59 protein-coding genes and 1 pseudogene (2 of these 60 cut by a window edge) are annotated in these 54,690 nt (G+C 64.5%); 28 read left to right on the forward strand and 32 right to left on the reverse strand.

Annotation, left to right across the window (positions count from 1 at the left end; translation table 11 throughout):
* A protein-coding gene (locus JQ635_RS11195; protein WP_008134648.1) for a DUF3830 family protein crosses the window boundary here: on the reverse strand, positions 1-81 show its 5' portion. Its footprint begins 333 nt before the window's first position; 81 of the gene's 414 nt are visible here — the first part of the coding sequence; it begins with the start codon at positions 79-81; its stop codon lies beyond the left edge, outside the window.
* A gap of 89 nt (positions 82-170) precedes the next feature.
* Positions 171-452, reverse strand: a complete 282-nt coding sequence (locus JQ635_RS11200; protein WP_211409923.1) for a hypothetical protein — start codon at positions 450-452, stop codon at positions 171-173.
* 222 nt (positions 453-674) lie between these two features.
* Here JQ635_RS11200 and JQ635_RS11205 point away from each other — a divergent pair, with 222 nt between their 5' ends.
* Positions 675-893, forward strand: a complete 219-nt coding sequence (locus JQ635_RS11205) for a hypothetical protein (RefSeq protein ID WP_211409924.1) — start codon at positions 675-677, stop codon at positions 891-893.
* 1,016 nt (positions 894-1,909) lie between these two features.
* On the opposite strand, the gene JQ635_RS11210 is transcribed toward JQ635_RS11205, so the two are convergent.
* Positions 1,910-2,305 (reverse strand): hypothetical protein, encoded by a 396-nt coding sequence (locus JQ635_RS11210; protein WP_211409925.1) that lies wholly within the window; start codon positions 2,303-2,305, stop codon positions 1,910-1,912.
* Between the two features lie 291 nt (positions 2,306-2,596).
* On the opposite strand from JQ635_RS11210, the gene JQ635_RS11215 reads away from it, so the two are divergent.
* Positions 2,597-2,854 (forward strand): DUF2798 domain-containing protein, encoded by a 258-nt coding sequence (locus tag JQ635_RS11215; RefSeq protein WP_211409926.1) that lies wholly within the window; start codon positions 2,597-2,599, stop codon positions 2,852-2,854.
* 47 nt (positions 2,855-2,901) lie between these two features.
* On the opposite strand, the gene JQ635_RS11220 is transcribed toward JQ635_RS11215, so the two are convergent.
* The 3 genes from JQ635_RS11220 to JQ635_RS11230 form a co-directional block, all read right to left on the reverse strand.
* Positions 2,902-4,689: a chloride channel protein gene (locus JQ635_RS11220; protein WP_211409927.1), complete on the reverse strand. Its 1,788-nt coding sequence runs from the start codon at positions 4,687-4,689 to the stop codon at positions 2,902-2,904.
* A 12-nt stretch (positions 4,690-4,701) separates the two neighbouring features.
* Positions 4,702-5,355, reverse strand: coding sequence for an L-fuculose-phosphate aldolase (locus JQ635_RS11225; protein ID WP_211409928.1), 654 nt, complete (start codon positions 5,353-5,355; stop codon positions 4,702-4,704).
* A gap of 151 nt (positions 5,356-5,506) precedes the next feature.
* Complete coding sequence (locus JQ635_RS11230) at positions 5,507-6,133, reverse strand: MarC family protein (RefSeq protein WP_211409929.1); 627 nt, start codon at positions 6,131-6,133, stop codon at positions 5,507-5,509.
* Between the two features lie 176 nt (positions 6,134-6,309).
* Between JQ635_RS11230 and JQ635_RS11235 the strand changes: the two genes are divergently transcribed.
* Genes JQ635_RS11235 through JQ635_RS11245 form a run of 3 tightly spaced genes read left to right on the forward strand, consistent with a single transcriptional unit; the run spans position 6,310 to position 9,264 of the window.
* The gene (locus tag JQ635_RS11235) at positions 6,310-6,693 is read left to right on the forward strand and encodes an Hsp20/alpha crystallin family protein (RefSeq protein ID WP_211409930.1); all 384 of its coding nucleotides are present in this window, start codon (positions 6,310-6,312) and stop codon (positions 6,691-6,693) included.
* Positions 6,694-6,701: 8 nt separating this feature from the next.
* A complete protein-coding gene (gene lon / locus JQ635_RS11240; protein WP_211409931.1) occupies positions 6,702-9,104 on the forward strand; it encodes an endopeptidase La in 2,403 nt (800 codons plus the stop codon).
* A gap of 4 nt (positions 9,105-9,108) precedes the next feature.
* Complete coding sequence (locus tag JQ635_RS11245; RefSeq protein ID WP_211409932.1) at positions 9,109-9,264, forward strand: hypothetical protein; 156 nt, start codon at positions 9,109-9,111, stop codon at positions 9,262-9,264.
* Between the two features lie 72 nt (positions 9,265-9,336).
* Here JQ635_RS11245 and JQ635_RS11250 read toward each other — a convergent pair whose 3' ends face one another.
* From JQ635_RS11250 to JQ635_RS11270, 5 genes are all read right to left on the reverse strand, one after another.
* Positions 9,337-9,639 (reverse strand): HU family DNA-binding protein, encoded by a 303-nt coding sequence (locus JQ635_RS11250; protein ID WP_008139488.1) that lies wholly within the window; start codon positions 9,637-9,639, stop codon positions 9,337-9,339.
* Positions 9,640-9,984: 345 nt separating this feature from the next.
* Complete coding sequence (locus JQ635_RS11255) at positions 9,985-11,217, reverse strand: acetyl-CoA C-acetyltransferase (protein WP_211409933.1); 1,233 nt, start codon at positions 11,215-11,217, stop codon at positions 9,985-9,987.
* A 253-nt stretch (positions 11,218-11,470) separates the two neighbouring features.
* Positions 11,471-12,934, reverse strand: coding sequence for a GH1 family beta-glucosidase (locus JQ635_RS11260; RefSeq protein WP_211409934.1), 1,464 nt, complete (start codon positions 12,932-12,934; stop codon positions 11,471-11,473).
* Between the two features lie 140 nt (positions 12,935-13,074).
* Positions 13,075-13,836, reverse strand: coding sequence for an SDR family NAD(P)-dependent oxidoreductase (locus tag JQ635_RS11265; protein ID WP_211409935.1), 762 nt, complete (start codon positions 13,834-13,836; stop codon positions 13,075-13,077).
* A 109-nt stretch (positions 13,837-13,945) separates the two neighbouring features.
* Positions 13,946-16,840, reverse strand: coding sequence for an ATP-binding protein (locus tag JQ635_RS11270; protein ID WP_211409936.1), 2,895 nt, complete (start codon positions 16,838-16,840; stop codon positions 13,946-13,948).
* Positions 16,841-17,085: 245 nt separating this feature from the next.
* Here JQ635_RS11270 and JQ635_RS11275 point away from each other — a divergent pair, with 245 nt between their 5' ends.
* Positions 17,086-18,033, forward strand: coding sequence for a helix-turn-helix domain-containing protein (locus JQ635_RS11275; protein ID WP_211409937.1), 948 nt, complete (start codon positions 17,086-17,088; stop codon positions 18,031-18,033).
* A 47-nt stretch (positions 18,034-18,080) separates the two neighbouring features.
* On the opposite strand, the gene JQ635_RS11280 is transcribed toward JQ635_RS11275, so the two are convergent.
* The 4 genes from JQ635_RS11280 to JQ635_RS11295 all read right to left on the reverse strand — a co-directional run bounded on the left by JQ635_RS11280 (position 18,081) and on the right by JQ635_RS11295 (position 22,504).
* The gene (locus tag JQ635_RS11280) at positions 18,081-19,058 is read right to left on the reverse strand and encodes a Bug family tripartite tricarboxylate transporter substrate binding protein (protein WP_211409938.1); all 978 of its coding nucleotides are present in this window, start codon (positions 19,056-19,058) and stop codon (positions 18,081-18,083) included.
* 85 nt (positions 19,059-19,143) lie between these two features.
* The gene (locus JQ635_RS11285; protein ID WP_211409939.1) at positions 19,144-19,989 is read right to left on the reverse strand and encodes a fumarylacetoacetate hydrolase family protein; all 846 of its coding nucleotides are present in this window, start codon (positions 19,987-19,989) and stop codon (positions 19,144-19,146) included.
* On the reverse strand, positions 19,986-21,608 hold the full coding sequence (locus tag JQ635_RS11290) for a bifunctional 3-(3-hydroxy-phenyl)propionate/3-hydroxycinnamic acid hydroxylase (protein WP_211409940.1): 1,623 nt from the start codon (positions 21,606-21,608) through the stop codon (positions 19,986-19,988). Before JQ635_RS11290 ends, JQ635_RS11285 begins: the two co-directional genes overlap by 4 nt.
* A complete protein-coding gene (locus JQ635_RS11295) occupies positions 21,605-22,504 on the reverse strand; it encodes a VOC family protein (RefSeq protein ID WP_211409941.1) in 900 nt (299 codons plus the stop codon). Before JQ635_RS11295 ends, JQ635_RS11290 begins: the two co-directional genes overlap by 4 nt.
* A 144-nt stretch (positions 22,505-22,648) precedes the next feature.
* Here JQ635_RS11295 and JQ635_RS11300 point away from each other — a divergent pair, with 144 nt between their 5' ends.
* Positions 22,649-23,347 carry a GntR family transcriptional regulator gene (locus JQ635_RS11300; RefSeq protein ID WP_211409942.1) on the forward strand — a complete coding sequence of 233 codons (699 nt, stop codon included), beginning with the start codon at positions 22,649-22,651 and terminating at the stop codon, positions 23,345-23,347.
* A 29-nt stretch (positions 23,348-23,376) separates the two neighbouring features.
* Here the strand turns inward: JQ635_RS11300 and JQ635_RS11305 are convergent, their stop codons facing one another.
* The 4 genes from JQ635_RS11305 to JQ635_RS11320 all read right to left on the reverse strand — a co-directional run bounded on the left by JQ635_RS11305 (position 23,377) and on the right by JQ635_RS11320 (position 26,286).
* The gene (locus JQ635_RS11305; protein ID WP_211409943.1) at positions 23,377-23,781 is read right to left on the reverse strand and encodes a hypothetical protein; all 405 of its coding nucleotides are present in this window, start codon (positions 23,779-23,781) and stop codon (positions 23,377-23,379) included.
* Between the two features lie 61 nt (positions 23,782-23,842).
* Positions 23,843-24,010 carry a hypothetical protein gene (locus JQ635_RS11310; RefSeq protein WP_211401711.1) on the reverse strand — a complete coding sequence of 56 codons (168 nt, stop codon included), beginning with the start codon at positions 24,008-24,010 and terminating at the stop codon, positions 23,843-23,845.
* Positions 24,011-24,156: 146 nt separating this feature from the next.
* Entirely contained in the window at positions 24,157-25,074 is a 918-nt protein-coding gene (locus JQ635_RS11315; RefSeq protein ID WP_349631856.1) for an SDR family NAD(P)-dependent oxidoreductase, read from the reverse strand.
* Positions 25,075-25,164: 90 nt separating this feature from the next.
* Entirely contained in the window at positions 25,165-26,286 is a 1,122-nt protein-coding gene (locus tag JQ635_RS11320) for an alkene reductase (RefSeq protein WP_211409945.1), read from the reverse strand.
* A 56-nt stretch (positions 26,287-26,342) separates the two neighbouring features.
* Between JQ635_RS11320 and JQ635_RS11325 the strand changes: the two genes are divergently transcribed.
* On the forward strand, positions 26,343-27,218 hold the full coding sequence (locus tag JQ635_RS11325; RefSeq protein ID WP_211409946.1) for a LysR family transcriptional regulator: 876 nt from the start codon (positions 26,343-26,345) through the stop codon (positions 27,216-27,218).
* A gap of 80 nt (positions 27,219-27,298) precedes the next feature.
* Here the strand turns inward: JQ635_RS11325 and JQ635_RS11330 are convergent, their stop codons facing one another.
* From JQ635_RS11330 to JQ635_RS11350, 5 genes are all read right to left on the reverse strand, one after another.
* A complete protein-coding gene (locus JQ635_RS11330) occupies positions 27,299-27,532 on the reverse strand; it encodes a hypothetical protein (RefSeq protein ID WP_211409947.1) in 234 nt (77 codons plus the stop codon).
* Complete coding sequence (locus JQ635_RS11335; protein WP_211409948.1) at positions 27,529-27,843, reverse strand: hypothetical protein; 315 nt, start codon at positions 27,841-27,843, stop codon at positions 27,529-27,531. Before JQ635_RS11335 ends, JQ635_RS11330 begins: the two co-directional genes overlap by 4 nt.
* Positions 27,844-27,975: 132 nt before the next feature.
* The gene (locus tag JQ635_RS11340) at positions 27,976-28,335 is read right to left on the reverse strand and encodes a hypothetical protein (protein WP_211409949.1); all 360 of its coding nucleotides are present in this window, start codon (positions 28,333-28,335) and stop codon (positions 27,976-27,978) included.
* 105 nt (positions 28,336-28,440) lie between these two features.
* On the reverse strand, positions 28,441-30,912 hold the full coding sequence (locus tag JQ635_RS11345) for a TonB-dependent receptor (protein ID WP_211409950.1): 2,472 nt from the start codon (positions 30,910-30,912) through the stop codon (positions 28,441-28,443).
* Positions 30,913-31,081: 169 nt separating this feature from the next.
* Positions 31,082-32,440, reverse strand: coding sequence for a histidine kinase (locus JQ635_RS11350; protein WP_211409951.1), 1,359 nt, complete (start codon positions 32,438-32,440; stop codon positions 31,082-31,084).
* 208 nt (positions 32,441-32,648) lie between these two features.
* Between JQ635_RS11350 and JQ635_RS11355 the strand changes: the two genes are divergently transcribed.
* On the forward strand, positions 32,649-33,269 hold the full coding sequence (locus tag JQ635_RS11355) for a response regulator (RefSeq protein WP_211409952.1): 621 nt from the start codon (positions 32,649-32,651) through the stop codon (positions 33,267-33,269).
* Positions 33,270-33,345: 76 nt separating this feature from the next.
* On the forward strand, positions 33,346-34,191 hold the full coding sequence (fghA, locus tag JQ635_RS11360; RefSeq protein WP_211409953.1) for an S-formylglutathione hydrolase: 846 nt from the start codon (positions 33,346-33,348) through the stop codon (positions 34,189-34,191).
* Positions 34,192-34,379: 188 nt separating this feature from the next.
* On the opposite strand, the gene JQ635_RS11365 is transcribed toward fghA, so the two are convergent.
* Entirely contained in the window at positions 34,380-34,949 is a 570-nt protein-coding gene (locus JQ635_RS11365) for a DUF3280 domain-containing protein (RefSeq protein ID WP_211409954.1), read from the reverse strand.
* Positions 34,950-35,009: 60 nt separating this feature from the next.
* On the opposite strand from JQ635_RS11365, the gene JQ635_RS11370 reads away from it, so the two are divergent.
* From JQ635_RS11370 to JQ635_RS11395, 6 genes are all read left to right on the forward strand, one after another.
* Complete coding sequence (locus JQ635_RS11370) at positions 35,010-36,191, forward strand: ABC transporter substrate-binding protein (RefSeq protein WP_211409955.1); 1,182 nt, start codon at positions 35,010-35,012, stop codon at positions 36,189-36,191.
* Between the two features lie 172 nt (positions 36,192-36,363).
* Positions 36,364-37,353 (forward strand): YVTN family beta-propeller repeat protein, encoded by a 990-nt coding sequence (locus JQ635_RS11375; protein WP_433996560.1) that lies wholly within the window; start codon positions 36,364-36,366, stop codon positions 37,351-37,353.
* A complete protein-coding gene (locus JQ635_RS11380) occupies positions 37,350-38,156 on the forward strand; it encodes an ABC transporter ATP-binding protein (protein ID WP_211409956.1) in 807 nt (268 codons plus the stop codon). The genes JQ635_RS11375 and JQ635_RS11380 overlap by 4 nt, the downstream gene beginning before the upstream one ends.
* Entirely contained in the window at positions 38,153-39,001 is an 849-nt protein-coding gene (locus JQ635_RS11385) for an ABC transporter permease (RefSeq protein WP_211409957.1), read from the forward strand. Before JQ635_RS11380 ends, JQ635_RS11385 begins: the two co-directional genes overlap by 4 nt.
* Positions 38,998-39,612 (forward strand): hypothetical protein, encoded by a 615-nt coding sequence (locus JQ635_RS11390; protein ID WP_211409958.1) that lies wholly within the window; start codon positions 38,998-39,000, stop codon positions 39,610-39,612. Before JQ635_RS11385 ends, JQ635_RS11390 begins: the two co-directional genes overlap by 4 nt.
* A gap of 136 nt (positions 39,613-39,748) precedes the next feature.
* Positions 39,749-40,048 (forward strand): copper-binding protein, encoded by a 300-nt coding sequence (locus tag JQ635_RS11395; RefSeq protein WP_211409959.1) that lies wholly within the window; start codon positions 39,749-39,751, stop codon positions 40,046-40,048.
* Positions 40,049-40,080: 32 nt separating this feature from the next.
* Here the strand turns inward: JQ635_RS11395 and JQ635_RS11400 are convergent, their stop codons facing one another.
* Positions 40,081-40,638 carry a PQQ-dependent catabolism-associated CXXCW motif protein gene (locus JQ635_RS11400; protein ID WP_211409960.1) on the reverse strand — a complete coding sequence of 186 codons (558 nt, stop codon included), beginning with the start codon at positions 40,636-40,638 and terminating at the stop codon, positions 40,081-40,083.
* The gene (locus JQ635_RS11405; protein ID WP_211409961.1) at positions 40,635-41,519 is read right to left on the reverse strand and encodes a substrate-binding domain-containing protein; all 885 of its coding nucleotides are present in this window, start codon (positions 41,517-41,519) and stop codon (positions 40,635-40,637) included. Before JQ635_RS11405 ends, JQ635_RS11400 begins: the two co-directional genes overlap by 4 nt.
* Before the next feature lie 129 nt (positions 41,520-41,648).
* Between JQ635_RS11405 and JQ635_RS11410 the strand changes: the two genes are divergently transcribed.
* Complete coding sequence (locus JQ635_RS11410; RefSeq protein ID WP_211409962.1) at positions 41,649-42,572, forward strand: quinoprotein relay system zinc metallohydrolase 2; 924 nt, start codon at positions 41,649-41,651, stop codon at positions 42,570-42,572.
* 51 nt (positions 42,573-42,623) lie between these two features.
* Positions 42,624-43,442 carry a quinoprotein dehydrogenase-associated SoxYZ-like carrier gene (locus JQ635_RS11415; RefSeq protein WP_211409963.1) on the forward strand — a complete coding sequence of 273 codons (819 nt, stop codon included), beginning with the start codon at positions 42,624-42,626 and terminating at the stop codon, positions 43,440-43,442.
* A gap of 174 nt (positions 43,443-43,616) precedes the next feature.
* Here the strand turns inward: JQ635_RS11415 and JQ635_RS11420 are convergent, their stop codons facing one another.
* Positions 43,617-43,976: a hypothetical protein gene (locus JQ635_RS11420; protein WP_211409964.1), complete on the reverse strand. Its 360-nt coding sequence runs from the start codon at positions 43,974-43,976 to the stop codon at positions 43,617-43,619.
* A gap of 87 nt (positions 43,977-44,063) precedes the next feature.
* On the opposite strand from JQ635_RS11420, the gene JQ635_RS11425 reads away from it, so the two are divergent.
* Genes JQ635_RS11425 through JQ635_RS11445 form a run of 5 tightly spaced genes read left to right on the forward strand, consistent with a single transcriptional unit; the run spans position 44,064 to position 47,733 of the window.
* On the forward strand, positions 44,064-45,044 hold the full coding sequence (locus tag JQ635_RS11425) for an ABC transporter substrate-binding protein (protein ID WP_211410216.1): 981 nt from the start codon (positions 44,064-44,066) through the stop codon (positions 45,042-45,044).
* Position 45,045: 1 nt separating this feature from the next.
* Entirely contained in the window at positions 45,046-45,783 is a 738-nt protein-coding gene (locus tag JQ635_RS11430; protein ID WP_211409965.1) for an ABC transporter permease, read from the forward strand.
* A complete protein-coding gene (locus JQ635_RS11435; RefSeq protein ID WP_211409966.1) occupies positions 45,773-46,501 on the forward strand; it encodes an ABC transporter ATP-binding protein in 729 nt (242 codons plus the stop codon). Before JQ635_RS11430 ends, JQ635_RS11435 begins: the two co-directional genes overlap by 11 nt.
* Before the next feature lie 48 nt (positions 46,502-46,549).
* Positions 46,550-47,359, forward strand: coding sequence for a pentapeptide repeat-containing protein (locus tag JQ635_RS11440; RefSeq protein WP_211409967.1), 810 nt, complete (start codon positions 46,550-46,552; stop codon positions 47,357-47,359).
* A gap of 26 nt (positions 47,360-47,385) precedes the next feature.
* Complete coding sequence (locus JQ635_RS11445) at positions 47,386-47,733, forward strand: hypothetical protein (RefSeq protein WP_211410217.1); 348 nt, start codon at positions 47,386-47,388, stop codon at positions 47,731-47,733.
* A 9-nt stretch (positions 47,734-47,742) separates the two neighbouring features.
* Here the strand turns inward: JQ635_RS11445 and JQ635_RS11450 are convergent, their stop codons facing one another.
* From JQ635_RS11450 to JQ635_RS11465, 4 genes and pseudogenes are all read right to left on the reverse strand, one after another.
* The gene (locus JQ635_RS11450; RefSeq protein ID WP_211409968.1) at positions 47,743-47,952 is read right to left on the reverse strand and encodes a hypothetical protein; all 210 of its coding nucleotides are present in this window, start codon (positions 47,950-47,952) and stop codon (positions 47,743-47,745) included.
* Positions 47,953-48,226: 274 nt separating this feature from the next.
* Positions 48,227-49,134 (reverse strand): annotated as a pseudogene (locus JQ635_RS11455) (hypothetical protein).
* A 25-nt stretch (positions 49,135-49,159) separates the two neighbouring features.
* Positions 49,160-49,240 carry a pyrroloquinoline quinone precursor peptide PqqA gene (pqqA, locus tag JQ635_RS11460; RefSeq protein ID WP_012029362.1) on the reverse strand — a complete coding sequence of 27 codons (81 nt, stop codon included), beginning with the start codon at positions 49,238-49,240 and terminating at the stop codon, positions 49,160-49,162.
* Between the two features lie 161 nt (positions 49,241-49,401).
* Positions 49,402-49,788 carry an EF-hand domain-containing protein gene (locus JQ635_RS11465; protein WP_211409970.1) on the reverse strand — a complete coding sequence of 129 codons (387 nt, stop codon included), beginning with the start codon at positions 49,786-49,788 and terminating at the stop codon, positions 49,402-49,404.
* A gap of 343 nt (positions 49,789-50,131) precedes the next feature.
* Here JQ635_RS11465 and JQ635_RS11470 point away from each other — a divergent pair, with 343 nt between their 5' ends.
* The 5 genes from JQ635_RS11470 to JQ635_RS11490 form a co-directional block, all read left to right on the forward strand.
* Positions 50,132-51,796, forward strand: a complete 1,665-nt coding sequence (locus tag JQ635_RS11470) for a methanol/ethanol family PQQ-dependent dehydrogenase (RefSeq protein WP_211409971.1) — start codon at positions 50,132-50,134, stop codon at positions 51,794-51,796.
* Between the two features lie 10 nt (positions 51,797-51,806).
* Positions 51,807-52,163 (forward strand): c-type cytochrome, encoded by a 357-nt coding sequence (locus tag JQ635_RS11475; RefSeq protein ID WP_211409972.1) that lies wholly within the window; start codon positions 51,807-51,809, stop codon positions 52,161-52,163.
* A complete protein-coding gene (locus tag JQ635_RS11480) occupies positions 52,160-53,086 on the forward strand; it encodes a substrate-binding periplasmic protein (RefSeq protein ID WP_211409973.1) in 927 nt (308 codons plus the stop codon). Before JQ635_RS11475 ends, JQ635_RS11480 begins: the two co-directional genes overlap by 4 nt.
* Before the next feature lie 685 nt (positions 53,087-53,771).
* Positions 53,772-54,059: a hypothetical protein gene (locus JQ635_RS38945; RefSeq protein ID WP_246583454.1), complete on the forward strand. Its 288-nt coding sequence runs from the start codon at positions 53,772-53,774 to the stop codon at positions 54,057-54,059.
* A gap of 106 nt (positions 54,060-54,165) precedes the next feature.
* Positions 54,166-54,690, forward strand: partial view of a Bug family tripartite tricarboxylate transporter substrate binding protein gene (locus JQ635_RS11490; protein WP_211409974.1) — the 5' portion only. It continues 465 nt past the right edge of the window; 525 of the gene's 990 nt are visible here — the first part of the coding sequence; it begins with the start codon at positions 54,166-54,168; the stop codon falls past the right edge of the window.

The raw sequence follows: 54,690 nt of genomic DNA on the forward strand, positions 1-54,690 counted from the left end.
GGCAACGGTCTTGGGCGCCGCCTGCTCCTCGAAGCGGGCATCGAAGGTGTAGTCGCCTGCGCGGATAACGAGTTTGCTCATCTCATCTCTCTGGATCGGGGGCTGAAGGCCCCACGGGGAACTTTCAGCAAAAAGCACTCCATCGGGCTTCGCGCAAGGGCGAAGCCACATCACCTGCGGTCGTAGGACCAGCCGAAAATGCCGCTCCGCCGCACCTCCGGCTCCGGCTCGGCGGCTGCCGCAGGCGGCACCTCCTTCAGTTCCCCCTGCGGCGGCGGTGCGGGCGGTGCCGGCAGGTTCTCGCATTTCATGGAATAGACCAGCTTGCCGTCCGCGGTCCGCCCGATCGGCGCGCAGGGGTCCGGATGCGCCGCTGAACTCTTCGGCGTGGGCTTGATCTGCGCCGCCGCCGGCGAAGCAATCAGGAGAAGGACCAGCAGATATTTCGACATCGTTGTCGCCTGGAAAGCCAATTCGCCCCATTGAACCGGATTGCAGCGGGCAAGTCCATCGGCGCCGCGGGCCGGCTGCCGAATATTTAGCCGGGACCAAAAAATTTGCTCGCTCCAACGTGATGGCGGCGCCGCTGATATTCGGCAAGCCACATCGCCATGTCAGCCGCGACGACGACAACTTCTCTCATAGCCGGGAGCGTCGTCACGGGAGAAACACCAATGCAAAAGACTTTCGCCCTTCTCGGCGCCGCCCTGATCGCCGCCGCCACCGTCCAGACCGCCGCCGCAAACGACCGCCACCACGCTCGCAAGGCGCAACGCGCTCCCATCACTCAATCGGTGCGCGACTCCAATGCCGCCATCTGGCCGTCGCAGCCGACCGTGCCCGACTGGTCGCGCTATGCCAACGGCGCGATGTCGGCACCGGCGGGACGGTGATGTTGGAAGCGTAGGGCGGTCGAAGCGCAACTGCCTCCACACCGTCATTGCGAGGAGCCCTTGCGACGAAGCAATCCAGACTGCCGCCGCGGAAAGAGTCTGGATTGCTTCGCTGCGCTCGCAATGACGGAGCAAGGGGCACCGACGTTGTGCTCAAGCTCACACTCTGCTCGCAGACACGCCCTCGCATCCTCGCGGCTGATTTCGCCCGAGCTTTGCTGATCTCTCCACCCTCTTGAGCCAAGAGGGCGCAGGGAAGGCCGGGTGCCGGCTGGCACCCGCGGTCCGCTGCGCGAAAGGTAGCGCAAAAGAACCGCACAGCAGCATACAGGTGAAGCCCAACACACGGCCTTCCCTGCGCGATGGTCGGACGGCTTATGCCGTGCTCTCCCGGGAGCCGAGTTCGTTCTGGCCTCCCTCACGCTCGCGGAATTCACCAGCACCGCGCCGGTTGACGCGAGGGCCGCCTCCGCAAGAGCTTGACCGTAGCAACGACGGCCAGGACCACACGGTTTTGCCGTACGCACGGTCCGCCATTTCGCCGCAGTATTCCCAGCCCTGTCGACGGAGCCGGAAACTTACAGACGAGACGAAACCTGTCAGCGCCGTTCGTCCGCACGAAGCCTTGGGGCTCACGGAGAGCAATCCGCCCTGCCCTTGGCCATCGCGCCCGACGCTGCTGCGTCCACCGCAAGCCCGGCTCGCGAAAATGACGACCACATGATCGCCCCTCAAGGATGAGCTGGGATGGGCGACACATACGATAAATCCGAATTTCGGTAAAGCGGAATATTTTCGCAGCAACGGGTTGACAGCCGGGCGACACAGGCCGGTGCCGTAGCCCGGATGAGCGAAGCGACATCCGGGGTCTTTGCGGTGACGTCCCGGGTATCGCTTCGCTCACCCGGGCTACGGGAGCAAGGAAGCAACCAAAAAGGCGGCGCCAAGCACCGCCCTTCTGCAAAATCCGGAAGTGGATCTGACCGACGAACTACGGCCGCTCGATACGACCGGTATCAGTAGCCCGGATCGTAATAATAGGGACTGCCGCCGTAATAGCCCTGGCCGCCGTAATAGCCCGGGCCACCATAGTAAGGACGCGGGCCGTAATAGTGGTTCTCATAATAGTCGCGGCGTCGCTGCTCGGCGATCACTCCGCCGATGATGCCCGCCGCTGCGCCCATGAAGGCGAGACCCGCGGCGTTCGGTCCGCGCCGGTAGTAATGGCGACGACGGGACGCGCTGAAATCAGTGACGTCGGAGGAGGCCTGACCTGCCTTTGTGGACGCCGCCTGCGCCGGCTGAGGGCCCGCCGCAGCCGAGGGCGATACCGAGGTTGCGAGCAGCGCCAGGCCTGCGCATGCGGCCAGGACGGTGTTGCGGCCTGCTGCGGAAATCATGAGTCTGCTCATCTCGACCTTCCTCTGTTTTCGCCCAATCACATCTATGCAAACCGTCCGTAACGCGCAAACCACTGAAATGGTTTCGTGATCGCGGCAATCTGCCACGCTTTGAACGATTGTAAACCGAACGATCCGATCCAGCTTGCGCCATTCAACCTGAGCGGATAATGAACAGCCGCGCCGTTTTTCGGTCGCCGTAAGCGTTCACGTGAACCAACGCATCAACCGACGCCGTCGGGATCGATGCCAATTTCCAGGGTTCACCGTGACTGACGCGTTCTATTCTTGAAGAGAAATCAGATGATTGCGGTTCGCAAACTGCCGGCGCGCTATGCGCCGATCGTGATGCCATTCGTGCTGTCCATCCTCATGACGGCCGTGGTGTCGGTCATTTCAACGCTCCGGAGCCTCGGCGCAACGCCGGCGTTCCTCGCCACATGGCCCGGTGCCTGGGGGCTGTCGTGGCTCGTCGCCTTCCCGACGCTGCTCGTGGTGCTGCCGCTGGTCCGCCGGATCGTGGCCTGCCTCGTCGCGTCCCCGTCTCAGCCAGGCCGATAGAAGGCGCGGACGGCGGCGCACGCAGCACGCCGTCCCGCCTCAACGCTTTACGACAACGCCCCCAGCACGCCGCGCGTGGCCTTGTCGATCTCCTCGACATAGCGGCGGCGGGCAAAGTTCTCGGTGAGGAAGCCGACCACCTTGCGGCTGTCGGTGGAATCGACCACCGCCAGCATCTCCGCTTCGGCCTCGTCGAACACCGCCATCGCCGACTTCACGTTCATTTCCGGGATCAGCACGATGTCGATCAGGCGGGCGAGCTCGATCACCTGGATGTCGTCTGCGATGGTGTCGAGATCGCTGGAATACAGGTCGGGCAGCAGGACGAGGCCGACATATTCGTCCGCGTTGTTGACGATGACTATACCGGGCCGTGACCCTAGCGCGAATTCGCGGCGCACAGCCGCGATCGTCGTGGTCGACGGTACCTTGCCGACGTCCGAGCGCATCAAGCGCTCGACGGTGAGGTTGCGCAGCCAGCCGACGTCGTTGGCGCTGCGGATGGTCTCGCCGCGCAGATGCAGGCGCCAGGTCGAGAAGGAGTGGCCGAACATGAAGCGCACGCAGATCGAGGTGACGATGCAGCCGGCCAGCACCACGGCGGTGACGTCGACATTGCGGGTCATCTCGAGCACGAGGAAGGACATCGTCAGGGGTCCGCCGACGATGGCGACACCGAGCGTCGCCATGCCCGTCAGCATCGACACCAGCGGATCGATCACGAAGTTCGGACTGATCAGTTCCAACAGCTCGGCGAAGAACTTCCCGATCAGGCTGCCGACGAACAGCGAGGCGAAGAACAGGCCGCCGCGGAAGCCCGAGGCGAGCGAGATCAGGCAGGCCGTCACCTTCAGGGCGATGATCAGCGCGATCAGGCCGATCGTCATGTCGTGAAACAGATCGAGCACCATGGCGCCGTGGCCTGCCGCCAGCACCTGCGGGGTGACAATCGCAAAACCGCCGACGATGAGGCCGCCGAACACCGGACGAAGCCAGACCGGCAGCCAGGCGAACAGGCGCTCGAACATCGGCGAGGAACGCATCACGGCGATACCGACGCCGCTGGTGATGAGGGCGAGTCCGATCAGCGCCAGGTACTGCTCGACGCCGACGGAGCTGACCTTGGGTATCTCCAATGAATACGGTGCGCCGCCGAGCCATTGCGCGGTCAGCGCGCCCGCCAGCGAGGCCGCCAGGATCGGGGCGGCGCTGCCGACCGAATAGACGCCGACGATCAGCTCGCAGGCATAGAAGGCGCCGGTGATCGGCGCGCCGAACGCCGCCGCAATCGCGGCGGCCGCACCGCAGCCGACCATCAGGCGCAGGTCGTTGCGGCGCAGATTGAAGAACTTGCCGAGCAGCGAGGCGATGCCGGAGCCGATCTGGGTATAGCCGGCCTCGAGGCCGACCGAGGCGCCGCAACCGTTGGAGATCAGCGTCTGGCTCGACACCACCACGCTGTCGCGCATCGAGAGATTGCCGCCGCGCAGCGCGTTGGCCTCGATCGGGTCGACCGCGTTGGAGATCTTCATGCGCCGCCGCGACCATTCCATGATGCCGAGCGCCAGTCCGCCGAGCGCAGGCGCGAGCAGCGCGGCCCAGGGGGTCACGCGCGCATTGGCCGACAGGCGAACGTCGACGGGAATGCCGTAGATCACCACATGGGCGATCTGCGCGATCTCGGCCATCAGTGTCACGATCGCGCCGGCCAGCGTGCCGATCACGAGCGCCAGCGGGATCAGGTAGAACTCGTTGCTGCGCAAGAGCGCGCGCAGCCGAACCATGGTGCGGTTGGTTCCCTTGCGATCGACGAGGCGCCTGATCCGTACGAACACCTTTTGCCCGCCCTACCCTTCCGACAGGCCGTAGCCGGCCATGCGCTGGCGGACCCGTTCGATCTCGTCGCTGGAAAGCAGCGGCGGCTGTCCGATCTGAAGACAGCCGTGATATTGCCGCGCCAGCGTCTCGACCTCGACGGCGAGCCACATCGCCTTGTCCAGCGTCTTGCCGATCGCGATCATGCCGTGATGGTCGAGCAGGCAGGCGAGCCGCCCCGCCAGCGCCCGCAGCGCGTGCTCGGACAGTTCCGCCGTGCCGAAGGTGGCATAGGGCGCACAGCGGATGCTGTCGCCGCCGGCCGCCGCGATCATGTAGTGCACGGGCGGGATGTCCATGCCCATGATCGCCAGGATGGTGCAGTAAGTCGGGTGGGCGTGGACGACGGCGTTGACGTCATCCCGCGCCTTCAGGATGTCGAGGTGGAAGCGCCACTCGCTCGACGGCTTCTGATTTGGCGCATGCGAGCCGTCCATCGCCATGAAGACGATCTGGTCCGGCGTCATGGCGTCATAGGGCACACTGGTCGGCGTGACCAGAAGCCCGTCCGCATGCCGGACACTGATATTCCCTGATGTGCCCTGGTTGATGCCGAGCGCGTTCATGCGGCGGCAGGCGTCGATGATGGCCTGTCTCTTGGCGAGTTCGTCCGCTGTCATCGACATCCCGATTTCCTGGCGCTGGTGAAAGGGGAAGTACGTCAAAGCAACATGGCAGTGCAAGCGAAAGCGACCGGTCCATCCGCGATCCGGACGGCGCGCCCGCCCCTTCTCGAAATAGACCGTAAAATCAACAAATTAACAGATTGTCGCAGGCCTACGCCAGGCTCGCCCGGACGGCCGCAATGCCGTTGATCACGAACTGCACCGAATAGGCCGCGAGCAGCATGCCGAGCACGCGCGAGAGCACGGCATTTCCGGTGCGCCCGAGGGTGCGGGCGATCAGGCCGGCAGAGACAAAGCAGAGCATGCAGAGCAGGCACACCGCGAGCACGATCGCGATGATGATCGCGAGCTTCGCACCGTAGCCGGCGTCGCCCGACAGCAGCAGCGTGGTCGCGATCGCGCCGGGACCGGCCATCATCGGGATGGCCAGGGGAAACACCGCGACGTCGGAGGCATGCTCCGAGGTCGCCTTGTCGGCCTCGCGCGCCTCGCGATGCGGACGATCGCCGAAGATCATCTGGTAGGAGACGCCGAACAGCAGCAGCCCGCCGGCGATCTGGAAGGCGGGGATGCCGATCCCGAGCTGGCGCAGCAGCCAGTTTCCGACCAGCGCGATCACCACCAGGATCGAGGCCGCGATCAGCGGCGCCCGCAGCGCGATCGTCCGCTTGACCTTGTCGGGCATGCCTCCGGTCGCAGCCAGGAAGGCCGGCGCCAAGCCGACCGGATCGACCACCAGCAGCAGCGTCACGAAGGCGGACAGGGCGAAGTCGAGCATGGGGCGCCGGCTCCTTGCAGGCATGGACGATCTCGGAACCGGCTTAGCTCAACGGGGTCGCCTTGCAAATCTGGTGAGGCAGACAAGCATCCTGCTCACGCAGCGCGATGCTGGAATTTTGGGGAACCGTCCCCATATCCCCGTTTTCCAACCGCAGCGCCTTCCCCGAGTTTGCCATGCAACCCAAAAATCCCCTCGACTGGATGCTGTCCGAAGCCCTGGACTCGCTGACCCGCGCCGAACGGCTGCGTCAGCAGTTCGGCCGCCAGGACGCCTGCTGGGAGCCGCCGATCGACGTGCTCGAGACCGAGCATGAGCTTTTGATCCTGGTCGCGCTTCCCGGCGTCAATCCGGACAATGTCGAGACGGTCATCCATGACGGCGTGCTCGTGATCTCCGGCCAGCGCACGCTTCCGCCGGAGCTTCGCAAAGCCCGCATCCACCGCCTCGAGCTGCCGCAAGGCCGCTTCGAGCGGCGCATCGCGCTGCCCCTTGGCCGCTATGCCATCAGCCGCTTCGTGATGGACGGCTGTGTCGCACTGCGCCTCGCCAAATCCTGAGGTCGATCATGGCCACCGAACAGATGAATAACGCACAGACCAATTCTGCCGAGTCCGACGTGAAGATCCCCGAAGACGCACTGATCATCATCCCCGTGCGCGAGATGGTGCTGTTCCCCGGCGCCATCGCGCCGATTGCGATCGGCCGGGCGAAGTCCATCGCCGCCGCACAGCAGGCGCTGCGCGAGCAGCGGCCGGTCGGCATCGTCCTGCAGCGCAGCCCCGAGATCGAGGAGCCCGGGCCGGACGACCTCTACCGGGTCGCGACCATCGCCAACATCGTGCGCTACATCACCGCACCGGACGGCACGCATCACATCGTCTGCCAGGGCGTGCAGCGCGCGCGCATCCTCGACTTCCTGCCGGGGACGCCGTTCCCGGCCGCGCGCATCCAGCAGATTCCGGAGCCGACGACGAGCTCGCCCGAGATCGAGGCGCGCGCGCTGAACCTGCAGCGCCAGGCCATCGAGGCCATCGAGCTGCTGCCGCAGGCACCGCCTGAGCTGACCGCGATGTTCCAGGGCACCACCGCGCCCGGCGCGCTGGCGGATCTGGCGACCTCGTTCATGGACATCAAACCGCAGGACAAGCAGGAGGTGCTGGAGACCATCGACCTCGCCTTGCGCGTGGAGAAAGTGTCGAAGCATCTGGCCGAGCGGCTGGAAGTGCTGCGCATCAGCAACGAAATCGGCCAGAAGACCCGCGCCACGTTCGACGAGCGGCAGCGCGAGGCGATCCTGCGCGAGCAGATGGCGACCATCCAGCGCCAGCTCGGCGAAGGCGACGGCAAGGCGGCCGAGGTCGCCGAGCTGACGGCTGCCATCGCCAAGGCCAACATGCCGCCGGAGGCGGAGGCGCACGCCAAGAAGGAGCTGCGCCGCTACGAGCGCATGCCGGAGGCTGCCGGCGAAGCCGGCATGGTCCGCACCTATCTCGACTGGCTGATCGAACTGCCCTGGGCGCTGCCCGCGGAGAAGCCGATCGACATCAAGGAAGCGCGACGCATCCTGGACGCCGATCATTTTGGCCTGGAGAAGATCAAGAGCCGGATCATCGAATATCTGGCGGTGCGCAAGCTCGCCCCGCAGGGCAAGGCCCCGATCCTGTGCTTCGTCGGCCCGCCCGGCGTCGGCAAGACCTCGCTCGGCCAGTCCATCGCGCGTGCGATGGATCGCCCCTTCGTGCGCGTCAGCTTGGGCGGTGTGCATGACGAGGCCGAGATCCGCGGTCACCGGCGCACCTATATCGGCGCGCTGCCTGGCAACATCATCCAGGGCATCAAGAAGGCGGGCGCCCGCAACTGCGTGATGATGCTGGACGAGATCGACAAGATGGGCCGTGGCGTGCAGGGCGATCCCTCTGCCGCCATGCTGGAGGTGCTCGACCCCGAGCAGAACGGGACGTTCCGGGACAATTACCTGGGCGTACCCTTCGACCTGTCGCGCGTGGTGTTCATTGCGACCGCCAACATGCTGGACCAGATCCCGGGTCCGCTGCTGGACCGCATGGAGCTGATTAGCCTGGCCGGTTACACCGAGGACGAGAAGCTGGAGATCGCGCGGCGCTACCTGGTGCGGCGGCAGCTGGAGGCCAACGGCCTGACGGCCGAGCAGGCCGAGATCGAGCCGGAGGCCTTGAAGCTGATCGTCAAGGGCTACACCCGCGAGGCCGGCGTGCGTAACCTCGAGCGCGAGATCGGCAAGGTGTTCCGTCATGCCGCGGTGCAGGTCGCCGAAGGCACGGCTGCGAAGGTCGTGGTGAGCCCGAAGGACATCGCCACCGTGCTCGGCCAGCCGCGCTTCGAAGGCGAGATCGCGCAGCGCACCAGCATTCCGGGCGTGGCCACCGGCCTTGCCTGGACGCCGGTCGGCGGCGACATCCTGTTCATCGAGGCCTCGCGCGTGCCCGGCCGCGGCGGCATGATCCTGACCGGCCAGCTCGGCGAGGTCATGCGCGAGAGCGTGCAGGCCGCGCTGACGCTGGTGAAGAGCAAAGCCAACCAGCTCGGCATCGATCCGTCCGTGTTCGAGAAGAGCGACATCCATGTTCACGTGCCGGCGGGTGCAACCCCGAAGGACGGGCCGAGCGCGGGTGTGGCGATGTTCACGGCGCTGACGTCACTGCTCACCAATCGCACGGTGAGGAGCGACACCGCGATGACCGGCGAGATCTCGCTGCGTGGCCTGGTGCTGCCGGTCGGCGGCATCAAGGAGAAGGTGGTGGCTGCGGCCGCTGCCGGATTGAAGCGGGTGATGCTGCCGGCGCGCAACAAGCGGGACTACGACGACATCCCGCAGAGCGCGCGGGACAACCTCGAATTCATCTGGCTGGAGCGCGTCGACGAGGCCATCGCCGCGGCGCTCGAGCCGGCGGCAGCCCACGTCGATGCGAACATCGAAGCGGCGGAGTGATGCGATGAAGAAACTGCTGGAAAGAGCAAAGAAGTCGCGCAAGACGCAGCGGCTGCGCCAGCTGCTCGATCGCGCCATCGACCGGGTTCGCGATGCGCTTGCAGGCCCCGAGCCGCGGCTTCAGCCGATCCCGGTCGGGGTGAAGCGCCGCAAGGGTTGAGCCCTCCGTCTCAAGCCCTCGCGGCTGCCCCAAATTAAAGGCCCCCTCGTTGCGAGGGGGCCTTTGCGTTTATCAGGCCACGGCGTCCTTGGCAGCCTTGACCGGGCGGGCGCGGACGATCTTCCGGGCCGGCTTGGCCTTGAACATCATCTCTTCACCCGTGAACGGGTTGGTGCCCTTGCGCGCCTTGGTCGCGGGCTTCTTGATGACCACGAACTTGGCGAAGCCCGGCACCAGGAACAGGCCGTTCTTCTTGAGCTCTTTGTGGCCGACGTCGGTCAGCGTCTCCATGACGCTCTTGACGTCGCGCTTGGAAAGCTCGGTGGCGGTCGCAATCTTTTCGATCAACTGCGATTTCGACATTTGGGCTGGCATCGTGTCTCCTCTGATTCGTTGCCGGTTGCATATTAGACCAACCGGCGAAGGCCTATAGCCTTCTGCACAGTTTTGTCGCGATTTTACGGGCTTTTTTGGCCCCCTGTGGCAAAAAACCCTGCTTTTTAGCTACTTCCGGAGCGAAAGAAGCCTCGGGCAGCGGATTTTACCTTGTTTCAAAGGCCCGCACGCAACCTTGCTAAAGCTGATTCGCGGCTTTCGACAAGCGACGACCGGCCTCTTTGTGCAAGGAGAGGTGCGTTTCACCCTAGAAAATAAGGGTTGGACGCACCGCAGCCGCTTTCTCTCCCCGTTTTTACGGGGAGAGCGGTGAAGAGGCGTTGGCTAGACGCGCTCGATGATGATGGCGGGCGCCATGCCGCCGGCGGCGCACATGGTGACGAGTCCGCGCTTCAGGTCGCGCCGCTCGAGCTCGTCGAGCACGGTGCCGATCAGGATCGAGCCGGTCGCACCGATGGGATGGCCGAGCGCGATCGAGCCGCCATTGACGTTGACCTTGGCGCGGTCGAGCTTGAGGTCGCGGATGTATTTTTCCGCCACCACCGCAAAGGCCTCGTTGATCTCGAACAGGTCGATGTCGTCAATCGCGAGCCCGGCCTTCGCCAGCACCTTGCGCGTGGCCGGCACCGGCGCGTTCAGCATCAGGGTTGGCGAATCCCCCATGTTCGCCATCGCCACCACGCGGGCGCGGGCTTTAAGGCCATGCGCCCTGGCATAAGCGGGCGAAGCCAGCAGGATCGCGGCGGCGCCGTCGACGACGCCGGACGAGTTGCCGGCGTGATGCACGAAGTCGATCTTCAGGTCCGGATATTTCTGCAGGATCAGGCCGCGATAGGTCGTGCCCTTGTCGTCGAGCGCGTAATCGGCGATGGCGGGGAAAGCCGGCTTCAGGCTGCTGAGGCTTTCCATCGTGGTCTGCGGGCGCGGATATTCTTCGTGGTCGAGCGCGAGGCTGCCGTCCTCGCGATGAACAGGCACGAGGCTCTTCTTGAAGTGGCCGTTCGCCATCGCATGCGCGGCGCGCTTCTGGCTTTCGAGCCCGAGCGCATCGACATCCTGTCGCGTGATGCCTTCCATGGTCGCGATCGCGTCGGCGCAGACGCCCTGATGCGACTGCGGATGCCGTGCGCGCAGGCGCAGATTGCCGGAGTCCATCATCATCGGCCCGCCGCCGCGCCGCCCTTCCATCGACATCATCTCGCAGCCGCCGGCGATGACGAGGTCTTCGGCGCCCGCCATGATCGAGGATGCCGCCATGTTGACGCTGGTGATGCCGCTTCCGCAAAACCGATCCAGCGTCACCGCACTGGCGCGCACGTCGTAGCCGGCATCGAGCGCCGACATGCGACCGAGATCGCCGCTCTGGGTCGCAACCTGCGCGCTGCAGCCCCAGACGATGTCGTCGACGTCGGCGGTATTGATGCCGGTGCGATCGGCGAGCGCGCGCAGCACGGTTGCACCCAGCTGCTGCGGATGAATGCCGGAGAGCGCTCCCTTGCCGGCCTTGCCGACGCCTCGCGGGGTGCGGCAGGCATCGATGATCAGCGCGTCGGTCATGGGCGTTGTCCTCTTGTTGTTGGTGTTGAGAGGCGTTGTGAATCAGGCGCCGAATGGAGTCAATGCGCGACGCCTCCCCTTCGCCTCTCCTCGCACGCGGGGAAAGGGCCGGATTTTACGCGCAGCGGAAAATCCGAGTGAGGGGGAGCTTCGGCAAGGACGGTGACAGATGGACTCGCGGAGCGAGCCCCTCACCCGAAATTTGCTGTCGCAAATTCCAGCCTCTCCCCGCACGCGGGGAGAGGCGAAGACGTCACACCCCCGCAGCGTTCTTCGCGATCACGTTGCGATAGAAACTCGCGCTCAGCTTTGCCGTGCGGACCTGGGTGTCGAAATTGACGTGGTAGAGGCCGAAGCGCTTGCTGAGGCCGAATACCCATTCGAAATTGTCCATCAGGCTCCAGAGGAAATATCCGCGCACCGGCACGCCTTCGGCGGTGGCGCGCTGGAGCTGGGCCAGATAGTTGCGCAGATACATGATGCGGTCGGTGTCGTAGATCTTGCCGTCGGGCGAGACCACATCGTCGCCGGAGGTGCCATTCTCGGTGATGTAGATCGCATCCGTCTTCCAGATCTTCGCCGCGAGCTTCGGCACCCAGTAGATCGTCTCCGGCGCGATGCGGAGCCAGTCCGAACTCATGTGCGGGAACGATTTCGGGATCGGCAGCGGCATGAAGCCCGCACCCTCGTCGGACGGCACCACATAGTTCTGCGGCGCGTAGATGTTGAGGCCGAGGAAGTCGACCGGCGAGGAGATGATCTTCAACTCGGCATCGGTGTATTTCGGCGCGTCGGCGCCGGCATATTTCAGGAAGGCATCGGTGTAGCGTCCCTCCATGATGACGTTGAGATAGCCGGCATTCATCTCGCGCAGCGCGATCTCGGCAGCAAGGACATGCTCGGGCGTATCGATCGCGGGAACGCAGACGTCGATGTTCTCGGCAGGTCCCACCCTGGTGCCGCGGCGGCCATGGGCCCGCACCGCCTGCACCGCGAGCCCATGCGCGAGCGCGCTGTTGTGCCTGATCTGGTTGACATCTCTTTGCGGCAGCGTCACGCCGGGCGCATCGATGCCGAGGCCGTAGCCGAACTGCACGAAGCGGCCGCTCTCGTTCAGCGTGAACACGTTCTTGACGCGATCGGTCAGGTGCTCGGCGACATAGGCCGCATAATCGCCGAAGATCTTGCAGGTCTCGGTCGAGCGCCAGCCGCCGAAGCGGTCCTGCAGCGATTGCGGCAGGTCCCAATGATAAAGCGTCGCCCACGGCTCGATGCCGTTCTTGAGCAGCTCGTCGATGAGACGATTGTAGAAGTCGAGCCCGCCAGCGTTCGGCTTGCCGTCCCCATCCGGAAACACCCGCGGCCAGGCGATCGAGAAGCGATAGGCCTTGCAGCCGAGCTCCTTGATGAGCGCGATGTCCTCCTTGTAGCGATGATAGTGCTCGTTGGCGCGGTCGCCGGTCGAGCCGTCCTCGATCTTGCCGGGGATGCGCACGAACTTGTCCCAGATCGACGTCCCTCGCCCGCCCTCGTTGACCGCGCCCTCGACCTGATAGGACGAGGTCGCCGTACCCCAGAGGAAGCCCGCCGGAAATCCGCCGTCGCGCGAGGCCGCGGCCGCCGGCTTGGCGTCAGCGCTTTCCAGAGGCTTTGCGACTGCTGCCGCGGACAATCCCGCCAGCGCGGCAAACTGGCGACGCGAGACCTTGTCCGACATGTGATGCTGCCCCCGAGGCGGTTGTTGTGACGACACAATGGCGGGTCGTAGGTCGTTTGAAAAGCGGCTGCCCCAGGGTTTTGGGGATGCAGAATTGCCAGTCGCGACGGCCCTTGCCTCCTCGATGCACAGAATCGTGACTAGATTGCCATGCCGCCCGATACCTCGATGCGCTGCGCGTTGACCCAGCGGTTATCGTCGGACAGCAGCGCGGCGATCATCGGGCCGACGTCGTCTGGAACGCCTGCACGCCCAAGGGCGGTCATGTCGGCAACATGCCTGTTGAGCTCCGGATTGTCGCGAACCATGCCGCCGCTAAAATCGGTCTGAACCGCTCCCGGAGCGACCGCGTTCGCCGTTATTCCGCGTGGCCCCAACTCCTTTGCCTGGTATCGCGTGAGCACCTCGATAGCGGCCTTCAAGGCACCATAGGGCGCACTACCAGGCACAATGATCCGGGTGAGGCCACTCGACAGGTTGACGATCCGGCCGCCGTCAACCATCAGCGGAAGCAACTTCTGGGTCAGGAAGAAGACACCTTTGAAATTCACCCGGTACAGCGTGTCGAGTTCTGCTTCGGTCGTTTTCTCAAGACTGTTGTGGTGGGAAACGCCGGCATTGTTGACAAGATAGTGGAAGCGGTCCGCCTCCAGTCCCGCTAGCGCCTCTCCAAATCGCGAGACGAAGTCGTCGAACGTATCCGTTCGACCGACATCGAGTTGCATGGGAATGGCTTTGCGCCCAATCTCCTCGGCAGCGCGCGCCACCGCGTCGGCCTGAGCAACCGCCGAACAGTAGGTGAAAATCGAATCCACCCCCCGCTCTGCAAGACTGAGCACCGTGTTTCGCCCCAGTCCGCGGCTGCCGCCGGTTACAAACGCAATTCTTCGCTGCTTTTCCATCGCGCTCTCCTGCCTCGATCTGCGATGAACCGAACTATGGCAGCAAGGGACGCGATCGAGCCCGTTAAGAATTGCAGGAAATTGAAAAGTGTTACTCCCGGCTTGCCCGTCAGGATTGGCCGGGCTCGTCCCTCCCATTCAGAATGCGCTGTGCATCGGCGAGAACCGCCGATCCCGACTTTTCTGAATGCGCATCGAAGATCGGCCGGATCAGCGCACGCGCCTCGGCGTCTTGGCCCCGATCCCCCAGCAGCCGCGCCAGCAAAACCGCGGCCTTCAATTGCCACCCATATGCGCCGAGGGTTCTTGCATGATCCATCGACTGCCGAAGCGCCAACTCCGCTGCCGCGTGGTCGGCCCTTGAGGTCGTCAGGATAATCTCTGCCTGCGTGCGCAACAAATCCGGCATCCAGAAAGCCTGCCGCATGCGCTCCGCGGAAGAAATCGCAGATTGAATGGTCGTACGCGCCTCTTCGTATCGTCCGCTTCGAGCAAGTCCGTCGGCCAGAGCGCGCGCCGCCGCCGGTATGACCATATGAAACTGTTCGCGGTGGAGGCGCCTTTGTGCCTGGCGTAGCATCTCCACGCCGGCCGCGGGTTTGCCGGTCATCAAAAGCCACTCCCCTTTCAGCGCCTGGGCGGCGGCTCCAAGCCCCCAAAGGGAGTGCTTCTCAGCCTGGGCGATTGCCCGCTCGATGGGTTCGGCGCTATCCCCAGTGTTCTCGCTCCACAAGAGCACCGGGATGGCGTGGGCCACCGCCATGTAGTAGTTGCCCAGCGGAGGCAGCCGGGCTGCTTCATCCAGGGCTTCGAGAGCCAGATCGCAGGCCTGCCTGGGCGAGCCGAGCAGCCAAAGGGAGCGCGCCAGCGCGATTTCGGCACGCAAATGATGATCATATCCAAACAGATTGATCTCGAGCCGGCCAATCGCCATTTCAAGCTCGAACCCACGCCTGCAATACTCCACGGCGGCGGCCTGATTGCCAGCGAGGTGACAAGCCGCTGCGAGCATCCATTCGGAGATGACGCGATCGCTCAATGAGCCGTTTCGCTCCGTGACGGCTTTGCATCTCGTTGCGGCGGCCAATGCTCCTTCGAAGTCGCCGCGCCTCGTCAGGAAGAGGTTGAGGCCCGCCAGAAGTCGCAGCTGCGGCAATGCTTGTTCACCTGCCTCGTAGAGCTCCAGCCCACGCCAGATGGCTTTCCGCACTTCCGGCGTGTTGCCCAGCGTATGCATGGATGACACTGCATACGCTTCCTGCAGGCGCGCTTCTCGATGCGCCAGTTCGCCGAAACGTACGATCGCGCTCAATGCCCGTTCCGACCAATGCCGGCACTCAACCAGCAACCAGAGGCCAAGAAACAACGGGGCGGCATCGGCCGCGAGCTCGATTCCCGTTGTGCAATCCGTCCTCGAAAAGCTCCACTCAAGTGCCTTTCGGACGTTTCCGATGTGAGATGCGTAGCGACCAATGTCAGCGTAGGCACCATGCTCGAGCGCCAGCATTTTGAACAAGGCTGCAAAATAGAGCGCGTGACGCCGGGCAACCAGTTCGGACTCCCCGATCTCCTCGAGCTTGGCGGCCGCGTATGTGCGCGTCGTATCGGGCAGACGATAGAACACCGTGTCACCGATGGGATGAACCCAGACCAGAGACTTGTCCACGAGCCTCGTGAGCGTCGCTGCGATCTTGGCGCTGTCATGCATCCCGTTTCCCGCAACGGAGCAGGCAGCCTCACTTGTAAACAGGCCGACAAAGATCGAGAGATGCGAAAGAAGGTGTTGTTCGTCTTCGGTCAGGAGCTTGAAGCTCCAGTCGAGCATGGCCTGGAGCGTACGGTGCCGCGGAGCCGCGTTGCGCTGGCCAGCCAATGACAGTTCCATGTTGCTGGCCAGCAGGCTCGCGACGCCGCGAAGGCCGTAGGTTCCCACCCGGCTGGCAACCAGCTCGATCGCCAGCGCAATACCGTCGGTGCGGCGACATATTTCGGTAACGACAGGCGCATCGGCATCACCGAGTGCACCGTCAAAGCCACTGAATGACGCCCTATGGAGGAACAGCTGCACCGCCGGGGTCGCGACCGCATCGGCAGCGCTTGGAATGTCGTCGACAGGATAAGCAAGCGGATTCAGCGAGTACACGGTCTCGTCATGGACACGCAACGGTTCTCTCGACGTGACCAGCAGGTGAACGTCCGGCGCACGCTGAAACAGCTCGCCGGCCAAACCCGAGGACGCATCAAGGAGGTGCTCACAGCTGTCCAGCACAATCAGGATACGCTTATCAGCAACGAAGCCGAGAAGGTCAGCAACCGGATCACTCCCTCCAAGCGTGCAGCCAACAGCCGAGATGACCGCTCCGGTAACGAGGCCGGGCTCCGGAACGGCGCCCAAGTCGACGAAAACGACGCAATCTTCATTGAACTCGCTTTGCAGCCGCCGGACCACGGCAGCTGCCACGGTCGTCTTGCCAATGCCGCCAGCGCCGACGACACTGACGAACCGTCGCTTCAGAAGCAGCGTCGCGAGTTTCTCGACAGCCTCGTCGCGCCCAACGAGCAGTGTGGGAATCGACGGAAATTGACGTCCGGGCCGCGGGGCCTGGACATGAACACGTGACGCAGGCTCCCCAGCGCGTGCGCGCGTGATCGGAGCAACAAAGCTGTATCCGCGCCCCGAAACGTTGACGATATAGCGAGCGCCGTCCTGGCCATCGCCCAAAGCCCTGCGAAGGGAAGCCATATGCACCCTCAAGCCCGCCTCGTCGATAACAACGTCAGGCCATACGAGCGCCAGCAAATCGCGCTTACCGACGACTTCGCCCGCTCGATCGGTCAGTGCGATCAATAGATCAAGGCCGCGCGATCCGATCCGAACTTCGTCTCCATCTTTCAGAAGCTGGCGTCGTTCGGGGTGGAGCCGAAAGGGTCCAAAAAGGACTTCCCCATCGGAACTTTCGGACGGCGTATTTCCAAGCATGATCGGCCTGTCTTCAAGGCTCAATGAACACGAAACCCCATAGCCCAGAGTAGCTGGTCTTCTGACAGGATTGCCGGTCAATCAACCACCAGCAATAACGTCGCACACGAACTAAACCATTGAAGTGACGGCAGAACAACCGATCTGCGACAGCCGGTCACACGTGAATCTTTGCAAATTCCAACATTCGATAACGCGCCTGCGAAAACGCGTGAAGTTACCCTCGTCCCTCAAGTCATTCGAGATGATAGGCCCAGGAGGGACGCACTATGGATACAGGCACGCGTAACGTACGCGCTTCGATTGGCGTTGAAGCAGACCTGGGTGCGCAGAGCCGCGAGCGCGGCGATATCGGTGCCGTTCAACAGCAGAAGTGGCAAGACCCGGCGCGGCTCGTCCGCCGGACGAATGAACACATTTCGATCTCGCGCCGGTTGGATCTGCGAAGCACGGCTCGCTCCGAGGAATCGGTGACCCCTCCCGATCAATACTTCATAGGCGTAGCGCTAAGGCCGATACGCCTCAAGCTGACAAGAGAGCGCCAGTCCGTCTTCGACGGAACCATGCGGGCGGGAGCGGCCTATGTGCAGGCGCCCTCGTCTCACCTCAGCGCGCAGCTCCACGCGCCGTGCGATTTCCTGCACCTTCGCGTTTGCTCGGTTGAATTTCGAGCCTGGCGATCTCTGGCACGCCCTTCGTCGGCGAGCGAAGATGAGGTCGTCCTGCTGTATGATCCGTTTGCCGCGCAACTCGCTCGGATCCTGATCGGGCGAGGCGACGCGGCCGAGGAAGGGTTCGTCCGTTGCGTTGGGCAAGCCCTGGCCATGCACCTCGCTCGCGTCGAGGTTCCGCGCAGCAGAGTCGGTGCCTTGCCGAGGTGGCGCCTTCGACGGGTAGAAGATTATGTGAAGGCGCACTTCGAGCGTCACATCAATCTGATCGATCTCGCCTCGGCCGCCGGGCTGTCACGCATGCATTTTGCGGCCCAGTTTCGCGTCGCCACCGGGTACCGGCCGTGCGAATATGTGCTCCATCACCGCATTGAACGCGCCAAATCATTGCTATCGGGCAGCGAGATGCCGCTGGTCGAAGTCGCGCTCGCTGCCGGCTTTTGCACGCAGGCGCATTTCTCGACGGTCTTCAAGCGAATGGTGGGCGAGACTCCTGCCCGTTGGCGCAGCGAAATGAAGCAGTCCCCGCAACGGATGGAGCTTTAAATCTTGCCGGGATTGAACGCCGGTAGCCGCCCCGCTCCAACAGGTCGCTATTCAGGTTCGATGCCGAGTCCCTGGATGATCTTGCCGGAAGAAGCGAGCTGGTCTTCGAGGAAGCGCTTTGCGCCTGCCGTCGTCACGGCATCGCCAACACGGACATCGAAGCCGAGGGTGGGCGCGCGCTCGCGCACCTCTGACGATTCCAGGGCGCGTGCAATCTCGGCGCTCAGCTTTTCGACGATGTCGGCGGGCGTGCCGACCGGCGCCATGAACATGAACCAGCCCTGGAGATCGACGCTTTGCAGCGTCTCCGCGATCGCAGGAACGTCCGGCAGGGAGTCGATCCGCTTGGCTCCGGCAACGGCAACGGGTCGAAGCGCAGCTGCCTTAATGAAGGCCTCGGCGATGGATGCCGCCTGGATCGTCACCTGGACGCGCCCCGAAATGGCGTCCTGCACCGCATTCGTGGTCGTGTTGTAGGGGATGAGGACAAAGCTGGTTCCCGCGTTCTTGTTGATCGCTTGAGCGATCAGGCCCGAGAGGTTGCGCGCCCCGTCGACGGCGAGGCTGAGCGAACCCGGCGCCGACTTTTCCAGCTTGATCAACTCCGGCAGCGTCTTGGCCTTCACCTCGGGATTGACGAGAAGGACGTGGTTGCTTTTGGCCACCACCGCGACCGGCACGAAGTCCTTCACGGGATCATAGGCGAGCTTCTTGAATGTGTAGGGGTTGGTGACGAGCGCGGCCGATGTGGCGAACAGGAACGTGTAGCCGTCCGGTGCCGCGCGGGCGACCGCCTGCGTGCCGACGAGGTTTGCGGCCCCCGGACGATTCTCGACGACGAACTGCTGCCCGAAGGTCCGCGAAAGTTTTTCGGTGATGAGGCGGCACATCACGTCGGGGCTGTTGCCCGCCGGCTGCGGCACGACGACGGTTACGGGCCTCTGCGGCCACGACTGCGCGGAGGCCGGAAAGGAGAGGCAGAGCGCGGCGCCGGCAAGCAGCAGACGACGGGATAGTCCGGACATGGTGTTCCTCCCTGAAAGATGCCGCTTTGCGGGCTTTTATTGGTCGTTCGCGGGCCGCCGGCCGTCGCCGGCGGCAGTCGTTCGATCAGGTTTCGTCTGCGACGACATTCCTGAGCACGCCGAGGCGTTCGACCTCGATCTCGACGACGTCGCCGGGCTTCATCCAGAGTGGCGGCTCGCGCCGCGCACCGACGCCCCCCGGCGTTCCGCTGACGATGACGTCGCCGGGCTCGAGCCGCGTGAAGGTCGAGCAATATTCGATCTGGCGCGGGATATCGAAGATCATCTGCTTGATCAGCGCTTCCTGCATGATCTGTCCATTGAGACGGGTCTGCAGCTTGAGCTCGCCGAGCGGACCGAGCTCGTCCGGCGTCATCATCCAGGGCCCGAATGCGCCGGTGTCCGGAAAATTCTTGCCCGGCGTGAATTGATGCGTGTGACGCTGGAAGTCGCGGATGCTGCCGTCATTGTAGCAGGAATAGCCCACGACATGGTTCATGGCATCCGCGCGGGAGATGTAGCGGCCGGCCTTGCCGATGATGACCGCGAGCTCGCCTTCGAAATCGAGATGGGTCGAGACGCGCGGCCGCACGATCGGCTGCAAATGTCCGGTCTGGCTGTTGGCATAGCGCGAGAAGATGGTGGGGTGATCGACCTCGGCGCGGCCGGTCTCCTTGCGGTGGGTCTCGTAGTTCAGGCCCACGCACAGGATCTTGTCCGGGTTCGGAATGACCGGCAGCCAGGTGACTTTTGAGATCGGAACGGCAGCGGCGGCGCTCTTTGCATCCGCAACGCCGGCGAAGGCGGCGCCGATGGCGGCCTTGAGATCGGCATAGCGCGCTTTGAGCGCAGCGCCGACATCATAAAAGGTCTCGCCTTCGACAATGCCCCAGGTGGTGCGGCCGTCGATCGCTACGGTAGCCAGTTTCACGGTGTTCTCTCCATTTTCAGATCGGGAATCTTGTCTTGCCCGGCCGGGACGTCACGAAGGCGCAGGTCGATCTCGGCTAAGAGATCGCCGAGTTCGGTGGCATTGCGCGCGGTGCCGAAGACATAATGGTCGGGCCGCACGATCGCGGCGACGACAGCGTGGCGGTCGAACCAATTCGCGAGCACGCCCTCGGCCTCTTCCAGCGCATTCGGCAGACCTGCACCGACAGGCGCGACTGCCGCTGCCGATACGTCCGGGCGCGCGGCACAGAGCGCGAGCATCGAAGCGGCATCATCGCTGCGGCCATCGATGAACAGCCGCCAGCCGGCCCCGGTCACTTCGTCCAGCAAGCGAGCCGCAACGCCGCTCGCGATGCGCGGCTGCGGAAACAGAGTGCCCCGCGCCGGCGTTTCGTGATGTGACAGGCATCCCGCGCGGAGCGACGGAATGATTTCCTGCCGCGTCAGGAGCAGCGGCTTGCCGCCACCTTCGGCCAGGATCTGCGCATCGCGCTGGCGGGCGGCCGCCGGATCGCGCTCGCAGATCGACTGGCCGATCGCCTTGATCTTGCCGGTCAGCTCGATGACGTGCTGCTTGCGTTCAACCGTGTAGCTGTCGAGCAGACTGTCGGAGGAGACGCCCTTGAGCACATGATCCAGCTTCCAGACGAGGTTGGTGGCGTCACGCAGGCCCTGGCACATGCCCTGGCCGATGAAGGGAGGCTGCTGATGCGCGGCATCGCCGGCGATCAGGATCCTGCCGTTGCGCCACTCGTCCGCAACGAGGGCGTGGAAGCGATAGGAGGCGGCCCGCCACAATTCCCCGCCCTGCGGCGTGAGCCAGGGCGCGAGCAGCTTCCAGACATTGTCGGGCCGCTCCATCTGCCGCGCGTCTTCGCCCGGCAGCAGCATGATCTCCCAGCGGCGGTGGTTCTTCGGGCCGATCAGAAAGCTCACGGGGCGCGCCGGGTTGCAGAACTGCGCGGAACATTGCGGCAGGCGGGCGAGCGCAGTCTCGTTCACGCACACGTCGACCACCAGCCAGGGTTCATCGAAGATGAGATCCTCGAGGCCAAGGCCCGCGATCTGACGCACGGTGCTCGAGGCGCCATCGCAGCCGAGCACATAGCGCGCTGTCACGGAACGGTGCCGTCCATCGCTGTCCTTCAGACGCGCCTCGACGCGATCGGGCGTTTGCACGAGATCGAGCAGCTCGACGCCGAGCTCGGCCCGAACATTGGGAAAACTGGTCGCGTGGCGGCGCAGCTCGGCCTCGACCGCGGGCTGGCTGAACACCATGCTCGGCGTGTAGCCGAGCGGATAGGGCCTTGCGACCATGTCGATGCGGCGGATCAACTGGCCGTCGACGCCAAAATGCTCCGATGCCGTGAATGGCTCGATATAGGGCGAGATTGCATCTGCAAGGCCCATATTGTCGAAGTGACGGAAAATCTCGTGATCGAGCGCGATCGCACGCGGCTTGTCATACACATCGGTCAACCGGTCGATGACCAGGGTGCGATGACCGAGGCGGCCGAGCAGGCCTGCGGCAACGGCGCCGGTCGGCCCGAAGCCGACGACGAGCACGTCATAGTCGATGGCACCAGCCGTATCCGTCATGCGCGCGCCGTCGCGAAAGGAATGGCGAGCTGCGCCGTTTTGCAGGCCTCCGACTTCGGCGGGGCGATGCCCCACTGATCGGTTCGTCCCGGAGGCCAGACCCAATGGCTCGGACCTTTCGCGACATAGCCGTCGTCGATCTGCAAGACTTCGGCCGTGTATTCGATCACGCTACCGGCCGGATCGACGAAATAGGCGAACACGTTATCGCCCGGGCCGTGACGGCCGACGCCCCAGCCGATCGGATAGCCATGATCGATCATGCGACCGGAGCCGCGCATGACGGACTCGAGATCAGGCATGAGGAAGGCCACGTGATTGAGGCCGTTGCGAGGAGCCTCCGCCAGCACGATCGCGTGGTGATCGCTGTTGCAGCACAGGAAGGCCATCAGCTTGGACCGATCCGACAGCCGGAATCCCAGGGTCTCCTGATAGAAGGCCGAGAGCTTTTCGATGTCGGCGCTGTTGATGTTGACATGCGCCAGCCGCTCGGGGCGATCCGCGATCAAGCGCGCCGGCTTGGTGCGATCACCATGAACGAACTCGATGACGCATCCCTGCGCTTCGCAAACCGTAAAACTCATCCCGCCCGACGGCGCAGGCGATTGCGCGGGTGAGCTGATCACCTCACAGCCGGCTTGCTGCGCACGCGCGAACAGACGGTGCAGGTCATCGTGCGAGCGGAGGCGGAAGCTGATCTTGCGGAGCGATGTCGCCTCGCCCGGCGTGAGCTCGAGGACGTGGAAGTCGCTGCCCGTCGCGGCAAGGTACACCGTGCCGTCCGCTTCCGCCGCGACGTCGAGGCCCCAGACCTTGCCGTAGAACTCGACCGAGCCGGCAAGGTGCGGCGTCGTGATCTCGACGCTGCGCAGGGCCATCACCGGAAAGTCGGACATTGGGCTTCCTTGTCAGGGATGCGAACGCCACCTCATTAATATGTACAAAATTGCACGTAAAGCAGAAATTTATAAATAATTGGCCCAAGCTCTGCTAATGTACATAAGTGCTGGAGATTCTGACGAATGCCCATGAGCACAGACATGAGCACTGACCTGCCAAGCCAGAGGGTCGACCAACCGGCAACGCTGGCGACCACGATCTACGCGCGCCTCAAGGCCGACATCCTGACAACGCGGCTCGAGCCCGGTCGCAAGCTGCAGTCGCGCTTCCTGATGGAGCAGTACAATGTCGGACAGACCCCGCTGCGCGAGGCCCTCAACCGCCTGACCACCGAAGAGTTCGTCGTCGGCATGGAGCAGCGCGGCTTCTATGTGAAAGAGGTCAGCAAGGAGGAGCTGCAGGAGCTGACCAAGACGAGGCGCTGGGTCGAGGGTCTGGCGCTTCGCGAGTCCATGCAGAATGCGACGCAGAGCTGGGAAGAGGCGCTGCTGGTTGCGCATCACCGGCTCGATCGTACGCCGCGCTCGCTTCAGCCCGACACATTCGAGGACAACCCGGATTGGGAGAAGGTGCACCGCGCCTTCCACGCGACGCTGATCGGACTTTGCGGCTCACGGCCGCTGCTCGGCTTCTGCGAGCAACTCGCCGACCGGCTGTATCGGTATCGCATGATGTCGATTGCGAAGGCCTATCCGGCGCGCAAGGTCGGTGCCGAGCACAGCGATATCCTTCAGGCGGTTCTCGCCCGGGACAGCGAGCAGGCCGTGCGCCTGCTTCAGCAGCACTATCAGCGCACGGCCGACGTCATCTATTCCGATCTCGACGGATTGCTGGCGTAGCTTCGTCTCGGAGACGTGGAGCGCTGCGCTCAGCGCGAGCGCTTCGGCAGCTTTGGAAGCTTGCCGGGATTGAACGCGGGTAGTCCGGTTTGTTCAGGTGCCGGCGCTGGCTGTTCCGTCAAGATGAGCGTGCCCTGGAGGACGACGCCCGGCGCCTGTCCCGCTGTCGCCGTGTAAGTCGCGATCTTGCCGGGGCACGTCCCCTCGATCTCCAGCGTGAGCTCATCCTCCACGCCGAACACCGTCGCGCGTCCATCGGTATGACGCTTCGTCAACACGGTTGCAGTGAAGCGATCTCCGTCCACCTTGCAGGAGCCGTGATAGGTCATCAGGCTGTCGCGGCCCCAGATCTGGCCGTCCGCAACATGGACGATTCCGGTGCCCTGATCGATCGGCGTCTTGTACCACGCCGCATAGGTGCCGTCCTTCAGCATGGGAGCAGTCTCCCCTGGTAGTCCCCCACGAACAATCCGCATGAACAGCGCTAAGGAAGCGTTAATCACGCGGCCCGTGACAATCCGGAACGTCCCTGCGCAGCTCCTCTTCAAGCTCCTCGATGATGCTGTGAAGCAGACCCGCCGCAAGTGGATCAGTGACTTCCCGCTCCAGGCGCCGGTAACGCGCGATCTGGAATTGCCGCTCTTTCAGCTGGTGCTCAGTCATCGGACGACCCCTCCGCCGAACTGACGCGGAGACAGCCGAACAGTTTCGTTAAAGTTTTCGGATCATTTGACATGGTTTCCGATCGGTAAAGGGTATTGGGGCGCCAGCCTGTTTCTGCGAACTCGGAACCGGCGACAGAATCCCGATCATGCTCGCTTGTCCTCACCTGTCCGGCCTGCCAACGCGCGGCTGACCAGTTTGTCGGAAGCCTGCATGAGCGCGGCCGCGTAGGACGGCTCGCTGGACGACGGGCTCGGCAGGATGGCGTGGGCCTTGTTGTCGAACATTGCGCCGCTGCGGCCGTTGAGATCCTGCGACACCAGGAGCGGGACCAGCCGCTCGGCGTATGTATCCGGCTCGATCATCATCGCGCCGATCAGCCACTCCACGATCGCAAGAAGCGTGCGCGAGCCGAGCAGATTGGCGCGGATGTTGGTCTTGACGAAGCCCGGGTTGAGACCGAACACGTCGAGACCGGGGAAACGCCTGGCTGCATCGAGGACAAGCACCTCGTTTCCGGCCACGGTGTTCGAGTGCGCCGCGAAGCGTTTATAGCTTCGCTCCGAGTTCAGGTCGTCGACATTCGCTTTCTGCTCCGTGCCCGGGAATCCCATGACGAAGATCCGGGGCCTCATGCTGGTGGCGGCGCGATCCTTGCCGAGACGCGGAGCGATCTCGTTGAGGATGACGAGGCGGCTCAGATAGCTGACGGCAAGATCGCGTTCGATGCTTTCCGAAGTCACCTCGCGTCTGGGGCCGGCCATGATGCCGGTCGTGAAGACAACGATGTCGATGTTTCCGGCGGGCAGCGCGGCGCCGATCCGCTTCGCCTCGCGCATCGAGCCGAGGTCGGCCTTCATGAACGTGATGCGCGGCACCTCCTGATCGTGGAAGGTCTGACCGACGACCAGGACATTCGCGCCCCTGGCCGCGAGCTGCTGGCTGAGCGCCCGGCCGATCCCGCCGGTGCCGCCGATGACCGCGACATTCAGTCCGGTGAGCCGGAGGCTTTCGAGCGCCGGCAAGGTCACGTTCAGGCTCTTGTCCAATTCCACGCGTTTCACGTCAGGTGCCTTCCCCAAGCATTGATGAAAATGAGCGCTCTGCACCGCAGCAGCAGTGCAGAGCCGATGAATGTGGTGACCGCCGGACTCTCATTCGGCGGCAGCCGCGTCCCATGCGGGATAGTCGGTGTACCCGCGGGCATCGCCGCCGAAGAACGTCCGCCGATCGGCTTCGTTCAGCGGCGCACCGGATTGCAGGCGCGCGAGAAAATCGGGATTCGCCAGGATCATCTGGCCGTACGCTTCCAGATCGGCCAGTCCCTCGGCGACGTCGGAACCGATGCGATCGCGCGGACGGCCCGGCCTGTTCACGATCAGCTTGCCGCGCCACAGTCTGCGAATATCGGCCAGAAGATGGTCGTCGCCCTGATGCATGACATGAAGATAGGCGAGCGACAGCTTGTCGAGCTCGGCGACCAGATGGCGATAGAGGTCCGGTCCCTCGGTACCTTCGTCGATGCCCCACATCGTGATGCCCGGCGACAGGCGGATCGCCGTCTTGTCGGCGCCGATCTCCGCGGCGATGGCGGCCGCAACCTCGACGGCGAAACGCGCGCGGTTTTCGATCGAGCCGCCATACGCATCGGTCCGGGTGTTCGCGCTCGGCGCAATGAACTGCTGGACCAGATACCCGTTCGCGCCGTGGATCTCGACGCCGTCTGCGCCCGCCGCGATGGCGTGACGCGCGGCATCGCGGAAGTCGGCGACGGTCTGGCGCACTTCGTCGATCGCAAGGGACCGTGGCTGCGGGATATCCTGCATGCCCTTCGGCGTGAACATCGGCGTACCCGGCGCGATCGCGGACGGGGCCACACCCTGCCGGTGATGCGGCGTGTTGTCGGGATGCGACATGCGTCCGGCATGCATGAGCTGGATGAAGATGTGACCGCCCCTGGCGTGCACGGCGTCGGTCACCTTGCGCCAGCCGGCGACATGCGCGGGCGTGTAGATGCCCGGCGTCGTCATGTAGCCCTGCCCGTCATCGGACGGCTGGGTGCCCTCGGTGACGATCAAGCCGACTCCGGCGCGCTGCGCGTAATATTCGGCGGCGAGGCTGCCGGGAACGCCATCGGCGTCGGCGCGAGAGCGCGTCATGGGCGCCATGACCAGGCGGTTGGGAAGGTCTAGTCCGCCGACGCGGACGGGAGCGAAGAGCGAATTCACGGCGAGTTCCTTCTCGATGGATACCGAGAAGGGAGATGGACTTTCCATCCCATGGTATAAATACCATCTAATGGAATAGATTGATCCGTGTATTGGATAATTCGATGGAACTGTTGAACGACATGGCGCTTTTCGTCGAGGTCGCGAAGGCCAGAAGTTTCCGGGGCGCCGCCGCGACCCTCGCCATGCCCAACTCGACCCTTTCGCGACGGATCAGCCTGCTGGAGAAGGAAATCGGGCTTCGCCTGCTGAACCGGACGACGCGCCGGATCGAATTGACCGAAGCGGGCCAGCTCTATTTCGAGCGCTGCAAGCGCATCGTCGACGAGGCGCGCCTGGCGCACGAGCAACTCGGCGAGATGCTGGCGCAGCCGAGCGGGCTGCTGCGCGTCTCACTGCCGGTGGACTTCGCGAACACCTATCTCGCGCCTCTGATCACCGAATTTGCGCAGCAATATCCCGGCATCGATTTCGAATTCGACCTGACGCCGCGACGTGTCGACCTCGTCTCCGAGCCGTACGATCTGGCGATCCGCGTCGGAGAATCCGAGGCCTCCCACATGATCGCGCGGCCGCTCGCACGCCTGCACGGCTATCTCTACGCCTCGCCGCGCTATCTCGAACTCAACGGCGAGCCGCGCGAACCGGCCGACCTCGCACGCCATCAATGCCTTTGTCAGACGAGGGTGAGCACCTGGACGCTGCGCAACGGAACGCAAACGGCCGAGGCCGCTGTGAGCGGTCGTTTCCGCCTCAACAGCATCGGCATGCTTCGCCGCCTCGCCACGCTCGACATGGGCATCACGTTCATGCCGCAGGAAATCGTGGCCGACGAAGTCGCAGCCGGCCGGCTACGCCGCATCATGCCGCAATGGCAGGGCCAGCCCATGACCATCTACGCCGTCACCGAGACCAGACTGCTCCCAGCCAAGACGCAACGCTTCATCGAATTCTTGAGAGAACGGCTGAGCCGGGGGTAGATCCGCTACCCTCTCCCGGCTTGTCAATTGCGCGGCAAATTCAGCTTCAAGAAAACGAAAATCCAACCGAATCCGCGATCTCACGGCACCTCGCCGCTTCTGCGACTCCCGCCGATGCTGTGCGGCTTGTTGAGGAAGAACTCCCGATTGCCGAGAGCTGCTTCCGCGTACTGATCGATCGCGACCTGGATCGCCTCGATATGCATGCGGCACCAGCCTTCGAGGCAGGACAGGCGCCGCGCGTGCTCGAGAGCCTTCAAGAATTCCGAAGGCTCCCGCATGTCGGAGAAGTAGGTCGGCCGCTCGCCCTTCATGCCCGCGCGACCTCTCTTGGCGGTACAAGGCTTGGCGGAACAAGGCGGCGCTTCTCGACACCGATGCGCGGTGGCGCCGGCCGCCGGCGGGGAACGAAGAGGCTGGCGACGACGATCGGATCGGTGTCCCCGAGAGCAGCCCGCTCCTGGACGAGCCCGCTCATCACGGTGCGCATCTTCATGACTTCCTCGGCCACGAAGGTGCAGTCTTCGTCCCTGTTGATTTGCTCATGCATGATGGCCTCAGCCTCACGCATGCTCACACGTAACGCCCTGATGATCTTGCGGATTTCATTGATGCGGTTGTCCATGGCTCGCTCCTTGGCTGGACGTGCAGCATAAGAACAAATCATGAACATTAAGTCAATCGGCCTGAAGTAGAACTTGGCCGGCCCCATCCCTCACCGACGGGAGAGGCGGCAGCGAAACGACCTGCCGCCTCTCTAGGACGACAGGCGAAGCCAGACGTCCTTGCTCACCAGCGTACCGCTCGGCGTGGCGATCTCCATGTCCACGACATGCAGAGAGCCGGGCTCGTCGGCATAGATGTACCTGAGGTGCCACATGCGGCCGAGGTCCGGTGAAATGACGAAGTCGTCCAGTCCGTCGGTGATGGCCCTGATCGCTTCGCGGTGCGTCATGGGTGCGGAAAACATCGCATCGATCAGGTTGGCGAGGCTCATGCCCTCGACGAGCATGAGGCGCGCAACCTCGTCACCGTAAACGTGTCGGAGCGCCGCAACGATCGCGGCGACGGCGTCCGGATTCTTCAATGACACGACACAGCAAGCCTCCGGGCCCATGATGCCGGAGGCGGGATATTTTACGCAAGCTGTCTGCGAGGCCGTGCGGAGCCCTGAGCCCCCTCGCTCTCCGCCCGTGACGCAGACGGCCGGACCTCGGCCCGCCTAGAACGTCACCCGCATCCCCGCATAGAACGCGCGCGGCCGTGCCGGGCTCAGTGAGCGCGGGTCGGTGAAATCAGCGCCGCCATTGGTGAAATTGGGCAAGGCTTCGCGGTCGAAGAACTGTCCGTAGGTGGCGTAGCGCTTGTCGAAGATGTTGTCGACGCGGCCGTAGAGCTGGAAGTTCTTAGTCACCTGATAGGACGTGTGGAGATTGAACACCGTGTAGGACGGCAGCTTCGAATATTGGTTGGACTCGTCGCCGACGAAATACTGGCTCGAGACGAACAGCGCGTTGCCGCCGACCTTCCAGACGTCAGTGACGTTGTAGTCGATACCGACCTTGACCCGGTGGCGCGGGATTGCGGGGATCTGATCGCCGGGCAGGACCTGGATCGTCTCGGTCACGGGATCCCTGAAAGGGCTTTCAGAGCCGAGCTCGAAAGCGTCGAGATAGCGTGCGTCGACGAAGGCGTAGCTCGCCTGGAACTGAAGCGTGGGCGATTTGATGTTGACCTCGGCCTCGAGCCCCTGGCGCCTGGTGCGGCCCACGTTCGTGAAATAGCCGAAGCCGGTGCGCCCCACTGCGGGAACGGCGACAATGTCGTCATAGTTGGTGGCGCGGAATGCGCCGACCTTCCATCCAAGGGAGCCGATGTTCAGCTCCTTGGTGCCGCGGAAGCCGGCCTCCACGGTCTTGGACACCACCTGATTCAGCGGCGGGTCCGAAACCAGAAACGCCGCGAGCATGCAGGGCCTGACCGGGTCGGCGCAGCCGAGCTCGAGCGGCGTCGGCACGCGGTTGGACTCGGAATAGCCGGCATAGGCCGTCAGCTCCGGCGTGATCTTGTAGGTGCCGCCGATCACCGGATTGAAGCGGGTGAAGGTGTGGTCGCCGTTGAGGCTGGTGCCGAGCTGGTCCTCCAGCGTAATGCGCGCCACGTTGAAGCGGCCGCCGCCGGTGATGGCGAAGGCATCCGTGACGTTGAACGTGTCCATCGCGTAGAGGCCGTTATATTGATTGACGGTCCGCAGCGAGACCGGACCTGCGACGGTGTCAGGCACGCCGGTCGGCCCAAGGAAGATGCCGCTGCCGCTGACGACGTAGTTTTCTCCGATCGTGCCGATCTCGGCGGTCGCATTGTAGCGCGTGACACTGGCGTCGTAGCTCGTGCCCATCACGAAGCGGTTGTCGTGCCCGAACAGCTGATCGGTGTTGGTGGCCTGCCCCGACACACCGAAGGTAGTCGAGCGTATCGAGCTGCGGTCGATCTCGCCGAGAATCGTTCCCGGCGCAAAAGGATTGGCGAGCTGCACGCCGTTGATGCCATTCGCGGGCGTGGTGTCATTGCCGAAGCAGAGCAGCGTTGGATCCGCACATTCCTGCACGTCGGTCGGATTGCCGTCGACCAGCTTCTGCTCATATCTGCGCACATGCGCGGTGCCTTCCAGCGTCCAGGTCGGCGTCGCATCGACCTTGCCGGTGAAATTAAGATAGCCGACGCGGTTGCTCGTGGTCTGCGGCGTCGTGTAGGTCGCGCCCCAATATTTGTCGAGCAGCTCGGCGGGAACGGTGGCACTGGCGCCGAAATCGTTCTTGGCGACGCCCATGTTGGCGTGGAATTCGCTGTCGCCGGCCTTGTAGCCGACATCGCCGTAGAAGCGCCGCACGGTCGATTGCGAGAAATTGCGGAAACCGTTGTCGCGCAGGCCTTCGAGCGCGGCATAGACGCCGTAGTTCTTGTCGACGGTCTTGCCCCATTGCGCCGAGCCCTGGATGCGGCCGAACGAGCCGCCCATCACATCGAGCTCGGCACCCTGATAGGTGAAGCCGTCCTTCATTTGCAGGTTGAGCGCACCGCCGAGCGCGTTGAGGCCGAAGGCGGGATTGTTGGTGACGAGCGTCACCGACCTGATCGCGGCGGTCGGGATCAGGTCCCAGTTGACGGCGTCGGAGAAGGCTTCGTTGATGCGGACGCCGTTCTGGTACACCGCAAGGCCCTGCGGCGTGCCCGTCACGGGCGAAGCGACGAAGCCGCGGAATTCGACATCGGGCGTGAACGGATTGCCGGTGACTTCGCTGATGTTGACGCCGGCGATGTTGTCGCGCAGTGCGTCGGTGATGTTGAGCGAGCCGGTGCGCTTGATCTGGTTGGCATCGACCGCGTTGATGGCCGAAGGAACCTTGTCGACATCGAGACCCCTGCCGGTGCCCGGCGAGGTCGGGTAGACGTAGATGCGTGACTTGGGGCGATTCGACGACGAGGCCCCCGCGCGCGCGACCGGCCGCGTTGGCGTCGTGCGCCTCGCTGTCGACGGCGACGGCGCCGACACTTCGACCGGCGGCAGGTTCTGGACGTTGGTTTCCTCGTCCTGCGCGGCCCCGGCAGGGCTGGCAAGGACCAGTCCCGACAACAGCCCGGTCGACACCGAGGCCATCAACACACGACGCTTACCCCAAAGACCCTTGCCCATTCCTGCCTTCCCAACCCACCCGTGACCACCGGCTGTTCTGACTATTCGCCGTTTGGTGCCGACGAGTGTAATCGGCAGGAACTCACGCGCCAGCCACAAAAGGTCGGGCAATATCTGCACCCGTTTTCCCGATCAAATCGGGAAAAATTCCCGATCTGGTCGGGCGCGATCAGGCCGCCGCCGTCGGCACCAGCGCCTCGACGGTCAGGCCGCCATCGCCGGAGACGACGTTGAGCGTGCCGCCCAGCGCTAGGATCCGCTCGCGCATGCCGACGAGGCCGAAGCCGAGCTTCTGGCCCGGCTCCATGCCGCGTCCATTGTCGCTGACCCGCACTCGGGCGCAGAGGCGGCCGTCGCGCGTCGGCTGGTCCGCAGGCTCGATGACGACATTGACCGCGGTGGCGCCGGCATGGCGGAACACGTTGGTGAGTGCCTCCTGCACCACGCGGTAGATGGTGAGGTCGGCGGTCTCGCCGGTCGCCCCAAGCCGCGGCGAGATCGTGGTTTCGATGGTGACGTCGGGATGCGACTCTCGCCACAGCCGGGACAGCGATTCCAGCGCCTGGCCGAGGCCGAGCTCGGCAAGGCCGACGGGCCGGAGGCGCTCCAGCACGCGGCGCGTGAATTGCTGGAGCGCGTTGATCTGCTCCAGGAGGGCGCCGCCGTGCTTGCGCACCGCCTCTGCGCTGGGCGCCTTCCCGTCCGCGAGCTTTGCCAGCGCGCTGGCATGGGCGCGCAGCGAGAACAGATACGGCCCGAACTCGTCGTGCAACTCGCGCGCGATCTCCTTGCGCTCGACGTCCTGCAGCGACACCGCGCGCTCAGCGAGGCGCCGCTTGTCCTCGACCGCCTCGCCGAGCGTCGCCGCCAGATGATTAAGCCTGGTGCAGATCGCGGCGAGCTCCGGCGCGCCGCCGGGCACGACGCGCGCCTCGTAATGCCCGCCTTCGAGCTTCCCCATGACCTCCGCCAGCGACTGCAGCGGCGCCAGCGCCCGGCCGACCACATTCATCATCACCAGGAACAGCGCGAGCGCGATCACCGAGCCGACCTCGAGCTGGGTCACGATGCCATCCCAGATCTCGGCGATCTCGTCATCGGGATGCGAGGTGATCCGGAGCGAGCCCGGCTTGCCATGGATCGAGACCGGCACGCTCACCGCGGTCTGCTCGGGATGAACCAGGCTGACGAACCAGGCCGGCGGGGCGCGGGTGTCGTCGTCGGCATCGGGCCGCGGCGGCGTCAGCGGGTTCCCACGGGAATCGTGAAGCGCGATGCTGACATGGCGCAGGCGGCTGAGATCGCGGGCGATCTGATTCAGCCTCGCATCCGGGTCGGGCGCCTCGTTGAGATCGGCAACGATCATCTCGATGAATTCGCGCGCAAGGCGGATCACGCTCTGGTCCTCGGCCTGCACACGCGGGCCGGCCTCGGCGACCTGGCGGCCGATATTGACCGCGAGCCCCAGCGCCAGCAGCAGCGCCAGCAACAGGTTGATGCGCGCGCGCAAGGATAGATTTTGCCACATTGGTTGCGTCCGTACCCCGCAAAGGATGCCCGCGCCTGCCGATGACGTTGACAGGGGCGAAGCGCCCGATATCTAATCGAAAGCGTACAGCAATCCCGGCCGGGTTGCATGAGGCGACGTGAGACGCGCGTGGCGTCCTGTTCGGTATCATGCGGCGCAAAACAGGCAGATTCTATCACGGGGAACGTGCTGTTACGGGGAAACGCCTATGCGCATTCTGATCGTCGACGATCATCCCATTGTCGCCTCCGGCTGCCGTGCCGTGCTGGCCGATGAGGGCGAGATCGAGATCCTGGAGGCTGCCGACGCCGAAGACGGCGAGAGCATCTTCATCGTCGAGCGCCCCGACCTCAGCATCATCGACATCAACCTGCCGACCGTCTCCGGCTTCGAGCTCGCGCGCCGCATTCTCGAGCGCGCGCCCGAGGCCCGCATCATCATGTTCAGCATGAACGACGACCCCGCTTTCGCCGCGCGCGCGATCGAATGCGGCGCCAAGGGCTACGTCTCCAAGACCGGCGACCCCGACGACCTCGTCGAGGCGATCCGCGCCGTCGGCGGCGGCGGCACTTACCTTCCGACCGCCATTGCGCGCAGTATCGCCTTTGCCGGACCGGCGCTGGCGCAAAGCCCGCTGTCCAAGCTGAACGCACGCGAGATGGAGATCCTGCGGTTGCTCAGCGCCGGCAAGAGCCTGTCCGAGATCGCCTGGCTGGTGCAGTCGTCGTACAAGACGGTGGCCAACACCTCCTCGATCATGCGACAGAAGCTCGGCGTGAAGACCTCGGTCGAGCTGGTCCGGCTGGCGATCGACAGCGGCGTCGCCTGACGACACGCGCCGCCGCAAATTCGGTCACACAAGCGTTGCAATGTTGATGTGGTTAGGTGCCACTGGAGCTTAAGGCATGACGATTCAGACTGTCTCGACCAACAAATCCTACGGCGGCGTGCAGGGCGTGTATCGCCATGCCAGCCAGGCGACGGGCACCGACATGGTGTTCTCGGTCTATGTTCCGCCGCATGCCGACGGCGCCAAGCTGCCCGTGGTCTGGTACCTCTCCGGCCTCACCTGCACGCATGCCAACGTCACCGAGAAGGGTGAATTCCGCAGGGCCTGCGCCGAGCTCGGCCTGATCTTCGTCGCGCCCGACACCTCGCCGCGCGGGCCCGACGTGCCCGGCGATGCCAACAACGCCTATGATTTCGGTCTCGGCGCCGGCTTCTATGTCGACGCCACGCAGGATCCCTTTGCGCGCAACTATCGCATGTGGACCTATGTCACGGACGAGTTGCCCAAGCTCGTGGCGGAGAATTTTCCGGTCGATGCCAAGCGGCAGTCGGTGATGGGGCACTCGATGGGAGGCCACGGCGCGCTGACAGTGGCGCTGCGCAACCCGCACCGCTATCGCGCGGCGAGCGCATTCGCGCCGATCGTCGCGCCGTCGCAGGTGCCCTGGGGCATCAAGGCCCTGACCGGCTATCTCGGACCGAACAAGGACACCTGGCGCAACCACGACACCGTGGCGCTGATCGAGGACGGCGCGAAATTCTCCGGCTTCCTGGTCGACTATGGCGACGCCGACAATTTCCTGAAGGAGCAGCTCAAGCCGGAGCTGCTGGACGCCGCCTGCAGCAAGGCCAACATTCCGCTGACGCTGCGGCGCCAGGCGGGGTATGACCACAGCTATTATTTCATCTCGACCTTCATGAGCGATCATCTGCACTGGCATGCGGCGAGATTGACGGCGTGATCTTTCTTCCTTCTCCCCTTGTGGGAGAAGGTGGCGCGAAGCGCCGGATGAGGGGTCTCTGTCCGCGCGTGCAAGCAAGAGTTGGACTCGCAGAGAGAACCCCTCACCCGTCTCGCCGCTATGCGGCGAGCCACCCTCTCCCACAAGGGGAGAGGGTGCAGCGGCGCACGCGGGGAGAGGCGAAGACCTCACGGCTTGCCGTAATTCGGCGCCAGCAAGCGGTTGCGGATCAGGTAGCTCATCGTACGCGTCCAGGATTCGTCGGTATTGCCGCGCATGTCGGCGCTGGCGGCGGTGATCATGTTGCCGGTCTTCACGTCGCGCAGATAGACGTTGAGGTTGATGATCAGGTTCGAGACCTTCTGCACCATGCCGGTGATCTCGAGCTCGGCGCCGAGCTGCCCGGCAAGCTTGAGGTCGCAGCCGCCACAGGCCTGCAAATTGGCGTGACGGGCGGCGTCCCTGACCGGCGCGATGTCGAGCACCTGGAACTTGCCCGACTCTGCCAATTCCTTGCGCAGCTGCTCGCTGATGCGCTGAAGCCGCGCCTCTTCCGGCTTGGAGCCGTAGAACTCGCCGGGCAGGCTGGTGTCGATCAGCTCGAAGTCGAACACGGCGAGCTTCGGCGGGTCGGCGAACGCGGCCGAGCCCGTCAACAGCAAAGCGATGAAACATATCAGCGCTCGCATGATCGTGATTCCGCCTCCTCTCGCCGCGACGACGAAATGCGGGGTTGCATGCCCTGACAAATCGGTCATGCTTGAAGCAGAAACAATTCTCCATCGGCGGTCAAGCCGGGGAGAACGTTTGGAGGAAATATGATCCGATGGTTGGTCGGCCTGATCGGCTGGAGTCTTGCCGCGACGAGCGCGCTCGCGGCCGACCCCGTCACGATCGGCGTCGGCTATCTCGGAATCGCCGGCACCAGATCGACGCTGTCGCTGGTCGAGCAGCCCGCCGAGAATGACGGCGTCGCCGGCGCGCGCCTCGCCATCGAGGACAACAACACCACCGGAAAATTCACGGGCCAGCGGTTTACGCTGGAGGAGCGCCGCATCAGGGAAGGCGAGGATCCCGTCCAGGCCGCAACCACGCTCGCCGAGAAAAACGGCTTCATCATCGCCGACCTGCCAGCCGATGCAGTCTTGAAGGTTGCCGACGCCCTGCGGGAACGGGGCACGCTGCTATTCAATGCCGGCGCGATCGACGAGCGGCTGCGCGAGGCCGATTGCCGCGCCAATGTCATCCACACCGCGCCGACGCGGGCGATGCTGGCCGATGCGCTCGGCCAGTATCTGGTGTGGAAGAAGTGGTCGCGCTGGCTGCTGGTGGTCGGCTCGCATGACGAGGACAAGCTGTTCGCCGACGCACTGCGGCGCACCGCCACGCGGTTCGGCGCCAAGATCGTACAGGAGCGCACATTCGAAGACAAAGGCGGCGCGCGGCGCACCGACTCCGGCGTCACGCAGATCCAGCGGCAGATGCCGGTGTTCACCCAACAGGCACCCGCCTACGACGTGCTGGTCGCCGCCGACGAGAGCGAGGTGTTCGGCGCCTACCTGCCCTATCGCACCTGGGATCCGCGGCCGGTCGCGGGCTCGGCCGGCCTCGTGCCGCGCAGCTGGGACGCATCGCAGGACCAGTGGGGCGCGATCCAGATGCAGAACCGCTTCATCAAGCTGAATTCGCGGCGCATGACCGCGCTCGACATGCAAGCCTGGACCGCGGTGCGCATGATCGGGGAGGCCACCTCGCGCACCAATTCCGGCGACGTCAAGAAAGTCACCGACTTCATCAAGGGCCCGGACTTCTCCGTCGCCGCCTTCAAGGGCACGCGGCTCACCCTGCGCGACTGGAATCTCCAATTGCGCCAACCGATCCTGCTGGTCGACGGCCGCATGGTGGTGTCGGTGTCGCCGCAGGAAGGATTCCTGCACCAGGTCTCCGAGCTCGACACGCTCGGCTACGATCGCCCGGAGAGCAAATGCAAGCTGAAATGAGCATTGTGAAATGAGTTCGAGCGACCACCGCGACAACGCTGCGCTCCCTCCCCCGCCTGCGGGGGAGGGTTGGGGAGAGGGTGTCTCCACGAGCGATACCCCCCAAGAGGAGAGAGCCCTCTCCCGTATCGCATCTGACGATGCGATACGACCTCCCCCGCAAGCGGGGGAGGTGAAGACCGCTCGCGGACAGACCTTGCGCAAGCTGGTGACGGCCTTGCCCGTGGCAATCACGCTCGCCGCGGCGCCCGCGCATGCGTTCATCGCCTATGTCTCGAACGAGAAGAGCAACACGGTCTCGGTGATCGATACCGACAGCTGGACCGTGACCAAGACCATCAAGGTCGGCCAGCGCCCGCGCGGCATCGATTTCACGCGCGACGGCAAGTTCGTGATGGTCGCGGTCGGTGACGACGATACCATCCAGGTAATCGATGCGAAGACGCAGGCCGTGGTGGACAGCCTGCCCTCCGGACCCGACCCCGAACTGTTCGCGCAGGACGCCGCCGGCAAGGTTCTCTATGTCGCCAACGAGAACGACAACACGGTGACGGTGATCGACCTCGAGAAGCGCGCCCGGCTCGGCGACATCCAGGTCGGCGTCGAACCCGAGGGCATGACCATCAGCCCCGACGGCAAGACGCTGATCAACACGTCTGAAACCACCAACATGGCGCATTTCATCGACACGAGCTCGCGCCAGATCGTCGCCAATGTGCTGGTCGATGCGCGGCCGCGCTTTGCCGAATTCAAGCATGACTCTTCGGAAGTCTGGGTATCCTCGGAGATCGGCGGCACCGTGTCGGTGATCGATCCCAACAAGCACGAGGTGATCGGCAAGGTCACATTCGAGATCCCGGGCTTGCGCAAGGAGGCGATCCAGCCGGTCGGCATTGGCATGACCAAAGACGACAAGACCGCCTTCGTCGCGCTCGGCCCGGCCAACCGCATCGCCGTGGTCGACGTCGCCTCGCGCAAGGTGACGAAATACCTGCTGGTCGGGCAGCGCGTCTGGCACATGGCATTCACGCCTGACGAAAAGTACCTGCTCTCCACCAACGGCGTGTCGAACGACGTGTCCGTCATCGACGTCGCCGCGCAAAAGGTGATCAAGACCATTCAGGTGGGCGAACTGCCCTGGGGCATCACGATCGCGCCATGACAAGCCCTGCTCCCATCACTGAGCAACGCGAGGCGCCACGGCCCGATCCGGCCGCGGTGCCGGCGCTGGCGATCGACGGTGTCAGCCATTCCTATGGCCCGCGCCGTGCGTTGATGGACGTGTCTTTCAATGTGCAGCCCGCGAGCTTCACCGCGCTGCTCGGGCTCAACGGTGCCGGCAAGAGCACGCTGTTCTCGCTCATCACGCGGCTGTTCGGCATCCAGTCCGGCCGCGTCGGCATTTTCGGGCATGACATCAGCAGGAGTCCCGGCGAGGCGCTGCGGCTGCTCGGGGTCGTGTTCCAGCCGCGCACGCTCGATCTTGATCTGTCGCTGACGCAGAACCTGCTCTATCACGCCGCGCTTCACGGCATCAGCCGCCGCGAGGCCGCCGCGCGCAGCGCCGAACTGCTCGGCCGCATCGGGCTCGCCGATCGCGCCGGCAGCAAGGTCCGCGATCTCTCCGGCGGCCAGATGCGGCGGCTGGAGATCGCGCGTGCGCTCTTGCACCGGCCCCGGCTGCTCCTGCTCGACGAGCCGACCGTCGGCCTGGATGTCAAGGCGCGCGCCGACATCATCAGCCATGTCCGCCAGCTCGTGACCGAGCAAGGCATCGGCGTGCTCTGGGCGACGCACCTGTTCGACGAGATCGTGGCCGGCGACGATCTCGTGGTGCTGCATCAGGGCAAGGTGCTGGCGCAGGGGCCGATGAGCCGCGTCGTCGCGGAGGCCGGCGCCCAGGACGTCAACACCGCCTTCATGCGCCTCACCGGCGCGCAAGTAATGCCGGGAGGCGGCACATGAGCAGCATCATCACGCGCGATGCGCCGCGCGGCTTCTCGGCCGCGGAGTACATGACCTGCCTCACCGGCATCGTCTGGCGCGAGGGCCTGCGCTTCCTGCATCAGCGCGAGCGCTTCGTCTCGGCGCTGGTGCGGCCTTTGGTGTGGCTCTTCATCTTCGCCGCCGGCTTCCGCCAGGTGCTCGGCATCTCCATCATCCCGCCTTACGAGACCTACATCCTCTACGAGGTCTATATCGCGCCCGGGCTGATGGCGATGATCCAGCTCTTCAACGGCATGCAGTCCTCGCTGTCGATGGTCTATGACCGCGAGATGGGCAACATGCGCACTCTGCTGGTGAGCCCGCTGCCGCGCGGCTTCCTGTTGTTCTGCAAGCTGCTCGCGGGCACGGCGGTGTCGCTGCTCCAGGTCTATGCCTTCCTGCTGATCGCCTGGTTCTGGGACATCACCCCGCCACCGTCGGGCTATCTCACCGTGCTGCCGGCGCTGATCCTGTCGGGATTGATGCTGGGCTCACTCGGCATGCTGATCTCTTCCGGAATCAAGCAGCTCGAGAATTTTGCCGGCGTCATGAACTTCGTGATCTTCCCGATGTTCTTTGCCTCCTCCGCGCTCTACCCGCTCTGGCGGGTGCAGGAGGGCAGCCCCTATCTCTATTATCTTTGCGAGGCCAATCCGTTCACTCATGCGGTCGAGCTGATACGTTTTGCATTCTACGGGCAAATCAACTGGATCTCGCTGGCGGTGGTCGCAGCCTGCACAATCGTCTTCATGATCGGCGCGATTTGGGCCTATGATCCCTCGCGCGGGCTGGCGCGACGGGGGCCCGCGGGAGGCGAAGGATGAAGGTTCGGGTTCTGGCGACGGCTGTACTAGTGCTCGCTGCGGCGAGCACGGCCGCGCGCGCGGCCGATCCGCGCTACCCCGACTGGCCCTGCACACAGGCCAAAGTGCCGGAAATCTCGCTTGCCGCCGTCTGGGCCGGTCCTGCGCTCGGTGACGCCGAGACAAAGTGGAGGGATGACGCCAAGGTCAGCGCGCTGGTCTCAAAGCTGGCGGCGCGCAAGACGCCGCTGGATGAGGCCGAGAAGTCGGTGAAGGAGTTCCTGACCGGCTCCGCCGCCGACAAGGCCACCAACGCCAAGCTGCTGTTCGCCGGCCTGTTCGACACGCTCAACGCCCAGCGCTCCCAAGTCATGCTCGGACTCGAACGCGTCAGCCGCAAGCAGCGCGACGCCGCCGACAAGATCCGCGAGGAGACGCTTCAGCTCCAGGCTCTGCAGGGCGCGACACCTCGTGACGAGGCCAAGGTCGAGGCGCTCAGCAACGAGCTGATCTGGAAGACCCGCATCTTCGAGGACCGCCACAAGGTGGTGCGCTTCGTCTGCGAGGTTCCGACCTCGATCGACCAGCGCCTTTTCGCGCTCGGGCGCGTCATCCAGCAGGAAATGGAATAGCGTCAGCCACGCTGACGGCTCACGAAAAGTTCCCGTTATCGCCTCGGGAACGTTAACCTTTTGCCGCGCTATCTGCCGGAACCAAATCGATTTATGATGGCTTGTCGAAGTCAACTCCAGATGTCGGGAGACCTCGATGGGAACAACAAGATTCATCCTCGCAGGCGCTGCGGTCGTCACCATGCTCGCATCCAGCGCTTTTGCTGACGACATGACCGGAATGGTCACGCGGATCGACCGGCTCAACGGCACGATTTCAATCCAGCAGACCCAGAAAGGCACGGTCGGCGCCAGTGCCGGCAGCGCCGGCGCGCTCCAGGAGTACAGGACCAAGGACGCCGCAATGCTGGATGCGGTCCACGCCGGCGACAGGGTGACGTATTCCGCCACCGACACCAACGGCACCGGGACGCTGACGAAACTGCAGAAGCAGTAGCGCCGGGGCGAGGGAGCACCGGCGCTCGATCGCTACTGCTCCGGCCGCGGCTCCGGCTGCGCCTCCTCGGTCGGAAGCTTCGCGCGCTCCCAGCCGTCGGTGCCCTCAGGATACCAGGCGATGTTGGAATAGCCGTAAGCCAATGCGCGCTTGGCGGCGTTCCACGACATCCAGCAATCGGCGAGGCAATAGATCACCAGCAGCGCGGCCTTGTCGCCGCGCGAGGCCCGCGCAAGGCCGCGCCGGAGATAATCGTCCATGGCCGGCGGCAAATGGCCGTAACCGGTATCGGGCAGCCACAGGCTGCCCGGAATGTTCCTGCGCGGCGCATCGCGCCATACCGTGCCTTCGGGCAAATTCTTCGGCTTCGGCGGACGCGGCATCACGTCGACGAACGCGCCGCTCTTGGCGCGCCAGATCGCCTCGGCGTCAGCCGTGGTGAGCATGCGCGCGCCAGCAAGCGTCGCCGGCACCGGCGCACGGTAATTATCGGTGCGATAGCCCTCGGGCTCGAACGGCTCCTGCTGCTGCGCGAATGCCGGTGCCGCCAGAATGGCGGCAACCAGCGCAGCGGCAACTAGCCGTCTCATGGCGTCTTCTTGGCGGTCTCCGCACCGAGCGGCCGGTCGCTCTCGTCCAGCAGCGGCACGCCGAAATCGAGCAGGATCTTGTTGATCTCGCCCTGGTTCTCCTGGATCAGCCGGTTGAGCTGCCGCTTCCAGTTCTGGTCGGCGGGCCGCACGCCCATGCCGATGCGATAGACCAGCTTCGGCCCGGTGGTTTCCTTCACCAGCGGCGTGACGTGGAGCGAAGGGCCGGCCTTCTTGGCGTAGTAGCCGGCCATCGGCCCCCACAGGACGCCGGCATCGATCTTGCCGGCGGCGAGGTCATCGATCATCGCCTGCGCCGAATTGTCGAAGCGCGTATCGATCATCAGCGGATAGGGCTTTGCATCGCCCATCAGGCCTGCAAGCGCCATATTGGTCGCCGGCGGCGTGCCGGCGACGATGCCGACATGCTTGCCCTTCAGCCGCGCGTCCTCCAGCGTGTCGACGTCCTCGAGCCCGCTGCCGGCCTTCGCGACGAGTGCATAGGTCGTGCGGTAATAGGGATTGGTGCCCTGCACGAGGTCATCGCCTTGCGGGAAGCCCATGATGACGTCGCAGCGATGTGCGCCCAGCGTCATCCGCACGAAGCCGGTGGCCTGCGGGAAGAACACGTAGTCGAGCTTTTTCTGGAGCTTGTCCGCCAGGAATTCGGCGAGCTTGTTCTCGAAGCCTTCGCCCTTCTCGTTGGAGAACGGCAGATTGCGCGGGTCGGCGCAAACGCGCAGAACTTTCGGGTCGACCAGCTCGAACGAGAGGTCTCCGGTCTCGCTCGTCTGCGCCATGGCGACGTCGCCCAGGGTGCAGGCCGCGGCCAGGCCCCACAGCAAGATCAACCAGCGACGATGTCGTCCGGCCTCCGTCATCGCGCTTCCTCCTCGTTTTGTTTGAATGTTATCCATGCAACGCATGACGTGCCATGTTTGCCAAGCCTTGTGCTGGCTTTGCTTTGTTGCAGTGCAATGCGCAAAAACCCTTTGAACTGAGGCGGAAAAGTGTCTCGCATTGCTCTCGTGATCGCAGCCTTATCCCTCGGAGCAGCGACGCTAGCATGCGCCGGGGCGGCCGAATTGCCTGTGAGCGAAGTCGCGCCGGGAATCTTCGTACACTCCGGGACCATCGCCCTGATGAGCCGCGAGAACGAGGGCGACATCGCCAATGTCGGCTTCATCGTCGGCGACGATGCCGTGGCCGTGATCGACACCGGCGGCAGTTTTCGCGAGGGCGAGGCGCTGCTGGCGGCGGTGAAGGCACGCACCAACAAGCCAGTCCGCTATGTCATCAACACCCACGGCCATCCCGATCATGTCTTCGGCAACGCCGCCTTCGTGGCGGAGGGAACCAGCTTCGTCGGCCACAGCAAGCTGCCGCAAGCGCTGGCGAGCCGCGGGCCATTCTATCTCGACAATTTCAGACGCATCATGGGCGGCGAGCTGATCGATCCCGTGAAGATCGTGCCGCCCACCCTGCTCGTTTCGGACACACTGACGCTCGACCTTGGCTCGCGCCGCCTGACCTTGCGGGCATGGCCGGCCGGGCATAGCGACAATGATCTGACCGTATTCGACGAGACCACCAAAACCCTGTTTGCTGGCGACCTCGTCTTCCTCCGCCACGTTCCGGTGATGGACGGCAGCATCCGCGGCTGGCTCGCCACGCTGAAGGATTTGGAGGCCATCCCGGCGCTGCGCGTCGTTCCCGGTCACGGCCCCGTGAGCGCGTGGCCAGCCGCGCTGAGCGATGAGCGGCGTTACCTGGCAACGCTGCTGTCCGACGTCCGCACCCTGAACAAGAAGGGCGAGCCGATCCGCGCCGCCGCGGACAAGGCGGCCGCTGAAGAGCAGCCGCACTGGCAGCTATTTGACGACTACAATGCCCGCAACGCAACTGCAGCATTTTCGGAAATTGAATGGGAGTAGCGGGCGCGCTACGCTGAGGCCGAACTCTGCTTCGCGCGCGGGACCATGACCATGACGGGATGCATACGCCGCCTGCCCCTGATCGCCCTGCTCTTCGGCATCGCCTTTGCCGCGCCGGTGCAGGCTGAAGAGGCCTACGATCCCTGGCCGGGCCTGGTGCAGGACATCTTCAGCAACCGCCCGATGAACGACGGTGCCGACATTATCGGCATCGAGATGCCGTATCGCGCCGAAGACGCTGCGATCGTGCCGGTGACCTTGCGCAGCAAGCTGTTGCCGGCCGACAGCCGCCGCATCCGCTCGATCACCCTGGTGATCGACCGCAACCCGGCGCCGATGGCGGCGAAGTTCGAGCTCGGTCCGGATGCCAATGTTACGGAAATCTCGACCCGCGTGCGCGTCAACAATTACACCGATGTCCATGCGGTGGCCGAGCTGAGCGACGGCCAGCTCTACGTCTCGAAAGTCTATGTGAAGGCCTCCGGCGGTTGCTCCGCACCGGCGGGAAAGAACGTCGAGGAAGCCAGGAATCGGCTCGGCCAGATGCGCTACCGGCAATTCGCCCGTGAGGACGCGCCGGCCAGCCGCGTTCGCGAGGCCCAGATCATGATCGGCCATCCCAACAATTCCGGCCTGCAGATGGATCAGGTCACGCAGCTCTATATTCCCGCCTTCTTCATCAACCAGCTGAAGCTGACGCAGGACGACAGCCCCGTGCTGTCCATGGAAGGCGGCATCTCGATCTCGGAAGATCCCAATCTGCGCTTCACCTACGTCTCCAACGGCGCCAAGCGCTTTCGCGCGGAAGCGAAGGACACGGACGGGCACGTGTTCCGGAATGAATGGGACGTGGAGAAGCCGGGGACGTGAGGCTTTCTTACCCTCTCCCCCTGTGGGAGAGGGTGGCTCGCTGCGCAAGCAGCGAGACGAGTGAGGGGTATGCGTCCACAGCTGAGCGCGCGGTGACATACCCCTCATCCGGGGCTTCGCGCCACCTTCTCCCACAAGGGGAGAAGGAAGAAAGCACCGTCTGTGCCGCAATAGCTAGAAACACCTCACCTCGGCTTCCGCCTGCGCACGGCGCAGATCATTCACGGCCGAGTTCGCCTGCTCCGAGGTGCGGAACTGCACGCCGAGATTGCCGCGGACCTGGGACATGCTGAGCGCGGTCTCTGCGGTAACATAGCGCGCGTAGGGCATGATCGAGGCGACCACGTCGATCGAGCAGGAACATTGCTCGATGGACTGCCGGCTCTCGCCATTGGCCTTCATGCAGCCATAGACATACTCCGCGCGCGCCGACGTCGGATAATCATTGGCCTCCTCGGCCCGCGCCACGCATGCGGTCGCCGCCAATACCGCCAATGCGGCGACAATCGGTCGTAGCTGCCCGGCCAGTTTCATGCGCGTCCTCCCGCTGGTTGCGACCAAAGCTATGCTATGCGTATTGTCCTGAAAAGCACTCTGTCAGAGGAAGCGGCTCACAAGGTGATGAGAGTTTTGGGACGAATATTGGCGCTCGCGGTGACGCTGGTGCTGACGCTGGCTGCACCGGCGCGCGCTGCAGATACCATCCGCCTTGCGGTGCAGAAGACCGGAACATTCTCCTGGGAGCTGGCTGCGATCCGCAGCAGCGGCCTCGACAAGGAGGCCGACCTGTCGCTGGAGGTCACCGAGCTCGCGAGCACCGAGGCCGGCAAGATCGCCATGCGCGCCGGCAGCGCCGACATCATCCTGTCGGACTGGCTTTGGGTGTCGCGCGAGCGCGCGCTGGGCGCCAAGCTCACCTTCTATCCCTATTCCAGCGCGCTTGGCGCCGTGATGGTGCCGGCGACCTCGCCGATCAAGACGCTCGCCGACCTCAAGGGCCGCAAGCTCGCGGTCGCCGGCGGCGCGATCGACAAGAGCTGGCTGCTGCTGCAGGCGCGGATGAAACAGGACGGCATCGACCTGAAGTCGGAAGCGACCATCGTCTACGGCGCCCCGCCTTTGATCGCGGCCAAGGCGCTCGACGGCGAGATGGATGCGAGCCTCAACTTCTGGAATTTCTGTGCCCAGCTCGAGGCCAAGGGCTTCAGGCGCCTCGCCGGCATCGAGGAGATTTTGCCGAAGCTCGGCGCCAAGGGCGCCGTCTCCGCGGTCGGCTACGTCTTCGACGAGAGCTGGGCCGCGAGCCACAAGGATGCAGTCGCCCGCTTCATCGCCATGACCCGCAAGGCCAAGCAGTTGCTGATCGCATCCGACGCGGCGTGGGACAGGGTCGCTCCGCTCACGGGCACGACCGATCCGGCTATGCTCAAGACCTACCGCGAGCGCTATCGCGACGGAATTCCGCGCCGGAGCATCGACGACGAGGAAAAGGATGCGCGCGTGCTCTACCGCGTGCTGGCCGAGACCGGCGGCCGCGACCTCGTCGGTCCCGCAGCCGAGCTCGACCCCGGCACCTTCTATCACGCGGTCCCCGGAGATTGAGGTGCTGCGCCTACTCTCGTTCACCCTGTTCCTCGCGATCTGGTGGATTGCCGCGCTCGCCGTCGGCGGCGCGAAGCTGCCCTCCCCGCCGGCCGTGCTTCAGGTGATGATCGCGGAAGCCTCATCGGGCGCGCTGTTCCTGCATCTCGGGGCGACGCTGGCCCGCGTCGCACTCGCCTTCACCTTGGCGATGTCGCTCGGCAGCGCCATTGGCTACCTCATGGGCCGGGTGAAGCTCGCCGACCGGCTCGGCGATCCCTGGCTGATCCTGCTGCTCAATTTGCCGGCGCTGGTCGTGATCGTGCTCGCCTATATCTGGGCCGGGCTCACCGAAGCCGCGGCCATCGCCGCGATCGCAATCAACAAGCTGCCGACGGCTATCGTCACCTTGCGCGAGGGCACGCGCGCGCTCGACCGTTCGCTGGACGAGATGGCGAGCGTGTTCGCGATGCCGCGCTGGCGCGCATTCCGCCACGTCGTGCTGCCGCAGCTCGCGCCCTATATTGCGGCCTCGGCCCGCTCAGGGCTGTCGCTGGTGTGGAAGATCGTGCTGGTCGCGGAACTTCTGGGACGGCCGAACGGCGTCGGCTTCGAGATCGGCGTCGCCTTCCAGCTGTTCGACACGCCGCGGCTGCTGGCCTATTCGCTGACCTTCGCCGCTGTCGTGCTCGTCATCGAAACCTTGCTGGTGCAGCCGTTCGAAGCCCGCGCAAACAGGTGGCGGCCCCGTGCGGCTTGAGGTCGATATCACAGGCAAGACCTTCAGGAGTGCCGCGGTCGGAACGCACGAGGTGCTGGCGCCGGTCAAATTCGCGCTTCAGTCCGGCGAGGTCGGCGTGCTGATCGGCCCGTCCGGCTGCGGCAAGAGCACGATGCTGCGTATCATCCTGGGATTGGACCACGACTTTGCAGGCCGCATCGCGCGACCGCCGGAGGCGCGGATCGGCATGGTGTTCCAGGAGCCGCGACTGCTGCCGTGGCGCTCGGTCGAGCAGAATGTGCGGCTTGCCGCGCCCGACGTCACCGACGGCAAGCTGTCCGAACTGTTCAGGATTTTGGAGCTGGAAGCCCATCGCAGCCACTTCCCCGGCGAATTGTCGCTGGGGCTTGCCCGCCGCGTCGCGCTCGCGCGCGCCTTCGCGGTGGAGCCCGATCTGCTGGTGCTCGACGAGCCGCTGGCCTCACTCGACGACGCGCTCGCCGGCCGCCTGCGTGACGAGATCGCAACTCTGGTGGCGAGCCGGCCGGTGATGACGCTTTTGGTGACACACAGCCTGGACGATGCAGTGCGCCTGGGCGATCGGCTGTTCTTCCTGTCGCCGAGGCCAGCACGGATCGTGGCCGAGGTGCCTATTGGCATCCCGCGCGACACGCGCGGTGAAGCCGAGATTGCGGCGATCAAGGCCGGCCTCGCCCAACGAATTCAAGGCGACCGCACTGAACGAGATGTCTCATAGCCGGCCGCCTGGCGGACGTGCTAGATTGGGCCGGCCGCGGAGCTGATGATGACTCGGACGGTCGCCTTCGCAACGCTTGGTCTTGCAGCGCTTAGCCTCGCACTCGTTGCGATGACGGCGGGCGCGCAGGACATGATGCGTGACGTCGACCTCACCTCCCCCGCGATGGTCTCGGCCGAAATGACGAGGCCAGAGGTCGAGGCCGTACTGGCCAGAGCGAGCGCCGCGCAGCCTGCCGATTTCACCGGCAAACGCCTGTCGGGCCTCGATCTCTCGGGGCTGGACCTGTCCAACGCGGTTCTCCGCGCCGCGCGGCTCAACAAGACCAAACTCCGAGACGCCAGACTTGACCGCGCGATCCTCGATCAGGCGTGGCTACTGGATGCGGATCTTACCGGCGCAAGCCTGAAGGGCGCCAACCTGTTCGCCTCGCAAATGGCTCGCGCGCGTCTCGACGGCGCGAACCTGTCGGGAGCGCGCATCGCTGCCGACCTCACCGGCGCAAGCCTGGTCGGCGCCTCGATCGCGGACGCGCAGCTTGGCGCCGATATGCGCAACCAGTCGATGGGGCTGATGCGCGCGGTGCTGAGATCCGCCAATCTGGAACGGCTGAACGCGCGCAACGCCGATTTGTCGCGCGTCGACCTCGAATTCGCGATCCTCAGGGGCGCCGACCTGAGCGGCGCATCTCTGAAAAACGCCCAGCTCGGCGGAGCCGATCTGACCGGCGCCATCGTCATCGACGCCGATTTCGACGGCGCCGATCTCGTCTCGGCGAAGCTGATCGCACCGAACGGCCTTGACCGCGCCAGAAATTTCGACAAGGCAAAGAACCGCGAGCGCCTGATCAGGGAATGACGGCGCGCCTTTGGGAGGACTGGCTGATGCGTGGGGTTCTGGCTTTGACCGCGTTGTTGACGCTTGCCGGCGAAGCCGCCGCGCAGACCAAGGGCAAGGGCATCCGGCTCTGGAATCTCACGACGGAGACGATCTCCGGCTTCCAGCTCTCGCCGGCCGGCAAGACCGACTGGGGACCGAACCAGTGCCTGAACGACAAGGACAAGGAGGTCGACCACGACGAGCGGCTGCGCATCACCGGCGTTGAGCCCGGCCGCTACGACGCCAAGGTCAGCTACCCCAATGCACGGCAGTGCATCGTCCGCGACATCGAGATCAAGGCCGATGCGGTGTTCTCGATCGCCGACAAGGATCTGAAGGACTGCACGAAGTAACGCTCCGGCTTACGCCTTGTCGTTCGGGTGCGGATATTCGCAGCGCCAGCGCACCGCTTGCCATTTCGGATGGTCGCCGATCCATTGCGCGATATAGGGCGGCGCGGCCATCACGCATTGGCGGGGCGAGCCCGCATAGTTGAACACCAGATGCTGCTCCTCGCAGGTCGCAGGCGAGAGCACCGCACATACAGTCACCACAAGGTCGATCGGGTTCATGCCGGGATCCTCTCGCGGGGGCAATCGAGACTAGCACGATAGGTTACGTGTCTGGGAGCGGGAAGTTTCAATCGGGCGTGAGGATGGGGGAACTGGCGATCCAAACTCCTCTTCCCTTCTCCCCTTGCGGGAGAAGGTGGCGCGAAGCGCCGGATGAGGGGTTCGATCCGCGAACTCAAATGTGAGACCGACCTCGCAGAGAGAGACCCCTCACCCGTCTCGCCGCTATCGCGGCGAGCCACCCTCTCCCACAAGGGGAGAGGGTAAGAGCACGCTAGAAATTCACCCCGAACACCAATCGCGCCTGATGCCGTTCGAAATTGACGAGGTCGAGATTGCCGCCTGAGCCGGCCGGGCGGCCCCAGGCCTGCATGCTCCAGCTCATGGTCAGCCGCGACTTCTCCGATAGCTGGAAATAGGCCGTGGGCCCGACAAACAGCGCCTGACCCGACAACTCGCCGAGGCCGATGCCCTCATATTGCCGGAAGTAGCGCATCTCGCCGCCGAGCAGCACGTTGGGGCGCACCCGTGCCAGGGCGGCAAAGGCCGCGCCGATCGTCGAACTCTTCTCGGACGTCCCCGCCACCTCGAAGCGCGCCCATTCCGGCTGATAGATCAGATTGAGCGCGCCGATGACGAAGTTCGGAACGAGCTCGCGGTCGAAGGCGAGCGTGAAGTCGGTGCCGTACATCCGCCCCTTCGCGCCGCTGGTCTCGTCGATACGGTCGCCATGGAGCTCGGCGGCGATGGTGAGACCGAACGGGGCGCGCTCGCGGTCGAGCAGGCGGTAACGCAGGTCGAGCGAGGCGCCCTGGAAATTGAACTGGCGGCGGTCGTCGATATCAGGAACGCCGGTGATGTCGTGCAGACTGGCCGTGGCGCCGAGCTCGATGCGGAAGTTCGGCAGCGGCACGACCTCGATCTCGACCTCCTGCGCGAGGGCGCGATAAGTGCCGCCGCCCTTGCCGAAGCTGCCTGTCGTCTGGGTCTGGAATTCCCGCTCGCCGACGTTGCCGACGTCGGTGCCGATCACAAAGCCGAAGATGTGCTCGGTATCAAAGCCCTCCTCGGCGCTGACACACGTCGGCGCGAGCGCGACCGTGCACGCGACCGCCATCCAAATTGTGTGGGCTTCAATGCGCATCCGGCGAACACTACCACGGCTCCGATGGCATTCGCCACCGAAGCCGCGGCAGGTTCGTCAGTCTTACTTGCGCGCAGCGCAGGCGTACATGTTGATTTCCATGCCGACCGGCACTTCCACGATCTTCGGAGCTTTCCAAGCCATCCGGGGTCTCCCAAGGTATTGAGCGCGACATCGCGCGGGGCAAAACCTAGGGCTGCCTCAAGTACAGCGCAAGCTGGAATCGAACCGCTGACACAGCGAACTGTCGCATATTGCTTGCGAATTTCGCTCTCGTGCAAATCGCCTTCGCTCCCAGTCAAGCGCTACCGCAGCAATCGCAGCAGCGCGCGGCCGGCACGCGAGTTGAGCTCCTTTGCATCCAGCGTTCCGTCCTTGTCCGGATTGGCCGCGTTGAAGCGCTGCTCGACCACGGACAGATATTCGTCCAGCGTGAGAGTCCCGTCGCGATCTGGATCGGCGGCGGCGAGCTCCTTCGCCGTTAACCGTCCGCGCAATTCGCGCGCGTCCAGCGTGCCGTCGTGATCGGGATCGAGCTTGGCGAACAGCGCGCTCGCGGCCTTCTTCACCTCGGCCAGATCGAGGGTGCCGTCATTGTCGGTATCGAACATCTTGACGGCGGATGCCGACCAGGCCGGGCCGGACAGAACCGCGAGCGTGAGTGCAAGCGCAATGGAGCGACGCGATAACATTATGACCTCCCAGACCAAGAGCCCCGCTTCGAGCGGGATCAAAGCAACATAAGTCCGCAAGGCGAGCCCAGGTTCAAGCGGAATTGCAACCTGCGCGCCGCACAATCCGAGGAACCCGATGGCCGCGCCCCCTGCGGCTTTTGTCCGGCACTGCATCATGCCGCGGAATTTTTCCAGCGCCTGCGCACAAGTGAGAGTCGGCTGTCAGGTCTCCGTCAGGGTGACCGGCATCCGGCATCCAACATATCGGCGGCGCGCATTCGACTTTCGTATTGACGCGTTTTGCATTCGGGCGGAGTGTTGTCGTCGCAGCGTCAAAAGGCGCGCATATTGGGAGGAACGGATGAAACGCTTTGCGATGGCCGCGAGCCTCGTCATGCTTGCATCGACTTGTGCGTATGCACAAACCACCGAGCAGCTGGTCAAGGGCGCGGCCGATACATCGAACGTTCTCAATTACGGGATGGGCTACAATCTGCAGCGCTTCTCGACGCTGAACCAGATCAACAAGGACACCGTCAAGAACCTCGTCCCGGTCTGGAACTACTCCTTCAACGACGATCGCAGCGAGGAATCGCAGCCGCTGGTGTACCAGGGCGTGATCTACGTGACCTCGCACAACGCGACCATGGCGGTCGACGCCAAGACCGGCAAGCAGATCTGGAAATCGAAGATCGAATATCCCGCCGAGACGCCGCGCATCGTGTGCTGCGGCATCATCAACCGCGGCGCCGCGCTCTATGATGGCAAGGTGTTCCGCACCACACTCGACGCCAACGTGATCGCGCTCGACGCCAAGGACGGCAAGGAGCTGTGGCGGCAGAAGGCGGCCGACATCAAGGAAGGCTATTCGATGACGGTGGCCCCGCTGGTCGCCGACGGCGTCGTCATCACCGGCATCTCCGGCGCCGAGTTCGGCACCCGCGGCTTCATCGACGGCTGGGATCCGGCGACGGGCAAGCATCTCTGGCGCACCCATTCGATCCCCTCGCCGGACGAGCCCGGCGGCGACACCTGGAAGGGCGACACCTGGAAGCTCGGCGGCGGCTCGACCTGGATCACCGGGTCCTATGATCCCGAGCTGAACACCGTCTATTGGGGCATCGGCAATCCCGGCCCGTTCAATTCGGCGGTGCGCCCCGGCGACAATCTCTACACCTGCTCCTTGCTGGCGATGGATCCCAAGACCGGCAAGATCAAGTGGCACTACCAGTTCTCGCCGAACAATCCATTCGACTATGACTCGGTGGCCGAGATGGTGCTCGCCGACATGAACGTCGAGGGCAAGCCGACCAAGGTGCTGATGGACGCCAACCGCAACGGCTTCTTCTACGTGCTCGACCGCACCAACGGAAAGCTGCTCGCGGCCAATCCTTACGTGAAGGTCAACTGGGCGACCGGCATCGACATGAAGACGGGCCGGCCGATCGAGACCGATGTCAGCAAGGACGCGCGCGAGGGCAAGAAGGTCACGGTCTACCCATCGATCCTCGGCGGCAAGAATTGGGAGCCGATGTCGTTCAACCCGCAGACCGGCCTCGCCTACGCCAACACCCTCGCCTTCGGCGGCAGGTACAAGACCGAGCCGGTCACCTTCAAGCAGGGTGAATGGTACCTCGGCATGGACCTCACCGACCTCTGGGAATGGGGTGACGGTCCGCGCGGCCATCTGAAGGCGATCGATCCCATGACCGGCAAGGCCAAGTGGGAAGCCCCCGCCGACATTCCGCGCTTCTCGGGCGTGCTGTCGACCGCGGGCGGCGTGGTGTTCACGGGCGCGCTGACCGGCGAGTTCGAGGCTTTCGATGCCGACACCGGCAAGAAGCTCTGGCAGTTCCAGACCGGCTCGGGCATCGAGGGACAACCGGTGACCTGGCAGCAGGACGGCGTGCAATATGTCGCCGTGACGTCAGGCTATGGCGGCGTCTACTCGCTGTTCTCCGGCGACGAGCGACTTGCCAAGGTTCCGCCCGGCGGCTCGCTGTGGGTTTTTGCGGTCAAGCAGTAGCCACGGCACGATGCTGAAAGACGTAGCTCAGAAGACGGTGGCGACGATCGCCACCGTCGCGGTGCTGACGGCCGCGCTTGCGGCGACCGTCCGCGCCGCGGATGACGCAACCGGCAATCCCCTGCAGGCGCAGATCGATCACGGCAAGTCGACCTATGCTTCGAAATGCTCGCACTGCCATGGCCCCAACATGATGAACTCCGGCACCATCACGCCGGACCTGCGCGCCTTCCCCGACGACAAGACGCGCTTCGTCACCACCGTGAAGAACGGCAAGAACAACAAGATGCCGCCCTGGGGCGATATCCTCAGCGACGATGAGATTGGGGAGCTCTGGGCCTTCGTCTCGAGCCGGAGGAAGCCATGAGAGGCTGGCTCACGGTGTGGAGCGTTGCCGCGGGCTTGGCGGCCACGACGGCGGCACACGCGACCGATGATCCGCTGAAAATCTGTCTCGACGAGGACCGGCCGCCGCTCTCGGTGCATCACAAGGGCAAGCCGGACGCCGGCTTCGACGTGCTGCTGGCGCAGGCGATCGCGGAGCGTCTTGGTCGGCCGCTGAAGATCCAGTGGTTCGAGAGCAAGCTGGATGAGGATTCCAGCCCGCAACTCGAGGCCAATGCGCTGCTCTCCGACGGGCGCTGCGCGCTGGTCGGCGGCTACGCGCTGACGACGGACTCTCTCGTCAAGCCCGGCATGAAGACGGCGCGCCTGCCGGACTTCGCCGGGGCCACCCGCGACGACCGGCGCCGCCGCGTCGCGCTCGGCGTACTCGCGCCGAGCCGACCTTACGTCTATTCGCCCGTGACGGTGGTGCTTGGACCAAAGGCGCAGGGGCGCAAGATCAACGACATCGGTGATCTCGCCGGCCTTCGCCTCGCGATCGAGAGCGGCTCGCTCGGCGATGCCATCCTGATGACCTTCGACAAGGGACGCCTGATCGACAGCATCACCCATCTCGTCCCCGGCCGCGACGACCTGCTCGGAGCGCTCAACCGCGGCGACCATGACGCGACGCTGATCGACCTCGGCCGCTTCGACGCCTACCGCGCCGCGCATCCTGATACGGCGATCACCGCGTCGGGCTACTACTATCCGATCGGCGCCAATCGCGGCTATGTCGGGCTCGCCAGCGACCCCGCGCTGATCGAGGCGGTCAACACGGCGCTGGCAGAGCTGGCCGCGGAAGGCAAGATCGCAGAATTCGGCAAGCAGGCCGGCCTGACCTATCTGCCCCCGCGCGAGCCGGCAATCCTCGGCGATGTCTGGATGAAGATCATTCAGCGGTGACGCTCCGTCATTCCGGGGCGCCCGCAGGGCGAGCCCGGAATCCATTCCTCCGCAGCGTATGCGGCGCGATGGATTCCGGGCCTGCGTGCTGCGCACGCATCCCGGAATGACGGAGGATGTGGCCAGCGGGGTCTCACTTCGTATACCGCACCATCCATTCGGCCATTTGGTGAAGTCGTGAGCCCTCTTACCGCCGACCTGCGCGACCTGCTCTCCCGCGAAATCAAGACTCGCGAGCTCCTGCGCGCGCTGATCGTGGTCGGTCCGATGGTGGCGGCCTATTTCACCGCGCGCGAGACGGCGCTGCTCAATCTCGCCCTGGTCGCGGTCTCGCTGCTCATTCCCGCACTCAGGCTGCATCTTTCGCCCAAAGTGATCGCGTGGCACTACCTTGCCATCCTCGTCACCTTTGCCGCGCTCTTCCTTGCGGCTCCGATCAAGCCGCTATTCGCACTGCTGACGGCGCTGGCCGGCTTCCTGGCAGTCGCCGTGACGCGCTATGGCGAGCACTTCCGCACCCTCGGCAATTGGGTGTTCATTCCCGCCGTCTATCTCGCCTGCGAGGTGCGGGAGGGTGTCAGCGCGTCCGAGGCGCTGCGCCATGCCGCTGTGATCATCGCCTCCTCTCCGATCGCGCTGGCGCTGGTCTGCGCTAACCAGATCTACGACCGGCGCCGTCGTCGGCGTGCCGCTCGGCTTCCTCGGCATGCTGCTGCCACAGAGCCGGGTCGGCTATGCGCTCGCGGTTCTCGCCGCCACCCTCACGCTGATCTCGTTCTCGCGCTATATCGTCGGCTTCTGCCTGCGCTGCTTCTTCATCGCGCTGGCTGCGTCCTTTGCCGGCGGCGCCAGCGGGATCGCCGAGGAACGCATCGTCAACGTACTGATCGGCGGCACATTCGGCCTGATCGCGGTGGCGCTGGCCGAAATTGTCTGGCTGCGCGTCGCGCGAAAGGTGCGATCGTCCGGGTGACGATGGGCACTGCACCGCCTGACCGAATGCGCCAATCTGTCTCGCCTGCCGCCCATGCCGGCGCCAGCCTGATGCAGTACCCTTGGCAAAAAACAGGGAGAGAATCATGTCCGCCAAACTCGATCGCCGCCATTTCGTCGCCGCCGGCACCGCTGCACTCGCGATACCTTTCGTCTCGAGCAGCGCCTCGGCGCAAAGCGCTTGGCCGTCGCGGCAGATTCGCATGATCTGCAGCTACCCGGCCGGCGGACAGACCGACCTGCTCGCACGCGCCTACGGCGAATTCATCTCCAAGCAGACCGGCAAGACCGTCGTCGTCGAGAACAAGCCCGGTGCCTCCGGCGCGATTGGCACGGCGGAAGTCGCCCGCGCGGAGCCCGACGGCCACACCATCCTGTGCTCGATCTCGACCACCTACATCATGAACCGGGTGGTGATGAAGAATCCGGGCTACGACATGGACAAGGACCTGACGCTCGTCAGCGTCATTCCGGGCGCCGGCCTGCTGCTGGTCGCGAATCCCAAGACCGGCGTCAAGACGCTGGAGGATTTCGTCGCCTTTGCGCGCAAGAGCGGCAAGGTGAATTTCGGCACCTACAGCGCGGGCTCGTCGCCGCACATGACGATCAAC

Source organism: Bradyrhizobium iriomotense (assembly GCF_018130765.1).
GTDB lineage: Bacteria > Pseudomonadota > Alphaproteobacteria > Rhizobiales > Xanthobacteraceae > Bradyrhizobium > Bradyrhizobium iriomotense_A.

What these genes read in the sequence shown, in the direction of transcription:
- JQ635_RS11235 (WP_211409930.1), top strand. Translation starts at nt 6,310, where the DNA reads ATGCAACCCAAAAATCCCCTCGACTGGATGCTGTCCGAAGCCCTGGAC.
- JQ635_RS11290 (WP_211409940.1), bottom strand. Translation starts at nt 21,608, where the DNA reads ATGACGGATACGGCTGGTGCCATCGACTATGACGTGCTCGTCGTCGGC.
- JQ635_RS11380 (WP_211409956.1), top strand. Translation starts at nt 37,350, where the DNA reads ATGACAAGCCCTGCTCCCATCACTGAGCAACGCGAGGCGCCACGGCCC.
- JQ635_RS11440 (WP_211409967.1), top strand. Translation starts at nt 46,550, where the DNA reads ATGACTCGGACGGTCGCCTTCGCAACGCTTGGTCTTGCAGCGCTTAGC.
- JQ635_RS11390 (WP_211409958.1), top strand. Translation starts at nt 38,998, where the DNA reads ATGAAGGTTCGGGTTCTGGCGACGGCTGTACTAGTGCTCGCTGCGGCG.
- JQ635_RS11205 (WP_211409924.1), top strand. Translation starts at nt 675, where the DNA reads ATGCAAAAGACTTTCGCCCTTCTCGGCGCCGCCCTGATCGCCGCCGCC.
- JQ635_RS11250 (WP_008139488.1), bottom strand. Translation starts at nt 9,639, where the DNA reads ATGCCAGCCCAAATGTCGAAATCGCAGTTGATCGAAAAGATTGCGACC.
- JQ635_RS11450 (WP_211409968.1), bottom strand. Translation starts at nt 47,952, where the DNA reads ATGAACCCGATCGACCTTGTGGTGACTGTATGTGCGGTGCTCTCGCCT.
- JQ635_RS11275 (WP_211409937.1), top strand. Translation starts at nt 17,086, where the DNA reads ATGGATACAGGCACGCGTAACGTACGCGCTTCGATTGGCGTTGAAGCA.
- JQ635_RS11415 (WP_211409963.1), top strand. Translation starts at nt 42,624, where the DNA reads ATGACGGGATGCATACGCCGCCTGCCCCTGATCGCCCTGCTCTTCGGC.
- JQ635_RS11475 (WP_211409972.1), top strand. Translation starts at nt 51,807, where the DNA reads ATGCTGAAAGACGTAGCTCAGAAGACGGTGGCGACGATCGCCACCGTC.
- JQ635_RS11445 (WP_211410217.1), top strand. Translation starts at nt 47,386, where the DNA reads ATGCGTGGGGTTCTGGCTTTGACCGCGTTGTTGACGCTTGCCGGCGAA.
- JQ635_RS11340 (WP_211409949.1), bottom strand. Translation starts at nt 28,335, where the DNA reads ATGGGCCCGGAGGCTTGCTGTGTCGTGTCATTGAAGAATCCGGACGCC.
- JQ635_RS11200 (WP_211409923.1), bottom strand. Translation starts at nt 452, where the DNA reads ATGTCGAAATATCTGCTGGTCCTTCTCCTGATTGCTTCGCCGGCGGCG.
- JQ635_RS11350 (WP_211409951.1), bottom strand. Translation starts at nt 32,440, where the DNA reads ATGTGGCAAAATCTATCCTTGCGCGCGCGCATCAACCTGTTGCTGGCG.
- JQ635_RS11470 (WP_211409971.1), top strand. Translation starts at nt 50,132, where the DNA reads ATGAAACGCTTTGCGATGGCCGCGAGCCTCGTCATGCTTGCATCGACT.
- JQ635_RS11230 (WP_211409929.1), bottom strand. Translation starts at nt 6,133, where the DNA reads ATGCTCGACTTCGCCCTGTCCGCCTTCGTGACGCTGCTGCTGGTGGTC.
- JQ635_RS11335 (WP_211409948.1), bottom strand. Translation starts at nt 27,843, where the DNA reads ATGGACAACCGCATCAATGAAATCCGCAAGATCATCAGGGCGTTACGT.
- JQ635_RS11405 (WP_211409961.1), bottom strand. Translation starts at nt 41,519, where the DNA reads ATGACGGAGGCCGGACGACATCGTCGCTGGTTGATCTTGCTGTGGGGC.
- JQ635_RS11215 (WP_211409926.1), top strand. Translation starts at nt 2,597, where the DNA reads ATGATTGCGGTTCGCAAACTGCCGGCGCGCTATGCGCCGATCGTGATG.
- pqqA (WP_012029362.1), bottom strand. Translation starts at nt 49,240, where the DNA reads ATGGCTTGGAAAGCTCCGAAGATCGTGGAAGTGCCGGTCGGCATGGAA.
- lon (WP_211409931.1), top strand. Translation starts at nt 6,702, where the DNA reads ATGGCCACCGAACAGATGAATAACGCACAGACCAATTCTGCCGAGTCC.
- JQ635_RS11310 (WP_211401711.1), bottom strand. Translation starts at nt 24,010, where the DNA reads ATGACTGAGCACCAGCTGAAAGAGCGGCAATTCCAGATCGCGCGTTAC.
- JQ635_RS11210 (WP_211409925.1), bottom strand. Translation starts at nt 2,305, where the DNA reads ATGAGCAGACTCATGATTTCCGCAGCAGGCCGCAACACCGTCCTGGCC.
- JQ635_RS11260 (WP_211409934.1), bottom strand. Translation starts at nt 12,934, where the DNA reads ATGTCGGACAAGGTCTCGCGTCGCCAGTTTGCCGCGCTGGCGGGATTG.
- JQ635_RS11425 (WP_211410216.1), top strand. Translation starts at nt 44,064, where the DNA reads ATGAGAGTTTTGGGACGAATATTGGCGCTCGCGGTGACGCTGGTGCTG.
- JQ635_RS11345 (WP_211409950.1), bottom strand. Translation starts at nt 30,912, where the DNA reads ATGGGCAAGGGTCTTTGGGGTAAGCGTCGTGTGTTGATGGCCTCGGTG.
- JQ635_RS11225 (WP_211409928.1), bottom strand. Translation starts at nt 5,355, where the DNA reads ATGTCGATGACAGCGGACGAACTCGCCAAGAGACAGGCCATCATCGAC.
- JQ635_RS11325 (WP_211409946.1), top strand. Translation starts at nt 26,343, where the DNA reads ATGGAACTGTTGAACGACATGGCGCTTTTCGTCGAGGTCGCGAAGGCC.
- fghA (WP_211409953.1), top strand. Translation starts at nt 33,346, where the DNA reads ATGACGATTCAGACTGTCTCGACCAACAAATCCTACGGCGGCGTGCAG.
- JQ635_RS11330 (WP_211409947.1), bottom strand. Translation starts at nt 27,532, where the DNA reads ATGAAGGGCGAGCGGCCGACCTACTTCTCCGACATGCGGGAGCCTTCG.
- JQ635_RS11245 (WP_211409932.1), top strand. Translation starts at nt 9,109, where the DNA reads ATGAAGAAACTGCTGGAAAGAGCAAAGAAGTCGCGCAAGACGCAGCGG.
- JQ635_RS11395 (WP_211409959.1), top strand. Translation starts at nt 39,749, where the DNA reads ATGGGAACAACAAGATTCATCCTCGCAGGCGCTGCGGTCGTCACCATG.
- JQ635_RS11255 (WP_211409933.1), bottom strand. Translation starts at nt 11,217, where the DNA reads ATGACCGACGCGCTGATCATCGATGCCTGCCGCACCCCGCGAGGCGTC.
- JQ635_RS11480 (WP_211409973.1), top strand. Translation starts at nt 52,160, where the DNA reads ATGAGAGGCTGGCTCACGGTGTGGAGCGTTGCCGCGGGCTTGGCGGCC.
- JQ635_RS11320 (WP_211409945.1), bottom strand. Translation starts at nt 26,286, where the DNA reads ATGGAAAGTCCATCTCCCTTCTCGGTATCCATCGAGAAGGAACTCGCC.
- JQ635_RS11370 (WP_211409955.1), top strand. Translation starts at nt 35,010, where the DNA reads ATGATCCGATGGTTGGTCGGCCTGATCGGCTGGAGTCTTGCCGCGACG.
- JQ635_RS11295 (WP_211409941.1), bottom strand. Translation starts at nt 22,504, where the DNA reads ATGTCCGACTTTCCGGTGATGGCCCTGCGCAGCGTCGAGATCACGACG.
- JQ635_RS11265 (WP_211409935.1), bottom strand. Translation starts at nt 13,836, where the DNA reads ATGGAAAAGCAGCGAAGAATTGCGTTTGTAACCGGCGGCAGCCGCGGA.
- JQ635_RS11300 (WP_211409942.1), top strand. Translation starts at nt 22,649, where the DNA reads ATGAGCACTGACCTGCCAAGCCAGAGGGTCGACCAACCGGCAACGCTG.
- JQ635_RS11420 (WP_211409964.1), bottom strand. Translation starts at nt 43,976, where the DNA reads ATGAAACTGGCCGGGCAGCTACGACCGATTGTCGCCGCATTGGCGGTA.
- JQ635_RS11365 (WP_211409954.1), bottom strand. Translation starts at nt 34,949, where the DNA reads ATGACCGATTTGTCAGGGCATGCAACCCCGCATTTCGTCGTCGCGGCG.
- JQ635_RS11400 (WP_211409960.1), bottom strand. Translation starts at nt 40,638, where the DNA reads ATGAGACGGCTAGTTGCCGCTGCGCTGGTTGCCGCCATTCTGGCGGCA.
- JQ635_RS11465 (WP_211409970.1), bottom strand. Translation starts at nt 49,788, where the DNA reads ATGTTATCGCGTCGCTCCATTGCGCTTGCACTCACGCTCGCGGTTCTG.
- JQ635_RS11280 (WP_211409938.1), bottom strand. Translation starts at nt 19,058, where the DNA reads ATGTCCGGACTATCCCGTCGTCTGCTGCTTGCCGGCGCCGCGCTCTGC.
- JQ635_RS11305 (WP_211409943.1), bottom strand. Translation starts at nt 23,781, where the DNA reads ATGCTGAAGGACGGCACCTATGCGGCGTGGTACAAGACGCCGATCGAT.
- JQ635_RS11355 (WP_211409952.1), top strand. Translation starts at nt 32,649, where the DNA reads ATGCGCATTCTGATCGTCGACGATCATCCCATTGTCGCCTCCGGCTGC.
- JQ635_RS11385 (WP_211409957.1), top strand. Translation starts at nt 38,153, where the DNA reads ATGAGCAGCATCATCACGCGCGATGCGCCGCGCGGCTTCTCGGCCGCG.